The sequence below is a fragment of the Geomonas paludis genome, assembly GCF_014193585.1.
GTDB lineage: Bacteria > Desulfobacterota > Desulfuromonadia > Geobacterales > Geobacteraceae > Geomonas > Geomonas paludis.
On the sequence record NZ_BLXY01000003.1, the window covers coordinates 403,700 to 460,838 of the forward strand.

The window sequence follows — 57,139 nt, forward strand, 5'->3', positions numbered from 1 at the left end:
TTGACGAAGGCGAGGTGCCGCCCTTCAGGCTCGACCCGGAAAAGATCAAGCAGGCGGTCCTGAATATCATCAGGAACGCGCAGCAGGCGCTCCCCCAGGGGGGACGCATCGAGGTGCGCACCGCGGTGCGCGACGGCCACGCGGTGATAGAGATCCGCGACGACGGCCCCGGCATCGTCCCGGAGGATCTCCCCCTCATCTTCGAGCCGTTCTTCACCAGGAAGGGCGCCGGTACCGGGCTCGGCCTCTCCATCACCCAGCGCATCATTGAGGAACACCAGGGGAGGGTCCAGGTGGAGAGCGCGCCGGGCGAGGGAACCCGTTTCACCGTGGAACTGCCGCTGGACGTGCCATAGCAGGAGGGGGACTGGCTCCGCGAGGTGCCTGTCCCCTTGCTCTTGGCTTGGATACTAAATAGCAATAAGCCGCTCCCCCCCTCGCCCTCCGGGAGAGGGGGCCCGAAGGGCGGGTAAGGGCCAGCCGGCTGCAGCCATCGTGCCACTGGCAACGCCCTTACCCTGGCCCTCTCCCGGAGGGAGAGGGGATGTGGACAGAAAAAAGGAAACCATGGAAAAGATACTCATCATAGACGATGAAGCCTTCATCTGCGAAAACGTGCAGCGCATCCTCTCCAGCGAGGGATTCGAGGTCCTCTCGGCGGCATCGGGGCAGCAGGCCCGTGACCTGGTCGCCTCGGAGGAGATCGATCTTGCCCTCCTGGACCTGAACCTCGGCACCGAAGACGGCATCGATGTGCTGAAAAACCTGAAGGAGATCGACCCGGAGCTGCTGGTGATCATCATCACCGGCTACGGCTCCGTGGAAACCGCGGTGGAATCGTTGAAGCTGGGCGCCTTCCACTACATGAAGAAGCCGTTCAAGGCAGACGCGCTCAGGCTGATCGTGAAGCTCGCCCTGAAGACCCAGACACTGAAGCGCGAGGTCAGGCAATTGCGGCGCGGTGACGGTTCCCTGCCGGGCTCCGCCCCCATCATCGGCAAGAGCGAGGCCTTCAACGAGGTGGTGGCCCAGGTGCGCGAGATCGCCCGCATGCCCTCCACGGTGCTGGTTACCGGCGAGTCCGGCACGGGCAAGGAGCTGGTGGCCCGCGCCATCCACGACCTCTCAGATCGCAAGGATGCCTCCTTCGTTGCCATCAACTGTGCCTCCATCCCGGCTTCCTTGCTGGAGAGCGAGTTGTTCGGGCACGAAAAAGGATCCTTCACCGGCGCCGCCGCCAGGAAGAAAGGCCTTTTCGAGGAAGCGCATCACGGCACCATATTCCTGGACGAGATCGGGGAAATGGACATGGCCATGCAGGCAAAGCTGTTGCGGGTGCTGCAGGAAAAAACCATTCGCAGGGTCGGCGCGGTCAAGGACATCGAGATCGACGTCAGGGTCATCGCGGCCACCAACCGCGATCTGTTGCAGCGCATCGCCGAGAAGAGCTTCCGCGAGGACCTTTTCTACCGCCTCAACGTGTTCCCGATCCACATCCCCCCCCTGCGGGAACGAACGGCCGATATCGCGGCGCTCGCCGCCTACTTCCTGGACAGTTTCAGCCGTGCCTTCGGCCGCCAGTTCCGGGATGTCTCGCCCGAGGCGGAGCGGCTCATGGCCCACTACGCCTGGCCCGGCAACGTCAGGGAGCTCAGAAACGTCATCGAGCGCATCTGCATCATGCGCAGCGGGCCGACGCTCCTCCCGGAATACCTGCCCCAGGAGATCAGGGCCGGCCATTACGGCGACGCGTCAGCCCCGCAATCGGCCGGTGCGATCACCATCCCGGAGGGACTGGGACTCGAGGAAGCGATCAGCAGCATCGAGAAGACCCTGATCGAGCAGGCGCTGCAGGCAGCGGGGGGCAACGTACTGCAGACCGCCGCCAACCTGAAGATTCCGCGCGGCACCCTGCGTTACAAGATGGACAAGTACGGCCTTTAGCTCGACCTTGGCGACCGTCGCCCCCAGGCGGCAGTCGCCTTCTCTCCCCCCTCTCCCCCCTCTCCCCCCTTCCGCCCCCACTCGCACACGGCTCCATCACTCGCCCCCATCACTCGCCCCCATCACTCGCCCCCATCACTCGCCCCCATCACTCGCCCCCATCACTCCCATCACTCCCATCACTCCCATCACTCCCATTCCCCCCCCCGCAATAGAACCACGTCCCCTCCCCGCAACCACCTGTTCTATTTTTAGCACCCGTGCGACATTAAAAGCAGCCAACCACCTCTTCGCCCGTCACTCGCCTTCTCGCCCTCGTCCTAATCCAGCTCCCGCACCCTACGCTGGCAACTATCCGCCACCGCAGTGGCGGATTTCAGCCACGATAATTCGCCACAACCATCATTCTGCCAAGAGCACACCATATAGAACAGCACGTTACATCACCACGCCAGTGGCACCGCAGTTGCAACAAAACAATGTATCGTATACGCGTCACCATCAACGGCGCAGAATTCATGATGCATTGAGTTAATCAATCAGCTCTAACACCAGCAGCACACACCCCAAGGAGGAGTACCGTATGAACCTGAAAGCCTGTTTTAAAAGCTTGGTAATGGCCGCAGCCCTTGCCCTGCCCGTTACCGCATGGGCCGCACCCGCACCGATCGTCATCAAGTTCAGCCACGTCGTCGCACAGCACACCCCGAAAGGGCAGGCCGCCGACTACTTCAAGAAACTGGCCGAGGAGCGCACCAAGGGGCGCGTCAAGGTCGAGGTTTACCCGAACAGCCAGCTCTACAAGGACAAGGAAGAGATGGAGGCGCTGCAGCTGGGCGCAGTCCAGATGCTGGCGCCGTCGCTGGCCAAGTTCGCTCCGCTGGGCGTGAAAGAGTTCGAAGTATTCGACCTCCCCTTCATCTTCGACAACTACCAGGAACTGCACAAGGTGACCCAGGGTCCGGTCGGCGCCAAGCTGCTGAAGAAACTCGAGCCCAAAGGGATCCTCGGTCTCGCCTACTGGGATAACGGCTTCAAGGTGATGAGCGCCAACAAGCCGATCAAGAGCGTCGCCGACTTCAGGGGGCAGAAGATGCGCATCCAGTCCTCCAAGGTGCTCGACTCCGAGATGCGCTCGGTAGGGGCCATCCCGCAGGTGCTCGCCTTCTCCGAGGTGTACCAGGCGCTGCAGACCGGCGTCGTCGACGGCACCGAGAATCCCCCCTCCAACCTCTACACCCAGAAGATGCACGAGGTGCAGAAGTACGTCACCCTCTCTGACCACGGCTACCTGGGCTACGCGGTCATCGTCAACAAGAAGTTCTGGCAGGGTCTGCCGGCCGACATCCGCACCATCCTGGAAGGGTGCATGAAGGACGCCACCAAATTCGCCAACGACGTGGCCAAGAAGGACAACGACGAGGCCCTGGCCGCCGTCAAGAAGTCCGGCCGCAGCCAGCTGATTTCCCTGACCCCGCAGGAGCGCGCCGCCTGGAAGAAGGCGATGGACAAGGCGCACAAGGACAACACGGCACGTATCGGTGCCGACATCGTCAAGGAAGTCTACGCCGCCACCGGCTACAACCCGAACTAACCACACCACACCTGCACGTCACGGCCGCCCGCCCGAGCGGGCGGCCGTTTGAACGAGTTCCAGGAGAAGCCCATCATGATGAAGTATCTTGACCATCTTGAGGAAATCATCATCACCTTCCTCATCGCCGCCGCCACGGTGATCATCGCCCTGGCAGTCGGCCATCGCTATCTGTCCGGCCTGCCCATCCCGGCACTGCAGGACTGGCTGCTTACCATTAACATGAGCTGGGCGCAGGAGCTCTGCATTTACATGTTCGTCTGGATGGCCAAGTTCGGCGCCGCCTACGGCGTCAGAAGCGGCATCCACGTCGGCGTTGACGTCATCGTCACGAGACTCCCCGACTCCTGGCGCAAGGTGACCGTGATCATCGCCATCCTGGGGGGCGCGCTCTTTACCGGCCTGATCGGCACCCTGGGCGCCAAATTCGTCTGGGAGAACGGCATGCACTACGCCGTCTTCAACAAGCTGGGCATGAACATTACCGACCTGATCGAAGGGCCGATCACCCCGGACCTCGAGTGGCCGACCTGGATCATCTACTCCGCCGTTCCGCTGGGCTCGTACCTGATGTGCTTCCGCTTCCTCCAGGTGGGCGTCGCCTTCCTGCGCACCGGAGAGCTGCCGCACCACGACCATGCCCATGTCGACGGCATCGACGAGATCGGCACGCTGGACGCCACCGAAGCACTGGAAGAGTACGAGCAGCACAAGTTCAACCATAAGCAAGAGCAGGGGGGTGTGAAATGAGTACTGCAGTAGTTGGCTGGGAACAGTTTTCCAAGAAAAAGGCGGCCACCTGGCTGTTGGGCATCGCCGTCATCCTTGGAGCGATAGCCACCCTCGGCAGCACCGGCATCGTCTTCGCGCTGTTGCTGGCGCTCATGCTGACCGGCATGCCCATTTCCATCGCCCTGGGCCTTACCGTCCTCACCTTCCTGTTCTTCTTCTCCGAGGTGCCCACCGAAGCGGTGGCCATGAAGCTCTTCACCGGCATCGAGAAGTTCGAGATCATGGCGATCCCGTTCTTCATCCTGGCGGGCAACTTCCTGACCCACGGCGGCGTGGCCAAGAGGATGATCAACTTCGCCACCTCCATGGTCGGCCACTGGCACGGCGGCCTGGCCCTTGCCGGCGTCATGGCCTGCGCCCTCTTCGCCGCGGTCTCCGGCTCCAGCCCCGCCACGGTGGTTGCCATCGGCTCCATCATGATGCCGGCCATGGTGCGCGCCGGCTATCCCAAGCGCTTCGGCGCCGGCGTCATCACCACCTCGGGCTCTTTAGGCATCCTGATCCCCCCCTCCATCCCCATGGTGGTCTACTGCGTCGCCACCAACTCGTCGGTCGGCGCGCTGTTCATGGGTGGTGTCATCCCGGGCCTCATGCTGGCCTCGTTGCTCGGCCTGGTGGCCTGGTGGAGGGCGAAGCAGGGTAACCTCCCCCGCATGAAAAAGGCGACTTGGGGCGAGCGGGCCAAGGCCCTGCGCGAAAGCATCTGGGGCCTGTTCCTGATCGTCATCGTATTGGGCGGCATCTATTCCGGCATGTTCACCCCGACCGAGGCGGCCGCCATGAGCGCGGTCTACGCCTTCGTCATCGCCGTCTTCGTCTACCGCGACGTACCGTTCAAGAAGGTCCCCAAGGTGCTGCTCGACTCGGCCAGCATGTCGGCGATGCTCCTGTACATCATCACCAACGCCGTGCTCTTCTCCTTCCTGATGACGCACGAGAACATCCCGCAGCTCATGGCGGACTGGATCCTCGGTCACAACCTGGGCGTGGTCTCCTTCCTGCTGGTCACCAACGTGCTGCTGCTTCTGGCCGGCAACGTGATGGAGCCCTCCTCCATCATCCTGATCCTCGCCCCGATCCTGTACCCGGTCGCCATGAAGCTCGGCATCGACCCGGTGCACTTCGGCGTGCTGATCACGGTGAATATGGAGGTCGGCATGTGCCACCCGCCGGTGGGCTTGAACCTCTACGTCTCCAGCGGCATCACCAAAATGGGGATATCGGAACTCACCATTGCGGTCTGGCCCTGGCTCATGGCGATGCTCGGCTTCATGCTGCTGGTGACCTACGTGCCCATAATCTCGCTCTGGCTGCCGCGAGCGCTGGGGTACTAGCATCAGCGTTAGCAGGTGCAGTAATCAAAAAAGGGGCCTGTCCTTTGGGACGGGCCCTTTCTCTTCGCGGACGTAGCGTCCGAAAATCCTTTACCCTGCGCTGGAGTTGGGCTATTTATGCCAAGTTCACCTTAGCGCCACTCCCAGGAAGCCACGGACATGACATCACTGCTCATTGCTATCTTTCTCGTTGCCTATGCTGCCATTGCCCTGGAGCACCCCATCAGGATCAACAAGTCATCGTCGGCACTGCTTGGCGCCGGGCTGCTCTGGTCCGTGTACGCCCTCTTGAGCCCCGACAGCCACCTCGTCGTGCATCAGTTGAACGAATCGTTGGCCGCTACGGCACAGATCGTCTTCTTTCTGATCGGGGCCATGACCATCGTGGAAGTGGTGGATGCCCACAACGGTTTCGAGGTGATCACGGCACATATCAAGACCCGCAAACTGTCATCGCTGATGTGGCTGGTCGGCTTTGTCACTTTCTTCCTGAGTGCCGTCCTCGACAACCTCACCACCACCATCGTGATGATCTCGCTGATGAAGAAGCTCCTGGACCGCCAGGAGGACCGCCTCTTCTTCGCCGGGCTCATCGTCATCGCCGCCAACGCCGGTGGCGCCTGGACCCCGATCGGCGACGTGACCACCACCATGCTCTGGATCGGCGGACAGATAACCACCCTCGAGATCATGAAGGGGGTACTTGCCCCTTCCCTGGTAAACCTTTTGCTGCCATTGGCTGTCGTTGCCTACCAGCTCAAGGGGCGCGAGGTGGTGGCCCCGGTGCGTCTGGAGAATGGCGACCTCCCCCAGACCACGAACTTCGAGCGCAACCTCATGTTCTTCCTGGGCATCGGCATCCTGGTTAGCGTTCCCGTGTTCAAGACCGTCACTCACCTCCCCCCCTTCATGGGGATCCTGCTCGGCCTTGGCGTCCTGTGGCTAGCGGGCGACCTGGTGCACCGCAACAAGGAGGAGATGGACAAGCGCCATTTCACCCTCGCCCACGCACTGGAGAAGATCGACATGAGCTCCATCGTCTTCTTCATCGGCATCCTGCTCGCGGTGGCCACCCTCGAGCATACCCACATCCTGGCGGCGATCGCCTCCTGGCTGGACCGGGCCATCGGCCGCCTGGACCTGATCGTGACCCTCATCGGGCTGGTGAGCGCCATCGTGGACAACGTACCGCTGGTCGCGGCCAGCATGGGGATGTACAACCTGGCCCAGCACCCGGCGGACAGCTTCCTTTGGGAGTTCATGGCCTACTGCGCGGGGACGGGAGGCTCGATCCTGGTGATCGGCTCGGCCGCCGGGGTCGCGGCCATGGGGCTGGAGAAGCTGCATTTCTTCTGGTACATGAAGCGGATCAGCGGCCTCGCCCTGCTCGGCTACTTCGGCGGCATCGGCGTTTACCTGCTGCAAACCAGGCTGTTCGGCTGATTCCCCAGCTGTGGCAGGTTGAAGTTCATCGTAGCATTAAACGTTCGGTGCCACGAATTCCACGTCCGCTCAGATGCCTGTTAAATATATACGGCCAGCCGGAGACGGTTCGGGTCTACCAGGTTCGGAACAGGCCGGAGTCGATGTGGACGAAGCCGGACTGGGGGTAGTAGCCCACCCCTCCGGCGGCGAGGGCGATGGCGGTGCGCCTGATCCGGTCCAGCCCGATACGCGGGATGGCGAGGTCGATGGCCATCCCCTTCATGTGCAGGCTGTCCTTGGCCACCCCGGCCGACCTGCTGCGCAGACGCGCGTTGTACTCGGGCGAGCGATAGCCGGAGATGATGTGGATCTCGTTGTCCCCGCCCAGGCAGTTGTCCAGCCGGTTCAGGTACTCGAGCACGCGCAGGTCCATGGCGGTGATCTCGTTGGTATGGTGGCAGCGGAAGATCCAGTTCAGAGCCTGGAGCGCCTCGTCGCAGTACTCGCCCAGGCTGTTGCGGTAGGTGACGGAGAGCCTTTCCTTGCAGTTCACGTTGTAAAGGGAGAGCTTCCCCTCGGGTGCCCCGCCCCCTTCCATGAATTTGGCGAAGGCCGATTTGGCACCCAGCACCGTTGCTGCGAAAAAAGCTGAGGACTTGAGAAACATCCTGCGGCACAACATTGTATCTTTCACATAAACTCCTATAAATCAAAGAGTTAGCCGGCAAACAAGGCTACCCCTTGCTACCACAAAGCCTCCGTCCCTGTCAACCGCGGCGTGCCGGCAACCGTTCCCTAACTTGCTAATGTGGCGCGGTATGCTTTGCTCTCTTGGTCGGCACCCACCCTCCCAACTCAGGGGGACTGGCCATGAAAATACCCTACGCCACCAAGACCTCGTCGCTGCTCTCCGGCATGACCCTGGCACTGATGCTCTCCACCGGCGAGCACCTCACCGGCCCGGTAAGCGCCCTCTGCACCATAACCGGCGCCATCTGGTTTCCCGTCTCCATCGCCGTCTTCGTGCACGGCAAGCAGAGCATCGAGTACAAGATCCAGTCGCTGCGCGGGGAGCGCCCCTACATCGATATACCCAAGGACATCACGCCGCGGGCGCTGGTCTGGTTCTGCTCGACGCTGGCCACCGCCTGGCTGCTCAGCCTCTTCTACCAGCACCCCTGAACGCAAAAAGGGGAGTTCATTGCGAACTCCCCTCCCCTTCAGCAGAGAGCACCTCTTGGTGCTCTGTCCCTTTGCCGTCAGTCGAACATCGGCTCCGAGTCCGACTCCAACGCATTCCTGATCGCCTTGATCATCTCGACCGGCGAGAAGGGTTTCTGGATCAGGTGGAAATCCTCCTTGGCCTGCAGGTGGTCCGGCCGGTAGCCGCTCATAAAGACCGCCTTGGCGTTCGGGTTCACCTTCCTGATCTCCTTGAAACAGCTGATACCGTCCTTGCGCGGCATCACCACGTCCAGTATCACCAGGTGGATGGGGCCGTTCTCCGTGTACTTCTCGATGGCATCCTGGCCGTCTTCGGCGGTGATGACCTTGTATCCGTAGCTGGCCAGAAAGTCGGACAGCATCTCGCGGAGCTGCTTCTCGTCGTCGACGATGAGGATGGTCTCCGACCCCTGGTAACTGTTGTTGATCTTGTTCATCATGATCTCCATGCTACTGATCCAGTCTATCTTGGAACCTTCGCTCCTCAGCCGGTCAGGCGTGTTGATCTTCAGAATGAATTCAGTCTCGTAGATGATGCTGGAAGCGGAAGTATTGAGGGCACTGGCGAGGGCAAAGATGGAGACCAGGCTCGGCTGCTGCTTCCCCCCTTCAATATTGGAGATGAACTTGCGGTCCAGGCAACTGGACATGGACAACTTGTCCTGGGAAAGGTTGCGTTCCCTTCTCAATCTGCGGATCACAATGCCAAAAGCTTCTTCAATAGTCATCAATCATCCTCCACGTGGGAAGCTTTTATAGCAAATCTTCATATAAATTGCTGTAGACAATTACCCCCACGAATTAGAACCGATTACATGAAGACGCCGCCGACATGTCAGCCCCGGCCCCACAACCTTTCTGCAAAGCGACCATAAGTACCGGATACAGATAACAAAAGCATGGAGCGCAGGTCAAGATAATCCATCCGACAGTAGTTCGCTGCCTGCCAAAGACATTTCTTCTATATCTAAAGTTATAGAGATTTATGCCCCCCAGTATATTCAATTCTTTGCACCTATGGCGTATCAGTAGATCATCTACAACCAGAGACTATGCCTGCAGGGTTTCGGACGTGACTATATGAAAAGTTTCGCTGAGAGAAACGCGGTCCGGTTTAAAGGGGAGATCCCGCTGGAGATCAAGCAGGGCATGGGCATCACCCGCGATTTCAGCGCCTGCGGCCTCTACTTCTTCACCGATCAGCAGGTCTCTTTGGGGGAAAACCTGGAACTGGTCATGCTGCTGGAGCACCTGAACCAGGAGCACAAGGTGCGGCTGCGCTGCCAGGCAGACGTGGTTAGGGTCGAGCCGGAGGCCGACCGCTTCGGCATCGCCGTCGCCATAACCAGACATCTGGTAGATCCGGCGGGAGATACTGCCGCTACCGTAACCGGCTGACACTATTTTTCACTGATGCGCGCACGTGATACTAACTGGAGAAGGAGGACCTGGAGATGAGAAGAGAACTACTTTCCGCGATGGTTTGGTTGCTGATGGCATCGCCCGTACTGGCTGCACCACCGGCTTGCAACGTCGACCCGCAGATTTCTCCGGCAAACCAGGGTGTCCCCGAGAAGGACTCCAGCGGCGTCCCCACCCTGGTGAAGCTAAACGGAAAATCGTCCAAGGACGATGCGACCTTCCTCTGGGAGCAGACCGCGGGCCCGGCCGTGACCCTGGACGATCCCACAGCCGCCCAGCCCAAGTTCTCCGTCCCCGAGGTCGGTCCGTCCGGAGCCACCCTCACCTTCAAGCTCACGGTCACCGGGTGCTCCCCGCTGCAGAGCAAGAGCCTCACCACCAACGTGGTTGTGGCCAACGTGGTCACCAACCGTCCGCCGGTGGCGTCGGCGAGCTACGCACCGAGCCAGGTGTACGAGGGCACCACGGTCACCCTGGACGGCAGCACCTCCTCCGATCCAGACGGCGATAACCTGACCTACACCTGGTCCCAGTTGACCGGACCCGGGGTCACCTTGACGGCCGACGGCGCCAAGGCGAGCTTTACCGCCCCCACGGATGTTCCTTTCCCCAACGGCACCTCGCTCAGCTTCCAGTTGGCCGTTTCCGACGGTTCCCTGGAAAGCAGCACGGAGCAGATCGTCAACGTACTCTGGGTAAACGATCCTCCTAAGGCTGCCCTCTCCTGCCCGCAGACGGTGAACGAAGGGGCACAGTTGACCCTGGACGGCTCCGGATCCACCGACGGCGACAACGGCATCGCGAGCTACAACTGGAGCCAGGCTTTGGGCACGCCCAACGCCGACCTGCCCAGCTACGACGAGGGGACCGCCAAAACCTTGAGCTTTGCCGCTCCGCACCTGGACTCCCTCAACGACACCATGACCTTCAAACTTCTGGTCACCGATGCCGGAGCCCTCACCGACAGCAAGCAATGTTCCGTCAAGGTGCTCGACGTAACCGCACCGGTACTGGCCAACCTCTCCTCCGACATCACCGCCGAAGCGACCTCCGCGGACGGCGCCGAGGTCGGCTTCACGCTCCCCAGCGCCAAGGATAACGTCGACGGCGATCTCACCGTCACCTGCACCCCCGGCTCCGGCGCTACCTTCCCGCTGGGGGCCTCCACCGTCACCTGCAGCGCTTCCGACGCGGCCCAAAACGGGGCCAGCGGCAACTTCTCCATCACGGTACAGGACACCACCGCCCCGGCGGTGACCGCTCCCCCCGCAGTGGTCGCCGAGGCGACCGCACCGGAGTCCCCCGTCGCCATCGGCACCGCCAGCGCCACCGACGCCGTCGGGGTCAAAGAGATCACCAGCGACGCTCCCGCCCTGTACCCGGTCGGCACCACCACGGTCACCTGGTTTGCCAGCGACAACGCCGGCAACGTAGGCAACGCCAAGCAGTCCGTCACCGTGCAGGACACCACCGCACCGGTCGTAACCGCCCCCGCGACAGTAGTGGTCGAGGCGACCGCCCCCAACTCCCCGGTCAGCATCGGCACCGCCACCGCAACCGACGCCGTCGGGGTCAAGGAGATCACTAGCGACGCCCCCGCCCTCTACCCGGTCGGCACCACCGTGGTTACCTGGTTTGCCAGCGACGCGGCCGGCAACATCGGGAGCGCCAAGCAGAACGTCACCGTGCAGGACACCACCGCACCGGTCGTCACCGCCCCCGCGGCAGTAGTGGTCGAGGCGACCGCCCCCAACTCCCCGGTCACCATCGGCACCGCCAGCGCGACCGACGCCGTCGGGGTCAAAGAGATCACCAGCGACGCCCCGGCCCTGTACCCCGTCGGCACCACCGTGGTCACCTGGACCGCACGCGACGAAGCGGGCAACGCGAGCACTGCAAAGCAGTCGGTAACCGTGAAGGACACCACGGCACCGGTAGTGACCCCGCCCGCAGCGGTCACCGTTGAGGCCACCGGCCCCACTACCTCCGTCGCCACCGGCAGCGCGAACGCAAGCGACGCGGTAGGCGTCATCAGCCTGACCAGCGACGCACCGTCCGTCTTCCCGGTCGGCACCACCACCGTTACCTGGACCGCGAAAGACGCCGCAGGCAACACCGGCACCGCCACCCAGTCCATCACGGTGAAGGACACCACCGCACCCAAGCTCGAAGGCGTGCCCAAGGGGCTCACCCTGATCACCGGCCAGGCCGCTACCTACGAACCGACCGCGACCGACCTCGTTGACGGCAACGTCCCGGTCAGTTGCACACCGGCTTCCAGCAGCAGCTTCGCCCTGGGCACCACCAGCGTCACCTGCAGCGCCAAGGACAACCACGGCAACGGCGCCAGCGCCAGGTTCGACGTGAACGTACAGTACGGCTTCAACGGCCTCTTGGCTCCCTACGACGCCAACAAGGCCTACAAGATCAAGAGCGCCATCCCGCTCAAGTGGCAGTTCACCAACAGCACCGGTACCGTCCTCGCCAGTGCCGGCGCCCAGCCCGTCGTCATTATCTACCAGGTGAGCAACGGCAGCGATTTTGGCGACGCCATCACCCTGGACGATGCCGGGGCCAGCGGGCTCCAGTACGACAGCCTGACCAACACCTGGCAGTTCAACTGGAAAACCACCGGACAGGCTACCGGCACCTACAACGTCTATATCCAGAGCAACCTCACCGGACAGAAAACCGGCCCCTTCCCGATCAAGCTCGCGAAGTAAGCAACGCCGGCATCAGAACAAAAGGAGGCGGGGAATTCCCCGCCTCCTTTTTCGTTGGAGCGCTGCAGCAGTTGCCCTTGCTCCCGCCGAATCACATCCTCGTCATGTTCCGGCACATTCATTTCCATAGCTGCCAGTATCCAGCGGCTAAAAGATCAGGTTGTCAGCAGTATTCACAGTTGTCCTGCCGCAACTCCATTATTCTAAATTCATAAATTTATAGTTAAGCACCTCCTGGTATGGTAGAGTGGCTGGCCTTTGTTCAAGCTGATGGCCACCTATTGTTTCTAAAGGAGATGCTATGACGTTAGGGAGAGCCGTTGCACTGTTGCTTTTAGGTGCAACGTTGGTAACGGAAAGTTCCGCCTTGGGAGCTGTTTCTGCAGCCTCGGTTGCAGGAACCTACAGCTTCGTCAACCAGGAAAGCGGTTTTGTCGTCGGGGACCGGTACAGCCGTGTCTTTGGCTCCACCGGGACCATCAGCTTCGACGGCACCGGCACATGTACGTTTTCCTACTCCGGGACCGGCTATGAAGTAGCCAGCGAAGGCCCGGGAGCTGTCACCGTGGCTGGCTCCCATTTAAGCAAGACGGCAACGACCTGCAGCTACACCGTATCTCCGACCGGCATACTCGACGTCAGCGCCGACACGGATACCTTCTCCTTTTTCTTGAGCCCCGACAGCAACATGTTTACTACCGGCGCCGCCGCAGCGCGCTCTGACGTCGGCGGGCCAGCGGGGCTGTCAGCGAAACAGATGGTCGCAGTAAAGAATGGCAGCAGCCTCACCAATGCGTCTCTCGCCGGCACCTACCGCTTCGTCGGTCAGGACTTCGGCCTTCGGCAGGCGGCTCCTGGTACCGTTTCCGATCTCCTGCGGGAGGTCGCCGGCTCGCTGACCTTCGACGGCAACGGGGGATGCTCGATAAGCAGCGAAGGGAAAGAGTTCGTCCACGGTGATTCCTTCGCCGCCAACACGATTACCAGCCCCCCCGCTTCTTGCAGCTACTCGGTTGCCGCGACAGGCCTGGTAACCCTCACGACGACCACCGGGACATCCGCGCTGCTGATGACGCCCGACGGCGGCACCCTCATCGGCGGCGGGGCGGAGACAGTAAATCAGGATTATCTCAGCCGCAAGCTCGTGGCGGTAAAAGCACCTGCAGACATGTCCGGAACCAGCCTGAAGGGTAGCTACAACTTCTCCTACCAGGAGGCACGCTTCTACGCCCCGAGTGTCGGCGACGGAAGCGGCACCTCCGGCCTGGACAAGGGCATCTCCGGCGGCAACGGGCAGATAGAGTTCGACGGCGATGGGATGTGCTACTTCACCTATGGCGGGCAAGGGCTCGGGAACAGCCTATGGGAGGAGCTACCGGTCAACGACCCGATCCTGTGCAGCTACGTGGTTTCCCCTGACGGCCAGGTCGACGTCGCCCCGTTGATTGGAGACGGCTTCTCGTTCTGGCTCGAGAACGGCGCTCGAAGGGGTACCGGCGGCACCCCGCTCGGCTACAACGCTGCGGTTGGCGACATCTACAAGGTAAGGCAGATCGTCCTGGTACAGCCGACGCCCATAGCCGCAGCACCGCAAAGCATCACCGTACCCGCCGCCGATGCCGATGGCAGCTACCTGGTAACCTGGAGCGCTTCCGCAACCAACGGGGCAGCGTACATCCTGCAGGAGGCGACCGATGCGCACTTCACGCAGAACGTGCAAGAGTATCAGGCCACCGACCCCAGTCTGCTCCTCACCGGTAAAACGGCAGGCCGTTATTACTACTACCGCGTCAAGGCGTCCCTGACCGGCTACGCCGACAGCGAGTGGACGAACTCCGCTACCGGCTGTGCCGTCCCCGGGACGCCCGTCCCCTCCGTCGGCTCGCTCAACGTCCCCGCCCAAAGCAGCGACGGCAACTTCACCGTTACCTGGAGCGCGTCGGCGGTCAATGGTGCTACCTACGTGCTGCAGGAAGCCACCGACCCGACCTTTTCCGGCAGTCTGCGTGAGGCGTATCAAGGCACTGCGACCGGCACAACAATTACCGGCGCCCTCGTCGGCACCACCTTCTACTACCGCATCAAGGCGTTTGCCCCTGCCTATCAGGACTCCTCCTGGCAAACCTCGGAGACCGGCTGCAAGGTCGGCCCCAACCCGGCGGCTGCACCAGCGGACATCACCGTTCCCGCCGTCGGACCTGATGGAACTTTCCAGGTCAGCTGGAGCGCATCGGCTACCCAGGGCGCAACCTACCTGCTGCAGGAAGCAACCGACGCCAACTTCGCCACCGGGCTCAGAGAGGCATACCGCGGCAGCGCGACCAGCACCGCCATAACCGGAGGCGTCGTCGACAGCACCTACTACTACCGGGTTAAAACCGTGGCATCCGGCTACGAGGACAGTGCCTGGCAGGCATCTGCGACAGGCTGCAAGGTAACCGCACTGGTTCCGGTCGCTGCACCGCTCACCATCACGGTTCCCGTGGGTGATCTCGACGGCAGCTACACGGTCTCCTGGGGGGCGTCCGCCACCAAGGGAGTCACCTACCTGTTGCAGGAAGCCGCCGATGCGGCATTCACACAAATGGTGCAGGAGTACCAGGTGGCGACCCTCGGCAAGCTCGTCACCGGCAAACAGCTGGGGAACCGGTACTTCTATCGCGTCAAGGCCGTGCGTGAGGGCTACGCGGACAGCACCTGGAAGACGGCAGCAGCGCCCTGCGCGGTGCCGGGCACCACATTGGCGCCCTTGGCATCCCTCACCGTACCCACCGTCGATGCTGACGGCAGCTACACGGTCAGGTGGAGTTCCCCGGTGACAGGCGGCGTGACCTACGTGCTGCAGCAGGCGACCAACGCGACCTTCACCGCCGGGGTCACCGAGGCCTACCGCGGCAGCGAGACCAGCGCCTCCATCAGCGGGGGGGTCACCGGCACCACCTATTTCTACCGCGTGCGCGCTGTGAAGAGCGGGTACAAGGACAGCGCCTGGAAAACCCAGGCGGTCGGCTGCAAGGTAATCGGCATGGGCGTCGCCGCAGCCGTCCCGCTCACCCTGGCCGTTCCGACCGCTGACATCGATGGCATCTACGCAGTTTATTGGGGCGCCTCCGCGACCAAAGGCGTTACCTATCTGCTCCAGGAAGCAACCGACGCTGCCTTCACCCAGAGCGTGCAGGAATACGCCGTATCCGGGCTCAGGCAGGCCATTACCGGGAGGAGCCAGGACACCGTCTACTACTACCGGGTGAAGGCCGTTCACCCAGAGTACGCCGACAGCGCGTGGAAAACGGCTGCTGCCGCATGTGCCGTACCGGGGGCCCTCCTTCCCGCGCTAACCATGCTGACCGCATCGGCGACTCAGCAAGATGGTTCCTACCAGCTATCCTGGAACAGCTCTTCCAAAGCCGGTGTCACCTACGTGCTGCAGGAGGCCAACAACTCCACCTTTACCATGGGGGTTAGAGAGGCGTACCGTGGCGAGGCAGTAACGGCCCCCATCAACGGCCGCTCCCCCGGGGTCTCCTACTATTACCGGGTCAAGGTCGTGAAAACGGGATACAAGGACAGCACCTGGAAGATGATGACCGGGTTCAAGAAGCTGCCACTATAAAGGGGTATCTTGGAGCCAACGCATGGTTAATAAAACAGGAGGCGGGAAATTCCCCGCCTCCTGTTTTCGTTCGAGCAAAACAAACCGTTATTTAACGCAAAGGCGCAAAGGCGCTAAGAAACCGTTTTCACCCCCAAGATTTTGTTTTCTTTGCGACTTTGCGACTTTGCGTTACAAAATGGGTTTTGTCGCTTGTCCCCGAGGTTCATCCCGATTTTGTTTCCTCTGCGGCTTTGCGTTGCAATCCTGTTCAACGGATGCTGTCAGTGTCGCGGAGCCCTTGCGCCAGCGGTTGGTGGTGGACGATGTGCAGGGTCTTGCAGGCACGGGTGATGGCGACGTACAGGAGATTCCGGTCCGGCTCAGTCTGGCGGTAATCGTAGGAGCTGGGGTTGTAGAGGATGACGTTGGAGAACTCCACCCCTTTGATGGCGTGGGCATGGATGACCTGGACGCCCGGCGTGAAGGAAACCTCCCCCTCCGCGTGCAGCCCCGGTACGCCGGCGAGCGCGGCGTGCAGCGCCTTGACATCCGCCTTCTTCTTGCAGATGACGCCGGTAAGCGAGGTGGGTGCCGCCTGCACCAGCCCCTCCACCAGCTCCCGAATCTTGACCATCGACTGAGCGGCATTGTTGGTGGAGTGGAACTCAACCACACCGGAATGGGCCTTGGTGGTGTCGGCGCTGCGCCCGATGACTTGGGCGGCCAGATCGACGATCTCCTTGGGACAGCGATAGGAAACCGTCAGGTTCTCCTTTTCGAGTCCCTGGGAATGGAGCTGGGCCATCACACTGGAGAACCCTTGCGAGTCGAGGAAGCTGAGGATCTGCTGCTTCTCATCGGCGCAGATGGTGATGCTGCGCGCCGCGGAGGTGGCGGCCACGATGGTGCGCAGTTCCAGTGAGGAGAGATCCTGCGCCTCATCGACCACGATGTGGTCGTAGGCGTTGAGCGCCCCGATGACCACGGCGCCGGCCGGGCGCCGCAGTTGGGCCAGGCGGAGCAGGATACTGACATCCGAGAACGAAACCGTCCGCTCCTTGGCCGCGAACTTCCTCTGCGCCGCCTGCTGGAACTCCGCAGCGGAGTCCGTGCAGAGGGCGGCGACGACGTAGTCCTGCATGAGGAAGCGCCACAGGTCGGTAACCGGCTCGATCTTGGTGGTTTCCTTCACGTACTTCGCAAGCAGTGCCGGAACTCGGCTGCTTTTCTTCTGAGCGCCGAAGGGATCATCAAAGACCGTCTTCAGCGAATGGACACCGAGGGCGGCGAGCGCCGTCAGGGACCAGGCGCTGTAGGTATCGACCCGGACCGGGCCAAGGAGGGTGTCGCTGCTCTGTTTGACGTAGTCGCGCAGGACGCGGTTGAACATGAGCACGATGCACCGCTCCGGGCGGTACTTCTCCGGAGCGTCGAACATGAGGAACGAGAGCCGGTGCAACGCGACCGTAGTCTTGCCCGCTCCGGCCGCGCCGTTTATGACCACCACGCCGTCCCTGAGCTTGGTGATGGCCCGGAACTGTTCCGGTGAGATCAGTGCCGCGATGGAATCCACCATGCGGTGATCCTCGGTCCGCTCCTTGGTGTCGGCGGTAGACTCGACCGCACCGCCGTTCTTCTGCCAAGCGTCCCCGCGCAGCTCGTAGGTTTCCGCAGGAGTCTCGATGCGGTTCAGGGCCTTCCTGGTGATGGTGACCTTGTCCCGGCGGGTGATCACCCCTTCCCTCTCGACGCCCCTGATGGTGAGCTCATACTCCTCGCCGATGTCGTACCCCTCGTAGAAGGGGCCGGTGATCTCCGCCTTTCTCCAGTCGATGATCACCACCCGCTGCCCGTCCATGAGGGTCTGGTTGCCGATCAGGTACTCCTTCTTCCCGATCCTGCGATCGTTGTCGTGGATGCCGAGGATGCCGAAGTAGGGAGACGCCTGCTGGGTGAATTCGTGCAGGTATTTGCGCGGCGAGTGGTGTCCATGCTCGATCAGTTTCTCCGCGAGATCATTCTTCTCACGCCAGTCCACCGACGCCAGGCGTTGCTGTTCCAGCTCCTTTGTGTAGGCTTCGTGTCTCCCGATGGTCTGCAGCCGGTCCACCGCGTAGCGCTCGATCGCCTCATGCACCCTGTCCAGCCGCTCAATTTCCTGTTGTACAATTTCCATCAACTCTCCAGCCGAAAAACATAAAAAAGCACCCACAGGATACCCCGTAAGTGCCTTGTAATCGTGCCCCCTGAAACAGGCGGTTACCGCCCCATCTCACACGCTCAACGCGGTGTAGATATACCCAGATTGATACCCTCTTTCAAGCACTTTCTTCAACACCTCTCCTCGGCTGTGCCGGTGGGGTCAGTCAAGTGGCTTGATTGGCAGAGGCGTCTGCCCCGAGACGGCCAGACACCAGTCCGCTTGGAGGTCTTCCTTGTGAATCTCTATCCAGGCTTGGACAAGTATTTGTTTGTTTTCAGGTAATTTACCCTCAAGGAGGACACCGTCTTGGATTGAAAATATGGCATAGTCATCTCCATATGCTGCATGCACATGAGGTGGAGAGGGACCCTTTTCCTCGTGAGAGAACATGTAGACAATGACGCCGAAAAACATCGAAATAATAGGCATTTTGGATGCTCAAGCCTGTCGTTGAAAAAGGACCGGCAACGACGCTGCGACAGGGCGCCCAGCATTGGTTAGTGAAGCCGGATTATCTTCCACACTCCCGACTCCGGTCCTCAATGTTTAAATACTTGTCAGTGACCGCTACGCTGCAACATGTTACCGCAACCAGCTTAACAGGTGCAGAAAATGTGGCCAACCGACCTCTTGTGTTTGCGCACTTTTTGCACTTCCACAAGTGATCTTAGCCGTTTCTTTGGTATACCTGCGCGTCTGCTCCGCCTGTCTTTGTGCATATAGATTGTGAGACATCCTGCCAATCACGGAGGATAGCGCTAAGCAGTTTGTTGATGCGCAGGTGGGACAGCAACTCCCAGAGTGGATGGTATCGCAATTGACGCATAGTCTTGCGTCATCCAGATGAAGGTGGATTACATCCGGATAGAGCCTAGCTCTCTTAAGAAGCGTCTCCTTGTTAACGGCTAAGGTCATTGTTGCCTCCTTTTCGCGCAGTGTCATAGAGAAGCTGTCCACCTTATTATATGTGAGAATTTTAACTTTTATGCCAGTTTTGTAAAGAGAAGTTGCATTGCTACTGGCAAGTGGGAATGGAATGCGATCGCTGCAGGGCGTTCACATAACGCCGAATAAAACCGACACTTATCGTTCCACGGCACCGAAACATTGCATAATTCTCTCATCAAACCAAACACAATCCCGTACGCCAGGCATCAGATCTTCTCTTAGATGGTGATTCTTTTCTCTCAATGACCTGAGGAAATACTCTGTCGGTGTCGGATAGTGGCAGCACTAGAACGGTTACCGATTAGACGACATTTGCATTTGAATCAACAAATGTGAAGATTGTAGAGTTGAGAAGGGAGTCGCAGGTGGACAAAGGGCATCAGAAAGAGCATGGGACCTCGTACGCGTCAGTTGCAACTGCGGTCTAATGACAGCTGTACCCCATAAAGGAGGTGTTATGAGTCCACAATACCAAGTGATCAAGCAGTGCATGCAGCTACTGAAAGAAAGCAACATATCTGCGGTTAAAAAACTGAGGCTTGAAATTCAATTCATGCAGTTGCTGAGGGTGATGCTGAACCAGGACCTGACTGACGATGTCCGAGGTATCTGCAGCAAAGACGCGTTCGATCAACTCCACCTCGAAGTGAGAGCACTGCGTCAGGGAGGCAGGAACGAGAATGTCAACGAGCTCATGGAGCATATTGGCAACATCCTGGTCGCCCTCTCTGAAAGAGAAAGGCAATTTGACAGTTACAACTGACGTCATGCGGGGGATCCACCGCAGCTCAGGCAATCAACTCTTTCCCGGTATCCACCGTAGCAGATATCCAAAGTAGTATCCGCGAGGTTGGGACGGAACCTAAGGTCTCTCAAAGACAGCCGGGTCGCCGAAAAATCATGAACACTTTTCGGCATCCGGCTTTTTTGTCTCAAAAAACAGAGGTGACAAATCATGGGTGCGATTATCGATATATTGTTTGTTGGCAAGACTGGAATCCGGACAGTATTGGAAAAATACCCGGGCTGCGTGGTACGCAAGATGGCTGACTCGCATCGGAAATACCGAATAATCATACCTCACCATGAACCCGAGGAAGAATATTACAATTTCCTTGTCGATGCGAGGATGGCGCTGGCCTCCTCCAATTTCCGAATGAGAATGCAAAGCGATGCACGTTTTAAAGAAAGAATGATTTTACGGGCAAATGCAGCAAGAAATGGAGAACCTGCGTCGATCTAGCAGTCTGCACCGAAGCCAGGTTGCGCCGGCACAGCAAGCAAAGGTGGGGTATTATCGATACGCGGCGGCCTCTATGAGAGCCCGGTAAATGGTATGCCATCGATCAATGCTGTCATCGGAAATGCTGCGAAACCGATTAGATGGAAAATTGGAACGGATCTCGTAACCACGGCCTGGCCTGGTGGGAAAGAACATGCGGTGATTACTCAGTGGCGGGTTGTCGATGCCTGGCGTGAGGGTCCTATCATGTAACTTAGAAGAGGAGATGTAGCCGATAGAGCTGCCGTTGTCTCGAGAGCTGTTCCATGGCGATACAGAACCAACAGCATGGCCGGAGGACGGCAACAGAATGCAAATGACGATGCAACCTATTCCCCTCATGTCTTCCTCCTTGACGCTGCAATTCAGACAGCTGTTCAGATCAGACGATAGATAAAGAGGCACAGCAATATTCCTGCGATTATGATCTCTCCTGCCCCCCCTGCTCGTCTGCCCAACGCCCTGCGCCGAGTTCTCCCCTGCGCCGCGATCTCAGCTAGAACCCAGTATGGCAGGCACCCTCCTGATCTGGCTGTTTGGAAATAACACTCCTTTTTTCTTCGCATCGCTCAGCTCCGCTGGATCAACAGACAAACGGTAAAGGCTCATGGACCTTGTTCATTGTCGCAAGGTGTGTTTTTCTGATCGAGTTGCCACAGCATAACGTCGATACGATCGGTGACAGTTGCCAGCACGTCCTGCTGATACTCTTCAGAGCATGCAGCATACACCATCAGGAGCAACTCGGTGAACGACTGCACACTGCTACTATCGCTTGACATAGCCGCGCTATTGCTCTTTAGAAGAAGCCGCTTCATCTGGTAAAGCAAAGTCTCGACGTGCAATTTTTTTTTTACAGGCATATCGCACTGCCTGACCAGAACTAGACAATCGTTTATGATGTTATACCGTAAATCCATTACACCCTCACCTTGATTCAACAGCCTTCGCCGAGTTACATAGCTGGACGTCCCCCCGGCATCATATCCGTCTCAAAATGTACATTGCACTTTACACATTAACCCATTCTTTGTCACTATGGCAAAAATCTTAGCTGCGAATACTCCTTTCACTTCTATCTGGATCAAGCGGATGTTGATCAATGAATTAAGGGAATGGAGCAGGGTATTTCAGGACTGTACCGGTGGCAGGATAGCTTTATCGTGCCTCCCCCCTCTGCTGCCAAATAAAGGTTAATATATATTAACCATATCAAATACAGGTATCGGGGGGAATATGTACGGCGAGGCTATAACAGGTAGCGTACTGCTTCTGGACTGCGATACTCTCACTCGCGTACTTACGCGGACGGTCCTGGAACAGACAGGGTTCTCGGTACGAGAGGCGACAGGGTATGAAGAGGCAGTCGAGCAGCGTTCCATAATGGCTTCGGACCTTATCGTGGTGAACCTTATGAAGACCCCGGAGGTTGGCCTCTCCTTTTGCACGCACATACGTCAGCAGGTGAGGGGGTGGCAGGAGCCTGTCCTCGCTGCGATCTGGATCTACCAGGAACAGGCGATCAGGTCGGCTTACGACGCAGGTGCTACTGACATCCTGCCCCTGCCCTGTCATCGTCTTGTTCTACAGTTGAGATTGCGGTGTGCGATACGGGCTCACCGAATGCTGGGCATGCCTCAAGTCATTCACGCTGAAAATGCGTCACCACCGCATCTTCTCGAACCTGCTGCGTCAAGCTATTCCGTAGCGCGCATCCACCTACCCGGAACGAGGGAGGTACCGGCACTACCTGGAACGTGCGCCAGTTTCCCCGGCATGCCCGACAAGGGCGCCTTTGAAAGCCTCCTGCGTGGTGCTATAACGTCATCAAATGATCAATCATTGACAGTTTATTTTATGGAGATCGAGGATGCCGTGGAAGGCATCGATAACGCCTTGGAGAGAGTTGTCGAGGTTTTTATCGGCAGAATGACCAGCAGGTATTTTCCAGTCGGCCATCTCGGTCCGCGCCGGTTCACCATGTTGCTGGTCGGCGTGGTCACCTGGAGTGAAGTGAGAAGGCATGCCTTGTCGATCATCAATGACCTGGCGGTAGCTTGCGGCAGAGATAAAAACCATGCGCAGGCGACGATCAAGATAGGGGTTAGCGTTTCCCCCGATGACGGGACCGATGCCGCAGTCTTGCTTAAAAAAGCGGAGATAGCAAGGTATCTCGTGAATGAACCTGCCGGTACTAGCGGCTTTCATTTCTACAGTTCACTGTGCACGGACTCATCGGTCCGCTACGATTCGCTGATGATCACCTGAGCATCAGGTTCTGGCGACAATCCCATCCTGAACGGCATGATTGACAAGTTGCGCGATATTGGTCACCTTGAGCTTCTTCATTACCTTGAGTCGGTATGTTTCGACGGTTTTGATACAGAGGTTCAATTCGTAGGCAATCTCCTTGCAGTTCTTGCCTGTGACCAACAGTCGATACGTCTGCTCCTCGCGCTGGGTCAGGTTGTAGCCCTTAGAGATGCTGCGCTCGTCTGTGAAGCCGGAAATTATGATGTCGCTGAGGCGGTGGCTGAGGTAAGAGGAATGGCCGGCGACACAGCGTACCGCCGTTACCAGTTCATGAAAAGCCCACTCCTTGAGTATGAACGACTTAACCCCCAACTTCAGGGCTTCTACAACGTACTGCCTGTCGTTGTGCATGGTCAGGATGATAGTTTCGACGTGCGGCGCTCTTTCCATGATTCTGCTCGCCACCTCCGTGCCTTTCAACCCCGGCATGCTCAGATCCAAAACAGCGACATCCGGTAAAGTCTCCGAGGCGAGCTCCAGTGCCGAAAGGCCATCCTCCGCCTCAGCTACGACCGTCATGTCATGCTCACGCTCGAGCAGGGCGCGCATGCCTTCCCTGAACATGTGATGATCATCTGCCAATAAAATTTTGATGCTCATACCGCCCCCTCGTCGTATCAAAATTAAGTTTTTATTAATAAAACTACATAGACAAGTACCACAGGGGAAGAATCATGTCAATTTTGCGGCGCTTTCGGAGAAAATCGTGTTTCATCCCCACCAAGACCCGGACAGTACAAAGAGGTTGAATTATTATGAAAATATATTTACATTAGGCCAACATAACTCCAGCCAAGGAAATGAGGTCGAGATACAATGCCCACTGAATGCCTCCTTGATCAGGAAAAGGATTATACAGCAGTCGACAACACAAGCGTTCAACACCTCCTGACTCTGACCCGACATATGCCTGCCGCCATCTTCCAATACCGGATATTCTCCGACGGCAGCAAAGAGATAACCTATGCGAGTCCGAGCATACAGGACATTTTCGGTGTTTCTCCAGGTGAGGTAAAGGCGGACGCCACCGCCCTATTCACCTACCTGCACGAGGAGGACCGCCAAGTGGTGCTCAGTTCCATCGACCATTGCAGTAGGAGCGGATTGCCGTGGTCACGCGAGTTCCGCATTGCCATTCCCAATCAGAAGCCGCGCTGGGTTGAAGCAGATGCTCAAGTACAGGTCTGTGAGGACCATGTCATCTGGCACTGCCTGGCGCGCGACATAAATGAACGGATGGTGCTTGAAAACGAACTCCGCGAAGCCCAGGATTGCCTGATGGTTCTTGTCGAGGAGCGGACCGAAAAGCTAACCAAGGCGAATAAAAAGCTGGCCCGCCTGAATCAGGAGGTGCAGGCAGAAATCCAGGAGCGCATTGTTCTTGAACGCAAACTAAAAGACTCATACGACCTACTGTCCCAACTCACCGCAGACCTGGTGCAATCGGAAGAGCGGGAACGCCGTCGAATCGCAGTGGAACTGCACGATAACGTGGTACAGCATCTTGCGCTGGGCAAGCTAAAACTCGATATGTCGCAGGAAGAGGGGGGACTCCAAACAGAACAGCTCCAGGTATTAAGCGACCTGATAGTCAGCGCGATGCATCAAATCAGGCGCGCCTGCAACGATCTCAGCCCTCCCCTGCTCTACGACCTTGGCGTAGTGCAGGCCATCGAGAGCCTGGGAGAACGGCTGGCTCGCGAACACCACTTTCATTTCGAGCTCTCGAGCAATATGAGTAAAATGAAAACATCAGAACAGTTACGCACGGTCCTGTACCAGACCGCCAGCGAACTGCTGATAAATGCCGTAAAACACGCAAAAGCCAAAAACATCAAGGTCCGGTTGCACGCCAGGCAAAATCAGTTGCGACTTTCGGTGTTGGATGACGGGATCGGATTCCCGGCTTGTTATAGCAAGGGTTTCGGTCTTGCGCATATCAACCAGAGGATCGAGTGCTTCAAGGGGAACTTGTCTGTACGCTCCAAGCCCGGCAAGACGGCTGTAGCTGTCATCCTGCCGCTAGAAACACAGTGAACATTAAATATCCAATGCCACCTTACCAGTTTGGTTTGTGACATAGCCGTTTTGCATAAGAAAGAGTCTGAATTCTTGGTTAGTACTGCAGAAGTGCTGCACCATCCAGCTTTCCAGGAAAGACACCAATCCCTTACTTACCGCCTCTCCCTTCATGAAAGCCGTCCTATATGATGTAACCCGGGCGACGAAGGCATCGTGCTCCTCTTTATGGAGGCCTGCCCCTGCGAAGGCAAGTCTCGTCATCCAATCCTCTTCGCACCTGAAGTGGCACATGCTCAACGTCAACAGCGCCGTCAGCAAGGCGACCATGCCTTCACCGGAGCAGGTCGCCTCGGCATCTATTATGTGCAGCAGTTTGAAGAGAAGTTGATGGTTGTCGTCCAACTGCTTCAACCCTACAGACAGTTGTGAACTCCACTGTGGCAAGACCATGAGCAACTCCTTAAAAAAAACAAGCCGAGGCCGATATATCTGTAGATATTTCGGCGTCCCGGCTGTCTCGTGGAGACCCTGTGGGCTTTCCGTCCCACCCTCGCGGATGGTTTAGTTTTGTCGTCTATCTATGAAGGAAAAATATGTGGACTCACAATTAGTACATTCTGCTTTTTTAGTCAACATTTTTTAATGCAAATGTCGTCATTGTAACATTAAAACCTGTCGAGAGCCCGTCTCTGTGCCCTGCCCTGCTCCAACCGCTTCAGGAAAATTTGAACCATCGTGTTGTCCAGTTCGTAAAACAGTGCTGCAAAGTCGATAGGTTTGCGGAAATAGCCGGCACAACCTGTGTTTTTGCACATCCTTATCGTCTGTTGGTCATCGTACGCCGAAAGGAAAACGATGGGGCCAAGGTAACCTTCCCTGACGATCTCCTCCGCCAGTTGAATCCCGCTTACGTATGGCATGCATATGTCGAGGATGAAGAGGTCAGGATTGAACTGCCTGGTCTTGACTAATGCATCAAATCCGTTTTCTGCATGTAGTATCTTGTGCTTGGGATAGTTGATCCTGAACATGTGGCCGAACATGTTACTCACTTCAATATCGTCATCAACATGAAGAACCGTCATCAGGCAGAGATCTTTTACTTTTGCCATGACATAGCTCCATCCATCTGTTCGACATGCGCCCAGACTCCTTAGCTACTTGCAGGCATCAAAAGGGGACAGGTGCAAAGCCTGCGAAGTTTCAGTGCTTGAACAGTTTGAGCGCCCTGAAAAAAGCCGGCGCCAGCATCACCACCAAGAGCCCGGGGAAAATGCAAAACGTTAGCGGGAAAAGCATTTTGACTGCGGTTTTGGCTGCTCGTTCCTCTGCAAGTTGTTTTCTCTTGGTGCGCAGCGAGTCCGAGTAGATCCGCAAGGTCTTGCCAAGGCTCGTACCGAGTTTATCCGTCTGCACCAGCATCGAAACCAGGGCTTTTATGTCATCCACCGCGGTCCTTTCAGCAAGCCCCCTGAGCGCCTCGGGCCGAGGCCTCCCTGCGCCGATCTCGAGTATCACGATATCCAGCTCTTTAATCAGAGGGCAGTTTTTGTCCTGGAAATTTTCGACTGTCTTGACCAGGGCAGCGTCCAGCCCCAGGCCGGCTTCGACGCAGATGGTCAACAGGTCGAGCACGTCGGGCAGGGCATGAAAGATAGCCGTTTTGCGGGCGCTCGCCCGGTGATCAAGCCAGAGGGTAGGGAGAAGATACCCTGCAATGGCAAGAGAGAGGGTGATAATGATCGAAGTGCCACTGGCCACAGTGCCACGAGGTAGCGCCAAAAGCACCAGGTATCCGGCAGCAAAGGCCATGGCCAGGACCACCTTGGCACCCAGAAAAGCGAAAACGGCTTCCTTTTTATAGCCTGCTGCGGTGACTGTCTCACGAAATAGGTGCAGTGCGCTTGATTTCCCTTGCAGCCGCGTGCCTACGCTGGCCAGCGCGCTCTGCCATTTTTCCGGCTCCGCCACCAATGACGGCGTGTCATCCTTGACCGGAATAAGTTTGGACAGCCGGTTGCGCAAGGCCTCCCGCCTGCTCAGCAAAGGGTACAATAGCGCGCCGACCAGGGCCGTCACGCTGACGAAGATCGAAATCATGATAAACGTGAGCATTTTGCGACCCCCCTAGATGGATATGTTGACGATCCTCCGGATCATCAGGTACCCCGCGACCTGTCCCAACACCGCAGCGCCAAGCAAGTACTGGCAGATTCCCTCCGTGAAAAATACGTCCAGGTAGCCTGGTCGAAGCAGGTAGAACACCACGAACATCGCCGCTGGCAGGGCGACAAGTATGTGCCCGGAGATACGCCCCTCCGCAGTAAGAACGTCGACCTGCCTGCGTATCTGCAGCCGGGCCCTGAGCGTGTCTGCCAGCTTGTCGAGAATCTCGGAGAGGTTGCCACCGGACTCCCTGTTGATCCGGATGATGGTGATGAAAAAGTTGAAGTCCGGACTTTCAATCTTTGCCTTAAGCGACAGCAGGCACTCGACCATCCTGACGCCGAGTTTTTGCTGCTCGTACGCCTGCCTGAACAGCCCTCCCACCGGCTCCGGCAGTTCCTGCCCCACCAGTTCCACCGCAGCCGCCAGGGAGTGCCCTGCCCTCAGGGAGCGGGACACCATGGTGAGAGCATCAGGCAACTGTTCGGCAAAGAGCTCGTTGCGCCGGTGTTTGGCCTTAACGATATAGGCAAAGGGAAGCGCGCCAAAGGCAAGCGCCGCCAGGAATGCGGCGGCCATGCTTTCTTTCCAGATGTACAAAACAACGAACCCGGTAACCCAGGCCATTACCACCAGTAGCAGAAACTGCGTTGTCGAAAGCTGAACCCCGGAGAGGTCCACCTGCGTCTTTATGGACCTCGTTATCGGCAGACGTGCCAGTACCTGCTCGACCACAGTAGTCTCGCGCAGCAGCGCATAATCGGATCCCTCATCCCGGACGCCTGCGCTCACGGCCAGCTTCCGGACCCTGCGCCTTATCTGATGCGCCTGCCTTGTCGCCCGCACTGCCGCTACCAGTGGGAACGTGCCGACAAAAACACTGATGAAGACCAGCAGCAAGGTCACCCTCATCACTACCCCCCTTGGAAAATGTTCTGCTGCAGAGTGAACCCGTGGGTCTTCAGGTGGTCTGCAAAACGGGGCCGGACACCGGTGGTATGGAATCGGCCCTGCACCCGCCCCGCTTCGTCCACCCCGGTTTGCTGAAAGCAGATGATGTCCTGCATAGTGATGGTTTCGCCTTCCATTCCGATTACTTCCGCAAACTTGACGATCCTGCGGGTGCCATCCGGAAACCGCACCAGGTGGATGATGATGTTGATGGCCGATGCGATTTGTTCCTTGATGACCCGGTCCGGCAGTTCCATGCCCGCCATCATGACCATTGTCGAAAGCCGTGACAAGGCGTCGCGCACCGTGTTGGCGTGAATGGTGGAAATGGAGCCGTCGTGCCCGGTGTTCATGGCCTGCAGCATATCCAGTGCTTCCCCGCCACGCACCTCGCCCACTATGATCCGGTTCGGGCGCATGCGTAACGCGTTGCGTACCAGGTCGCGCTGATTCACTTCACCGGTACCTTCTATGTTTGCCGGGCGAGTTTCCAGCCGCACCACGTGGTCCTGTTTCAATTGCAGTTCGGCCGAGTCCTCGATGGTGATTATGCGTTCACTTTCCGGGATGAATTCGGAGATGACGTTGAGCAGCGTGGTCTTGCCGGTGCCAGTGCCACCACAGACCAGGATGTTCAGTCGCGTTTTCACGGCCCCCTCGATGAGGGCCGCCAACCGGTGGTCGAGCGTTCCCAACTCGATGAGGTTGGTCATCCTGAGCGGCACCGTCCCGAACCGCCGAATGGAGAGGGCCGGCCCGTCCAGTGCCAACGGCGGAATGATTGCGTTGACCCGGGAGCCGTCGGGCATGCGGGCATCGACGAAGGGGGATGACTCGTCGATTCTTCTTCCCACCCGGGTAACGATGCGCTCGATGATCTGTAGCAGATGCGTATTGTCGCGAAAGGTTACAGTGGTCTTTTCCAGTTTGCCGTTGCGCTCGATGTAGGTGCTGAAGTAGTTGTTCACCAGAATATCCGATATGTCGGGGGAACTCAGCAGCGGCTCAAGAGGACCATACCCGAAAGTCTCGTGCTGCACCTCCATGACGAGCCTCTCCTTTTCCTGCTTGCTTAGTGGTACTCCTTCCTCGACGATGAGTTTCTCAATCACAGCGCCGATCTCGCCTTCCAACTCACCGCTTCTCAAGAGCTCAAGTTTAGTCAGGTCTATTCGATCTATGAGCAGGCTGTGGATACGGCTTTTCAAATCCTGGAAGGAAAGCGGTGCACGGTGCGGTGACAGTGCATGATTTGTTTGATAGCTGGTAAAGACCATATGCCCTCCATTACGGTGCGGTTTTGGCGTTGGCCTTTTCCGGGCACAACAGCCGGGCCAGTTGGTCCATCGATTTACTGAAAGGCGACTTGGGGAGACAGCGGATCACCGGCGTCCCCCTGGTTATGGCCACCCTAAGGTCGGCGTAGCTGTTGGGTAACACGTGAAGAGCCCTGGTCCCCATCACCTTCTCGGCATCCGTCACCTTGATTTCGTCTCTGGGAAGGTGCCTGTTCACCACCAATTTAACCCGTTCCGGACCATGCCCTTCGCCCGCCAGCGCGCGCAGGTAGCGTTGCCCGGTCCTGAGGCCGGGGATGTTCAGCACTGTTGTGAAGAGCACGCGGTCCGACAACTCGAAGGCGGCAAGATTTTTTTCAGAGAGCTCGCCGCCGGTGTCGATGACTGTGTAATCGAAACAGGTACGGAGCAGGGCAAGCGTCTCCTGGATCAGACCGGGACCGATCCGGCTCGCCTCCCTGGGCTGATCAGGGCCGTCCAAAATCTCGACACCGCAACTGTGCGGCATCATGATGCTCTTCAGGAAATTCGCGTCGACCTGTCCGGCCTTGGGCACCATGCAAGCCATGGTGTAACGGGGCGTCAAATCCAGATACGCGCTGACATCGGCGCCGCAAAAGTTCAGGTCCATCAAGGCGGTGCTGTATCCCCTAACTGCCAGCGTCGCGGCCAGATTAACAGCTACGGTGGTGGTGCCTACCCCGCCTGAAGGGTGATACACCGCAAAAATCTCTCCCTTGTGGCCGACGGAACTACTCGACACGGCGTGAGACTTGGCGACTTTTCTGACCGCATCGGCAAGCTCGGAGGCCGAGACAGGTCTGCTCAAGTATTCGCTGGCCCCCGCCCTGATCAGCTTGAGAATCCACTCCGGACTGAGCGTGGCGCTGCTTACAAAGGTTGCACTGTTCGGGCAGCGCGAGAGCAGGAACTCCGTTTCCTTGGCTCCCCTTTCCAGGTCCTTGACCTCCAGAAGGACTATGTTGGGGTGGCAGGTCTGAATGTCCTGCAGTCCTTCCTGCAGTGTCCTGGCGGCCCCCAACAGGCGCACGTTGTCAGCCATGCTGCCCAGCATCTGCCTGATGTGGGCCGTAGCATCCGCATCGCTGTCAACCACATAAGCCGTTACTTGTTTCATGCGAAGGTTCCTTTCTTGATCAGGGCGCTTCTACTGCACCAAGACCGGCAGGGTCAAGGCGCCGGAGAAGGGGCCGCCTGGCGTGGCCCCCGGGGGGGTGGTGGAAAACCCGATGAAATGGCCATAGACGGCCTTGTCACTTCCGCCGACAGCCGTGTCGATGTGAAAAGTTGCGAAACCTGTTATCTGAAGTTCTCCTTTGGAGGAGAGTGGGTCGCTGCCGTCACTGGTGTAGGTGTTGACTACGGCCATGATGACGTCCTTTCCTCCTTCCGGGAGCCAGTTGGTCAGTATGGGGCTGTAGGCAGCGGCCTTGGCGCCCGGTTCTATAAAAATGTAATCTCCGGTTGCCAGCGTGCCCGAATTGCCTTCGTACATGAGATCCCTGAGAGTGTCGGTATCGCTGGCGCCGGTTTTAAACGAGGTCCACTGACCTGAGTAGCAGTTCGGCCCCCCGGGCCCATAAGGGCCATAGATCTTTATCGTCGGCGGAGGGTCCGGCAGAGGGTTCTGTTTGAAGTAGGAATCGGTCATGCAACTGGAGAGTGCCATGGGGAAAAGCCCTCCCGGGGGCATGGCGCTGGGCGCGCCCTTTACTGCGACAGCGGGCCGTGAACCAACTGCAGTCTCTGGCTCTTTGAACAACTGCATGAAGAAATTGGCCACCGGGCCGCCGTTGTTTCCCGCCGAGCGGGAGGCCACAACCCTGACCGCAGGAACATCATGTGCGGTAGGAGCAGCCAGGGTCGTCGACTGCAGCGTATGGCTGCTCATGTTCCAGTACCCGACCTCGACTACGGCGTCTTTGAGCGCGATGTTGTCCGAGCGGTTTTCCGTGATCATCTGCTCGGCCTGCAGGCGGGCCACGTCCCACTGCAGCACTGGAAGCTCGGTGGGATCCGTGGGCACCGTGTAGAGGTGATAGGCTCCTTTCAAGGCCGCGGCATCGGCGGCGTTTTGCAGTTCAGTGCGCACCTTGAAAAGGCGCCCAGTGTCCACTGCCAATCCCAAAAAACCGAACAGGAGCACCACCAGGATGGCCACGTAGATCAGCACCATCCCCTTCTCGTTACGACCTACTTGGGCAGGGGTATCCATTGAAACTCCTTTTCCTGCTCGGGAGTGAGCGGTTTGTCCGTGGGGAGCGGGATCTTGCTGCCGGGGGCATTGGCCATGGCCAACCTTGGGGTGATGAAAAAGACAAGCTCCTTTTCCTTGATGTCGTCCTGGGTGGAGCGGAACAGGGCGCCCAAAATGGGTATGTCTCCCAGGATGGGGATCTTGGACATCGCCTTTATGGCCTCTTCCTGCAGCAGCCCGGCCAGTATCAGGCTTTCGCCGTTTCTGAGCTTCACGCGGGTGCGCACTTCGCGGGTGTCGATGATGGGATAGCCATTCACCGCCAGCACTCCTGTAATGCTGCTTACCTCAGCTGGTTCGATTCGCAACGAAATCAACCCGTTTTCCAGGACCTCCGGCCTAAAGTTGAGCTTCACCCCGACATCGATGAACTGGATCGATGTACTGGAAAGGGCTCCGACACCCGAGACGTAAGAGAAAGGGATTCTGCTGCCGGCGAGGAATTTCCCCGCCTGCCCGCTTTGCACCATGAGGTTAGGCTCGGCCAGGACCTTCGCGAGGTTCTTGCTGACAAGGGCCCTCAGGACGGCCCCTACCCCCGCATCGAAGAGGGATACGCCCAACTGGTACTGATCAAGGGGGTTGAAACTGGCCAGCCCCGGAACAGGCCCGGCTATGCCGGTAGCCTGGGATCTTATGGAACCATCCGGGTTGCGTACTGTGAGCTGACCAGACGGAGCTCCGACCAGATTTGAGAATCCTTCGGCGCTGTTCCCTCGCACAAAGGCGCTGATGCCCAGGGATTTGAGAGCGCTCTTGTCCACCTGGGCGACTTTCACCTCCAGAACAACCTGCTGAGGCTCATCTATCTCCACATGGTTCAGCACGGTCACAGCCGTTTGATTCCCCCCCGGCGGCCTAGACGTTTCCTTCTCGTTGCGGTTGTCCACGTACTGGTATGGTGGTGCGGAGGTGTCGAGGCCGCTTTCCGCCGAGGGGATTTTCTCTCCCGCCGTGTCGCCTTTCACCGCATAAGCCCGCGCCAACTCCACCGCCTTTGCCACGGTCTGCTCGTTGGCGGCCTTGCCGGAAAGCACGATGGTGTCGTTGGCGTAATCAACCTTTATCGTGTCGTTTGGGGCGATGTCCTGGATCTGGTCCTGCAGCAGTTCCATCTGGCTCTCGATGACACTCACGTCCCGCTTGACCCTGACGTCGAAAAACGTGCTTTTGCCCCCCGCCTCCCAGACTATCAGCGTCGTTGCCCCGACCTTCCTTCCGATGATTTCAAGTTGGGTAGGGGAAATGATCACGAGTTCCGCAACCTGGGGTGCGGCTATGGAGACACGTTCAGACTTGGTGTTGAGGTTGAGCAGCACACTCCGGTTCACCACGACCTCTGTAGGGACAGCGGCTAGCGATGACATGGGTAAGATGACCACTAAAAGTATCAACAGCAGGCAGGCGTTCTTTCCGGTTGTGAACGGTTTCATCAAGTCACCTCGATATGAAAATAGTGTTAAGTGCCAGCAGCGAACCCGACCAGTTCCCGACCGGACTTCAGGCATGCCTGTCCCGGCAACCTTCCCCCTAATCCGGCGCAAACTCCCGCAGGGACTTCGCCCCACCCCTGAAAACCTCCACCTGATATTTCACCGGCGCAGGAGGAGGCGGGGACGCCGCCACGACCGGCCTGACCGCCGTCTTTTTGGGCTGCGCAGGTGTGCGCACAACGACGGTACGCTGCTGCATATCCGCTGCTCCCAGGGCCTTGGATACTGTGGCACCCTTGGTATCTATCGATGCGACGTCGATGACGTTCCTCAACAGCAACTGGAGCGACCCCTTCTTGGTGCCCACGACCAACTTCTCCGCCTCCTCGGGTGTCACGTCCAGCGTTACCGTCGGCACCACCCCGGGCTTGCCCCCTTCCTTTTGTTCGGTCACTTGGCCGGTGGCAAGGACAGGCACGTTTTGCAGGATGATCTTGCTGATGTTGTCCTTGTCATTGGTGCTTCCGGGTCGTGGAATGGTCAGCAGAACGTCGACCCGGCTGTTAGGTGTGATGAAGCCGGCTACACCAGCCACCTCGTTTACCGATACCGTTACGGCGCGATGCCCCTGCGGCACTATGTAGGTCATGATGCCGCCTGTTGGTTTCTGCGGCATGAGCTTCGATTCCGTTATCATGTCGCCGGCGCTGACAGGGCGGATCAGAACCCGCCCGACCAACGGCGTAGGATCGGTATAGCCACCGGCAGGGACGGCATCCTTGGGCCAGGTCACCATTTTCACCTGGGTCCCGTTCAGCTTGGTTCCTAGCGGCAGATCCACTGACGCCGATGCTATGGGTACACCTTGAAACGGCTTGGCCGCTTGTTTCTTGAGATAGTGGTTTGCCAGCAGGGTTGCCATTCCTCCTAGCAAAAGGGCAACGACCGCTATGGTGGTCATGGGGGTGGGTCTGGTCATGATTCCTCCTGGCGCATGGTGGCTCGACTACTCGTAGAACATCGAGGCCTGCCCCCTCAAGGTTAAGTTCAAGTCGATGAGGTCTATGACGGATGTGAAGTCATAGGGAACTGTTACCGTTATAGTGCTCGCCCCGTGCTGGGGGGGCATTGATGTCGATTCTATGGTGACCGCCGCCGCTTTGATAGGGAAAGGGCATGCCTCGGCGACATGACTCCGCAGGGCCGCCAGTGTCGGTTCCGCAGTCGGGTCATTTGGGCTTACGGAGGCTTTACGTGCTCCTTCGCGCGCAGCGTTGGTCAGGGAATTTGTGATGTACATGGCTCTGCCGAACTCGGTTATGCCGAACACGATGAGGAGCAACAGCGGGAGTAAGATCGCCAATTCCACAAGTGCCTGTCCGTTTTGGTCGCGTGGTGCCATTATTGGGCCCCTCGAAAGTTTAATAGCGGGAGGAGAGACGGAAGCCGCCAATCCTCCCTTAGTATTTACTCGTGCCGACTTTAACGGGCCGGGTAAAGCAGCGCTTCACGCTCCTTTGTACAGATTGAGAACCCGTCGGATAGCAACATTGACGGATACAGCGGATAGACGCGGCAGGCCCAATGAAGTCATCCAATTACCCAGCAGGGGGGGTAAAGCCATCGACAACTTTTTGGAAAGCATCATTTACCTCCCCCCCCAGTGCTCCCACGACGACCACACTCACCGCTGCAATGAGCGCTACCATGAGGCCGTACTCAACCATGGTCGCCCCTTTCTGGTCCTGCAACTTCGTCTGCATCTGGACATACATCTTGGTAAGTTTTTCCATGTTCCATTCTCCTTTTTAACTGTTTGTGTGGTGGTCGAAGCTCCACGAAACGACCCAATGCCGTTCCCAGAAGCAAACCGGTCCTTACGTACTCAAAACAAACCGCTAAGAAAGCAGATGAGGTGTGGGGTCCATTGAGGAAGGGCTTACGCTGATACTTTGATGCAGGGTGAGGTTAGCTACGTTGAACCTTCCGGGATTAGAGTGGCTGTCGCAACCTGAAACCGTAAAAGACAGCGCAGACAACAGCGCAAAAAGCACGATGGTAAGGATATTCATCTCATTCCCCCCGTTGCCAATCCCTAGCCCTGCCTGGGAAGTAATCTGAAACAAAACGTGCAGAGCGAGCGGTAAGCACTCGCAGAATTAAAATTGATTAATTTTTCTAACGGATAATTTAAAACCAAAGCCTGATATTGCAACGGGAGGTTGTGCCTGGGACTGGTCGGTTTCATTGAGAGGAATTTCCCCGACGGGGTCAGCTAACCCTGCGGCGTGGCTGCAAAAAAAGCTGCCATTGATTTTGGATGCGTGTTGCAAATAGAGGCTTTCCCTGAGGAAAGTGCGCCATTGACTATTGACAAGGTTCCCCTCCCCCTCAGCCCAAATGCAGCGGAATACTGTCATTGGTCTCGTGTTTCTGAGGCAACGGCGCAGTTTTCTTCGTATATGCAGTAGTCCGATAGATAAGGTTCGCGACGGAGAGAGCGGTAAAGTGTTTCTCAGTGGGAACTGTGCGAAGACGGGATATGTAGGCGAGAGTATGCAGCGGCTGGACTCTTGCAGCGCGGATCAGGCTATGCCACTAACCGCGACCAACACTTCTATGCTTCCCCTGCAGCCCTGGGGAAGAGGACCTCAGCTTTTCTGGGGGCGTTGCGTACAGCAAACGGTCGGCTATAGTAGCCTCGATTTTAAACCTGGCCAATCAACTGGGAGCCTTCATGACATCCGGATTGAATGAGAGACTTGCCCGCACCTACTACCACCTAAAGCCATTTCTCCCGCGCAGACTTCAGCTTGTCCTGCGGGGAGTGGTGGCGAGACTCAAAAGGGCGAGGTACCGTAGCACCTGGCCCATAGATCCCGCAGCCGGCCAGCCGCCGCCTGGATTCAAGGGGTGGCCACACGGGAAAAAATTCGCCGTTGTGCTCACCCACGATGTAGATACCGCGCGCGGGGTGCAGAGATGCGAGCAACTCATGACTCTGGAACGGGAGTTGGGGTTTCGCTCCTGCTTCAACTTCGTTGCGGAAGAGTACCATGTTCCAGCAGCCCTGCGTCACAAGCTGGTCCAGGAAGGGTTTGAGGTGGGAGTGCACGGGCTGGAGCATAACAGGAAGCTGTACGAATCCGCAGAAACTTTCGCCAGGCACGCTGTCAAGATCAACGGCTACCTCAAAGAGTGGGGCGCCGTTGGTTTTCGTTCACCCTGCGTCTACCACAATTACCAGTGGCTGCACGCGCTGAACATCTGCTACGAGGCTTCCTCCTTCGACTCCGACCCATTTGAGCCCCAGCCGGACCCGTTGGGGACCATTTTCCCGGTCCACCAGACCGCTGTTGCCGGCAGGGAGTACGTCGAACTGCCCTACACCTTGCCGCAGGATTTCACACTCTTTGTCATCTTCCGCGAGAAAGACACCTCCATCTGGAAGGAAAAGTTGCGCTGGATCGCCGACCACGGTGGCATGGTGCTGCTCATTACCCATCCAGACTACATGAGTTTTGACGCCCCCCCCAACTTCGAAGAGTATCACCCAGTCCTGTACCGGGACCTGCTGACCCATCTGAAGAGCGAGTATCAAGGGGAATACTGGCACGCGTTGCCACGGGAAGTTGCCTGTTTTTGGACTAAGAGCGTAGGGGAGCACCAGTGCATGGGACCGGAAGGTACTGGTGCGAAGTGCCTTGTTGAGAAACAGCCCGCAGGGAAGGACGGCGTGCGCAGCATGGACGAAAATAAAGATAGGAGTTCTGAGGCGGGGTTGTACATAAGCTGAGGTTCGGCAGGGGTCAAACTTCAACCCTGAATTCTGCCCCATCCCCAATGTTGCGCACTGTTAGTTGTCCCCCCATGTGTTGCTCTACAATGGTCTTTGCCATGTAAAGTCCTATCCCAGTGCCCTTATCGGGCCCCTTGGTGGTGAAATAGGGGTCGAAGATCTTGTCAATTATGCCCGGGGGTATTCCCCCAGCGTTGTCGGCAACTGTTACCACAGACTTCTTGTCCAACCTGCTGACGGTTATCTCAATAATGCGCCGTCTTTCAACTGCGACATTTTCAAAAGCATCTTTACAATTGGTAAGGATCGCAAGAAGAACCTGTGCGTACTCTGTTTCAAACCCATAGACTTCAACAGGCTCCATCTTTGATATCTTTACCTCGATGTGCTGATTGTTCATCATTGGCAAGATAAGGGATAAGGTCTTTGACAAAGCAGTGCTAACGCTGAAAACCTTCTTTGTGTGGTCGGGCCTGAAGTAGGAACCGAATTCGTCTATCGTCTTTGACATCGCATTGATCACCGTCATGGCTTTTTGGGTACTGCTGTCAATGTTTTCCTTGCTCAGAAGTTTGTGGTCGTAGAGCACCCCTAATTCCTGAATGATCAGTCCTAGCAAGTTGAGCGGTTGACGCCATTGATGAGCGATATTTCCGAGGACCTCTCCCATTGCCGCCTGACGACCCTGCTGTATCAGCATCTGATCCTTCTTCCGTAATTCAGCGACTGCCTCAGTGACCCGTTGCTCAAGGTTAGCGTTAAGGTCTTCCAGCAGCCTTTGTTTTTCACCAAGTATTTGCTCCCTCGACAACAGCTCTCTTGTCATGGCATCGAAGGTTTCAGCCAACCTTCCGAGCTCGCCTCCCCTAACGGCATCTGACACTCTCATCCCAAGCTCGCCATTGGCGACGCCTAAGGAGGCCCTTTCCAAAACGATGATCCTGTCACAGATGGAATACTTGCCGATAAGCAATGCCAGCAAAAGTGCGGAGATGAGGACCAGCCCAAGCAGCGACATGTTCTTTACCAGCCGCGACGTAGCGGCCGACAGGGCAGACTCGACCGGGATACCCACCCACACATACATGTAGGGAGTTGGCTCACCCTGTAGCCGCAGCTTCTGGTAGCTTACGTATCGCTTCTCTCCTGGAGAGTCGCCAGCAAGGTCGGAGGCCATCGATGTGGCAGTATCTGGTCCCTGCTGCATCCACTTGAATAGTCTTTGATCAAATGGTTTTCCCGTCTGTGGCCCACGCTGGGGTACGCCGAACAGCACCACGCCATGGTAATCTATGAGCACCATATGGGTCCGCCCGGAGGGGCGAAATTGCTCCAACAGATCCTTGTAACGCTGCATGTCAAGAGAAACGCAGATTACCCCTGTCAATCTCCCTCGACTGTCCCAGTATGGGTACCCGAAATTGAGGCTGGGTTTATGGGAGATCCTGCCGATTTGGTATTCGCCTGAAGAGAGGTGCCCGGTTGCGATCGCGTTTTTGAAGTAGCGTCGATCGGCCACGTTGATTTTTTTCTCGATGGGGGCAGCGGAGGCCCAGATGGAGCCTGCGCGGTCAGCGACGAAAATGTTGCCGATGGTGGGATGTAACCTGAGAATGCGCCTCAGGAAAAACGTGGTATTGGTTGCCTCTTTTTCGTTGATCTCAGGCAACTGGGCCAAGGTCATCAGGAGTTGCTGAGCGGACGCGAGCATAAGTCTTTGTTCCGACGCTACCAACCCCACCACGGTTTGTGTTTCGACCCGGGCATGTTCTATTGCCTGATTTCTGCTTTGGACTCCTGAGTAGATGATGATGCCCGCTGCAGGTATAGCAACAATGGCGACAACAAGCAGGAGTTGCAACCGAATCGGTATTTTGAACAGCGGGTTGAAGTCACTCACGGCTTCCTCCCAAACTATGACCACACGTTCTTTGACGCCTCCTTGAGTCGTTCGAACGGTTCCTGTTCACAAAAGACCACGGCATTGTTGGGCGGAAAGTCTGCCAACCTCACGACTACCTCCTTCGGCAGGTATATGATGTTACCCGTCCTGCCCTCGGCCTGCGACGCCATGGCGTCATACTCCTCCTGGCTTTTCACCGTTTCTATCTCGATCACGGCAACCAGCCCTTCTTTGAAATACTCCTCATGCTCCGGGCAGAGCCCAAGATTCAACTGACGCGTCGGGGGCCGTTCTGGACCAGACAGTATGCCGTGAGGAGCGGGAGCATCGTTGGTGCGGCCATCAAGAACGTACGCCATCACCGCTGCTACCGAAGCGGCGAAAGCCTTAAGGCAGACCACGCAGACCTTTTCCTTCATGTCACACCTCTTTGTTAGTTCCCCACAGAGATCCCTCACCATCTGTCGGGATGTGACGCCGGCATTGACCAGTAGGAGGGTATCACCAGCCAATGGATTTCCAAGCCGTGGACTGCGGGCTGGGTTTCGGTCGCTTCAGGTGTAAAGGGGCGCGGAGTTTAAGGATCGAGCTAGCCAGGCCCCACCGTGTGGCGCCGTCAGTGGTCTACCTCGGGGAATGTGACGTCAACGAGAATATGGTGGTGAAGGTGTGGTGAGCTGATAACTCTCAGAGAAAATCCTATCCGTATAGAGAAACTAACTTTATTCAACGACACTAATCTTGCGGTAAACTGGCGTTGCGAGGATCTTCAGTTTACCCACTGCCTAGTGCCAGGGAGTATGTCACATGAACTTGCAAGAGGACTGCATGATGAAGGAAATTCGAAAAAGAGGGAGGCCATTAGGGTCCAGCAACGGCACATCCGTTCGGCGAATCAACATCACCGTTCGGGTAACCGCGGAGGAAAAACAAGTCCTGGAATTAAGGAGCAAGGAACTTGATGTAACCCTCTCCGGTATCTTTCATGGCTTCATCCGCCAAATCTCGCAGCGGAAGATCGATGATCCCATCCTTGTGACTGTCGACGAGACACCAGTCGCAATCACCAGGAGCGAGGCCAAAGCCCTGCTGCTGGATCTTACCAACAAGCTCATCAGCTATTAAATGAGGTAAGCAATCCCCTCTCTCTCCAAAAAATTATAATCTTCCTTTGAATTTTGCATTACCAACAACTCCGCAACCGCCAATCGAACTCGTTTGGTATTCCGCAATACCGTCTTTTAAACAGCATCACCCACGCTGTCTATGCCTTACAAGCCGGACTCATCCCTTTCCCAGCACCCGTAACACCGGCGCACCGGGTCACCACAGAAATAACCCTACCTGCCCGCCAGAATTTCCCTCTATTTAAAAATTCTCACCCTGGGCTAGACTGGTTCCGCTCTCTGCGGTTAGCGCCAACTTCAGATAACAACTCAATCAGCGAGGACATCATGATAAACGTGGGCATCGTGGGATACGGGTACTGGGGGCCTAATGTCGCGAGGAATTTTCATCAAACACCTGGCGCAAAAGTGACTGCAATCTGTGATACGGACCAGAAGTCGCTTTGCCGTGCACAGGCAGACTTCCCGGATGCCGAATTGGTACATAGTTACCAGGAACTGGTGCTACGGACCGATATCGATATAGTGGCTATCGTTACTCCGGTATCGTTACATTTCGAGATTGCCCGTTTGGCACTTGAAAATGGAAAACATGTCTTCGTAGAAAAGCCTTTCACTGCATCAGGAGCACAAGCGGAGCAGTTGATCGAGCTTGCCGACAGAAAGCATCTGAAAATAATGGTAGACCACACGTTTCTGTTCACTGGGGCCGTCAATAAAATCAAAGAACTCCTGGACAACAAGATCCTTGGGGACTTGTACTATTTCGATTCGGTCAGAGTAAACCTTGGCCTGTTTCAAAAAGATGTGAACGTCCTGTGGGACCTTGCACCTCACGACATCTCTATCATGGATTATTTGATCGGTTTGCCACCTACAACTGTCACTGCTACCGGCGTCTCGCACTTTAACTCCAATGAAGATGTCGCCTACGTTACACTCTATTTTCCTGACAACGTGATCGCACACCTCCATGTAAACTGGCTTTCACCAGTGAAGGTGCGCACGACCCTGATAGGTGGCCAGAACAAGATGTTGGTATGGAACGATCTGGAAAATGACGAAAAAATCAAGGTATACGACAAGGGCGCCTATCACGACGGCATGATGATGGCTTACCGAAGCGGTGACATGTGGGCCCCAAAGGTACCCGAAGGTGAGGCGTTGAAAAAAGAGGTGCAATACTTCCTGAGTTGCATATCCAACGATATAACCCCTATCAACGATGGTCGCGCAGGTTTAAGGGTTGTCCGGGTACTGGAAGCGATAAAGGAGTCTTTGAAATGGCGAGGGGCGCCCGTCCGCCTGTAGTACTTTGAGCGACACCCCGCCCATTGAATATGTGACAAGCCAGCCATGCTACTCCAATGGCTGTACAACGATGTCACGCCGTACTGCGCTCCACCCATTGAAGGTTAAGAAAATCTCTTACTACGATTGCGCCCGAAGCTGAAGGTATATAGTGAAAATTCGGAAAGGGATGAAGCAGTAGAATACTCTCAAGACAAAATTTGACTTGCAACTCAAAGGTTTGCCACTGACTTAGGAGTAACCTTCAGTAGCATGAGACCCATCGGGGGGTGGAGTTATTACAGCTGAGGGCGTTCTCTAAATCAGAAGATGGACTTTACGATTAAATAAGAAGATGCTAATATCAACTCCTGGTTTGTTGTACTGCCCCCCTACTCTTCTTTGGAGAGGGGGGCGACTTTTTCTGCGAACAGTGAGGAGCACGCCATGGACGATCGATTCTTCTCAGTGAAAGCGGCAGCAAAACGGGTTGCTGAAATCAATCTTCAAAAGACATCGTTTCTGACACTGGAGGTGAAGTTCCTCCGGCTGCAGACCGCCATGCTCAATCATTCACTGGCGCCTCGATTGCGGGCGGAGGACTCAGCTTTTGACCATCTTACGTTGCTGGTGGAGGAAATGGCCGCAGCACGGGAGCCTCATTTTTGGTACGAGGCACTCTCGGAACACCTGGAAGAGATGATCGCAGCAGTAGAAGGACAACCCGCCGAGATATCACAGTAACGCAGTCTGCTTGCTATGCTTGACTGTCCTTCCGGCGCCGAAAATTACCAACCGCCTACGACCTCAAGTCATTTCTCGCCGCGAAGGGTTCAGCGTGGCAGACAGATTTAGAAAAGGACCCGGTTATGAAAGGAATTCTGAAAAGAGGCAGACCATTAGGATCCAGCAACGACAAGGTTCGGCGTGTCAGCATTACGGTTCGGGTAACTGAAGAGGAAAAGCAAGCACTAGAACGGAGGTGCAAGGAACTTGATGTACCTCTGGCCGGCATCTTTCATGGCTTCGTCAGACAAATATCGCAACGGAGGATCGCCGACCCCATCTTTCTGACTGTCGATGAGACACCAGTCGCAATCACCAGAAGTGAAGCCAAAGACCTGCTACTGGATCTTACCCACAAGCTGATAAACAATTAAAACAGACCAGGCGCTGCTGTTCCAGTTCCTTCGTGCACGCCAGTGCCTTCCTATCGTCTGCAGCCGGTCGAGGGCGTCGCTCTATGCCCTCATGCACACTCTCCAGCCGAACATAAAAATCGCCCATAGGAAACCCCGTAAATGCCTTGTAACCTTAATGCTCGAGCCAAGTCGTAAATGCCCCCCAGACGCTCAACGCGGACTACTTATCCCCACATTCACCCCCTCTTTCGAGCAGTTTCTCCGGGCATGCCGTTAAAACATCAACGACGCCCCTGATCGCCTATATTAAGATAAGGTTCGACTTTATTTTAATTTTCAAGGGGATTGCGTAAAAGGATTGGTTCGCTATAGTGGTCACGCTTGCAAGCTTAGTGTTTTCCAACCGCAAAGTGGAGGTGACCATGCTGCATCTAAAGTTCGACCTACGCGGTAGACCTTCGGTGTTCCTGGCCAACGGCAGACGCTACTACAACGGCTTATCCGGGCTCGCGCTGTATCGCAACCCGCCAGATCAGGCGGTCTCCCTGGTACGTCTAAAAGAAGTGCTGGACGACGCGGAGCAAAAAATCCAGGCTGCCGCGAACTTTGACCGCATCCAGATCCACTTGCGTAACTTGGCGATCAAAGAGTTGGTGGAAATGTTCAAGAAGATTGCCGGCTACCTTCAACTCGTCGCGACCGAAGCTGATATCCCCGAATTGCTACAGGCAGGGGTCACAGTGGTACAGCCCCTCTTGAAGAGGAAGAAGTCTCTCGCCCCTGCTGCTAGTTAGCTGAATGCCCCCACCTCGTTCCCTCGGGCGGATGGCCACACCTTCCGCTCGAGGGGTTTGCTTTTCAAAGCGGTACTCCATGCGGTACGGCAGGGCCATCACCCCGGATCGGTACTCCATTCAACCTTATCGGCATACCGACCAACCCTAACCATACCCCAGTTCAGCCTTAACGGCATACCGATTAACCCTAACCATACCCCCATTCAGCCTTAACGGCATACCCATCAACCCTAACCATTCCTCCATTCAACCTTAATGGCATACCGATCAACCCTAACCATACCTCCATTCAACCTTAACGGCATACCGATCAACCCTAACCATACCCCCATTCAGCCTTAACGGCATACCCATCAACCCTAACCATACCCCCGTTCAGCCTTAACGGCATACCGATCAACCCTAACCATACCCCCATTCAGCCTTAACGGCATACCCATCAACCCTAACCATACCCCCATTCAGCCTTAATGGCATACCGATCAACCCTAACCATACCCCCATTCAGCCTTAACGGAATACGGGCGTGTAAGGGCGTGTAAAGGATTTTGTGTAAACGCCCCTTTTGGGTATGCCCTAAGAAATCAGCCGTGGGCCGTTTTGCAGGCTCCGAACTATCCCTAGATTACCATGACTTATTTGCCGGAACCTTTCCGAGATTCTCTTATCGACTGAGGCCCGCTCCCAGAAGGTGATGGCCGCCGCCAGAGCAGAGTCCCATTGGTCAGCAGCCTGCGTCGAGAAGGGGGGTGGCCTAAACGTGCGCTCCGGTGCGGCCCCATCCATGGGGCGGTAGAGCATAGGAAGCATGTCATAGGCCGGCCTGAGCGTAAAGCGGTCGACAGACAATGGAACGAGAGACACATTGCCAAAATGCTTGTCGGTGTTGGCAATGAGATCACCGAAAACCCACAGCCATCTGAGGTTGCGAGCATCCTCACTGCTCAACCTGCCGTCAGCTTCCATTCTATCAGCAGCAGCAATCCAGTTATCTTGCCGGCCGTAGAATTCGTTGTCGATAGCGCGAAGAGAAATCATGGGCAGCCGACCGCATCGCCCTACCCTGTCAAAACGAGTGACCTCGAGAAAGACCCTGTCTTCAGCTTCAACCAGGGAAGTCTTTGCTGCGAGTATCCCCATTTCCTTTACTATGCCCAGGGCGAGGTGTTCGCAGATAAGAAGATCTGCCCAGCGACGTCCTTCAACGGAATGAACAGGAGGCGAGAATTTCACCAGGAGATTCTCAATCTTCCCTTTCCGATCCACCCTCAGGGTAAATTTGGGCTGTTCCCCTCCCGCAGAAGACCCGACCGGTTGTCCCTCCATAGCGTTCTTCGCCATCACCGGGTAGGCTGTTGCCAGTTGGTCCTGAGTAAGTAGACCGAACCTTTCATGTGACAAGCTGAAGTACCGGTCCAGAGATTCCTTGCCGATGATCAAGTTCCCCATCAGGTCCTCGCCTCGACAGGCGAGAGCCACGAGCACGTGGTCATCGGTCCAATCGAATATACGGGACGGGAGAGAAAGAGTTTCAGACAGACGTCTAACAAAAGCGCGCCCAGTAAAGCCGTCCGGTCGAAGATCCGAGAGAAACCAAGGCAGGCTTTTGTACTGAACAGCGCCATCACCTTTGGGCTGCCACAGATACTCGTCATGCCCTATAGCGCTTAACACCCCGATAGAAGAAGCATTCCCGTCTTCGTCAACGCTAAAAACAGGGAACTCCCCCCCAAGACCTCGAAGATCCCGTCTGGTGGTATAGCGTCTTGTGCGCGCGTTACCGATGATCACGACCTGTTCGGATACCCGTGCGATGAGGCGTGAGACAGAAGGCTGGCTTAGGTTGAGCCGCTCCTGAATGTCTTCAGAGGTGCGAACGCCAGTAGCGAGATACGCCAGGAGTCTCGCTTCGTTATCAGCTTGCGCGCGGGACATGATGCCTCGTGTTGTGAATGGATTCGTGAATAGATTCTCGAATACATTCCTAACAGATTTCCAGCGTATTTTCAACAGATAACGCCAGCACACTCCACAATCATGAATAGCATACCCAAACAAAAAGAGGACACATGAGATCATGACTTCCTGCTCAGGAAGTTATATTCTCACGTGTCCCCTTGTTTTTTTTAGGCCCCTACAGAGAGCAGGAAGTCGTGTCCCACCTTCTCCGACTCCTCTTATCCCCCTATGCCTTTAAAGAAACTTATATTCTTATACCCGTCCCCTTGGCCTTAGGTTAGGAAGTTATGATCTTATATGTGTCCCCTTGGCTGCTCATCTAATCTACCAGCATTTTCCCAAATGCTTGAGGTGCGCAGAGAGACTTGTGCTCCCAATCAAACAATAGAGTTAAGTCCATATCTTCGAGGAACTCATAATTTTCTAAGAGTTCCTTGAACTTTTCACAACCATTTATACTGAGACAGTTATAAAACAAAATAGCAAGATGATATACAAACATCTGTGCTCTAACAAAATTTACATACACCTTTTTATCATCAATTGGAGCAGACGCAGGTAACAATTGCATTATCAATGTTCTATGTCTCGTGCAGTGGGTAAAACTGCTTGCCATGCAGCTCAATCGTTTTCCTTAACTTCGGCTGCGGCAATGTGTCAAAATGCAGCACGTCGAGTTTAAAGACCAGATCCAACGCATCCAATTCGTCCAGCAGGCGTGAAAATTCAGCACTCCCCATCTCAGGAGCGATCACGGCGAGGTCGATGTCGGAGTACGGCTTTTCTGTCCCCTTGGCGCGTGAACCGAATATCATCACCTTATCTATATGGACATACTTACTGAAAACGGCAGCAAGCCCCAGATAGTGCCGACGCGCCAGTCCGTAAATCAGATCGTCGTCTGCCATGACACCGCCTTTTGCGCAAGTTGCCGGAAAAGGAGCATACCCTGCGTCACCACGAATGAGTAGACCTCCTCGGCCAGTTCCTCGTTGTAGGTATGGCTGGTCAGATTCCGCATCTTCTGCAAATCACTCCATGCATTGCCGTCCTCGATGAAACCTGCTTCCAGTGAAGACTGCAAGGTCTCGCGGGGCGTCCTGGCAAAAACATCCTCTTGCTCTAGGCGCAGCTTCAGCATTTTCCAGGCGAGTTCATGGGTAAACTCGAAACGCTGAATCACAGAGTCCCTGAGGAATTCATCCTTCGGTTGACTGCCGGCTTTTTCCAACTGCGCCAGAGCTTTGAGGTAGTCCGATACCCGTTCTTCCAGGCGTTCAGAATCCATTCCCAACTCCACATAACTGACGGTGATGATCGTTGCATGATAGTTATCAAAAAAAATGGGCTACAGCAATGTTGCCGTAACCCATTTGATTTTTGTGGCGTCCCCGAGACGATTCGAACGTCCGACCCCTTCCTTAGGAGGGAAGTGCTCTATCCTGCTGAGCTACGGGGACAAGTCAGACGGACTTTATACAATACCACCGCCTGTTTGGCAAGAAGTTTTATTAAAACTTCAACAACGAGAACACTTTGCCCTCAGGCAGCTTCTTGGCGCCTTCCAGGAACTCGAGCTCGGCCATGAAGCAGCACTCAACCAGCTCAACGTCCATGCTGTTGATCATGTCGACGACCGCGGCCATGGTGCCGCCGGTGGCCAACAGGTCGTCGGCGATCAGCACGCGGTCGCCCTTGTTGAAGGCATCGGTATGGATCTCGAGGGTGTCGGTGCCGTACTCGAGATCGTAGGTCTTCTTGAAGGTCTTGGAGGGAAGCTTGCCCGGCTTTCTCACCAGCACGATGCCGGCACCCAGTTTGTACGCGAGGGCAGCGCCGATGATGAAGCCGCGGGCCTCGACTCCGACTACCTTGTCTATCTTCTGCCCCACGTAACGGTGGGACATGAGGTCTACCATGCGCTGAAACGACTTGGCGTCTCCTAAAAGCGTGGTGATGTCTTTGAAGAGAATCCCCTTCTTGGGGAAATCGGGAATGTTCCTGATGATGCTTTTAAGATCTTCCATGTCCAACGGCCGCTCCTTTAATTACCAGTAGTTGCACTGCGCCCCATTATGTCGGTGGCTTCCACTATTTTCCTCAGTTTCTCCAGCGACTTCGCCTCGATCTGACGGATCCTCTCGCGGGTCACGCCGAAGCTGCGCCCGATGGTGTCCAGCGTCTGCGGATCCTTGTCGTCCAGGCCGAAACGGAGGGTCAGGATCTTTTTCTCGGCATCGGAGAGGGTCTCGAACCACTTGGAGACCAGTTCGTACTTGTTCAGGTCCTCCAGGAGCACCGCGGGCGAGATGGTCGAGGTGTCCTCGATGGTGTCGATGAGGAAGTAGTCGTTGTTCTCCCCCATGGGGCGCTCGATGGAATAGGTCTTCTTCAGAAGCACCATGAGCCGGCGCACGTAGGTTACGTTCACCTCGAGCGCATCGGCCACTTCCTTCACGGTCGGCTCGCGGTTCATCTTCTGCACCAGCTCGCGGGTCACGCGGAGCATCTTGTTGATGTCGTCGGAGACGTGCACCGGCAGGCGGATGGTGCGCGACTGGTTCACCAGGGCGCGCTCGATGGACTGCCTGATCCACCAGGTGGCGTAGGTGGAGAAGCGGCACTCCTTACTGAGCTTGAAGCGCTCCACCGCCTTGATGAGTCCCATATTCCCCTCTTCGATCAGGTCGAGGAAGGGAAGGCCGCGGTTGATGTAGCGCTTGGCGATCTTGACCACCAGGCGCAGGTTGGAGACGATCATCCGGTCGCGCGCGGCCTTGTCGCCCTGGTCGATGCGCGCAGCCAGCTCCTTCTCCTCGTCCGCGGTCAGAAGCTTGGTCTTCTGGATCTCGCGCAGGTAGAGCTTGATGGCGTCGTCGAAGTGCTCCACCACGGCGGCCTTGATCTCTTCTTCCTCGACCTCTTCCGCCTCCTCGACCTCCTCTACCTCTTCGAGTTCGAGGGCATCCGGGTCCGGGTCATGATCGTGTTCGCCATCCAGAAAGAGAGGATCCTTCTCCTCTAAAAGCTCTTCGTTTTCCATGCCAGACTCCTTTGGCAAAGCCAGAGTGATGTGGGGCAACCTGTGCTGCTACTCGTCGTTCCAGCCGTTTTTGCCGATCAGCCTCACGAAGCGGCAGTCATCCGCTTCCTCGCGGGTCACGCTGCCGTCCGCCGCCTTCCGTATCACCAGCAGTTTCTGGTCCACGCGGTCCCCGACCGGGATCACCAGCCTCCCGCCGGGCGCCAGCTGCTCCACCAGGCATTCCGGGAGGGCGGGAGCCCCGGCGGTAACCAGGATGGCGTCGAAAGGCGCCTCCTCGGGCCACCCCTCGGTGCCGTCACCGATCTTCAGGTTCACGTTCAAAAGCCTCAGGCTGTCCAGCGCCTTGCGCGCCTTCATGGCCAGCGGGCGGATCCTCTCCACGGTGCAGACGCGGTCGGCCAGGGTGGCCAAAACGGCGGCCTGGTACCCGGAACCGGTGCCGAGTTCCAGCACCTTCTCCCGCCCGGTAAGGGCAAGAAGTTCGGTCATGCGCGCCACGATGTAGGGCTGCGAGATGGTCTGCTTCTCTCCGATGGGGAGGGAGCCGTCGCTGTAGGCCTGGGCGGCCATCGCCTCTTCGACGAATATGTGTCTGGGCAACTCCAGCATGGTGTTGATCACCCGCTGGTCCGTGATACCGCGTTTCACCAGTTCGGCGACCATCCTCTTGCGTGCTACAGCTGAATTCATTCCCCCCCCGATCTTTGGCAGCGGGGAAATATAACAAATGACGTGCTAAAAGTCCAGCATCACGGCAGTTCCCACCCCTGCAACTCGCCGATGGCGGCGTGGTTGGTGAGGTCGATGTGCAGGGGCGAAATGGAGACGTGGCCGCGCGAAACGGCGTGGTAATCGGTGCCGGGAACGTCCTGGAAGCTCAAGTCCACAGTGCCGATCCAGTAGTAGTTCCGGCCGCGGGGATCGACCTTGTCCACGATGGTCCCCTCGTAACTGCGCTTCCCCTGGCGGGTGATCTGCGCCGGGAGGAGCTCTGCCGCGGGGAGGTCGGGGACGTTGACGTTGAGATAGGTGTCGCGCGGCAGGCCGCGGCGCTGCACGCTCAGGGCCAGCTGCGCCGCGAAGGCGGCGGCGGAGTCGAAGTTCTCCCCGGCGCTGCGGGTGACCAGCGAGACGGCGATCGCCGGGATACCCATCAGGGTCGCCTCCAGGGCGGCCGCCACCGTGCCGGAATAGGTGACGTCGTCGCCCAGGTTGGCGCCGCGGTTCACCCCGGAGATGACCAGGTCGGGGCGGAAGGAAAGGAGGCTGTGGATGCCCAGGTTGACGCAGTCGGTGGGGGTCCCCTCCACCGCGTAGACGTTGTCGGCGATGCGCGCGGCACGCAGGGGGTGGTGCAGCGTGAGCGCGTGGGAGACCGCGCTCTGCTCGCGGTCCGGCGCCACCACGACCACCTCCGCCACCTGGGACACCCGCTTGATCAGGGCGGCCAAGCCGGGGGAATGCACACCGTCGTCGTTGGTAAGGAGAATCTTCACGGTAGGTCCCTCGCAGTCAGTTACAGCAGAACAGGTCCAGACAAAGCCTCCGCCTCACCCTGATCCCTTCGGCGGAGCGGAGACAAACTTTAACACATTTTAAGAATTATGGAAAACCGGCGCCCTTCTTCCCCTTGAACTCGGCGCAGGCCCAGTCGATCTGGGACAGAAGGCCGCGCAGCGAAGCCACCTCGCGCTCGTCCAGTTCGGCACGGGAGAAGATGCGGCGCATGGTGCGCATCATGTGGTCCGGGTTCTGCGGGTTCAGGTAGCCGATCCTCAGGAAGGTCTTTTCCATGTGGGCGTACATCGGCTCCAGCGAGGCCGACCCGGCCAGTTCCCGCGCGGCCTTGACCGGCGCCGGGGCGGCCCCCTTCAGGAACTCGTAGCAAAAAATGAGTACGGCCTGGGACAGGTTCAAGGAGCCGAACTCGTCGGCGGTCTCGATGGTGGACTGCCAGCGGCACATGGCCACCTCGTCGGTGGTGAGCCCGCTGTCCTCGCGCCCGAAGACCAGTGCCAGGCGGCTGGTGGGCGCGCAGGCGGCGAAACGGTCCACGATCTCGGGCGGGGTGGATATCTCGGCGCGGTACTTGCCGTGGCGCCTGGTGGTCGCCACCGAGTACTCGCTGTCGGCCAGGGCATCCTCGAGGGAGGTGAAGACGCGTGCGCTTTCCAACAGGTCGCGCGCGGAGACGGCGAACTTGATGGCGTCCAGGTGGTCGACCTGGCAGGGGTTGACCAGGCGCAGGTCGCGCAGCCCCATGTTCTTCATGGCCCGGCAGACCATCCCTATGTTGCCGGGGCTCTGGGTCCCGACCAAAACGATGGAAACTCTTTCCTTCAAATCCATGCAATGCCCTTCACTTTTCTTTACGGGATGTGCGGCCGGAAACGCGCCGCGGGCGGCATTAGACCATAAGCAGGGGCAATTGACAACCGGAGAAACGAGTCAGAAAAGCAGTTACGCAAAGAGCGCAGAGAATCCGCAAAGAACGGGATGAGAGCTTTGGGGACAAACCAAAAGTCTCCCTTCGCGTGCTTCGCGACTACTTCGTCCCTTCGCGTAACTGCTTTTGACTTTGACAGGCTGAAAAGCAGTTACGCAAAGAACGCAAAGAATCCGCGAAGAACACAAAGATAGCCTTTTTGGGGAAACCAAAAGCCTTTCCTTCGCGTACTTCGCGACTACTTCGAGCCTTCGCGTAACTGCTTTTGACTTGCAGCCACATGCTGAGATAAAAGGGGACAGGCACCTGGCGGAGCCAGTCCCCTAGCGGTGGTTGTGGTTGGCCTTGGGACGGCGGGGACTGGACTTGATGCGCTTGAGCCTGGCCCTGGCATGACGCTTGCGCCACCTCTGCGCGACGAAATGGCTGGACCACAGACAGGCGAGTATCCCGGCCAGAACCAGCATCAGGTAGGGCTCGTAACTCTGCAGATCCTCGATGAACAAGGAGGCGGTCTTGCCGAAGAGATAGCCGGCCAGGGAGAAGAGGATGGACCAGCTAAGGGCTGAGAGAAAGTTCAGGTAGAGGAAGCGGCGCGAGGGAAAGGTGGTCATGCCGAGAATGACGGGTAGCACGATGCGGAAACCGTAGGTGTACCGGGACACGAAGGCGACCAGGGTGCCGTAGCGCTCGATGAGGCGCAGGGCCTTCCTGAATTTCCTGGCGAAGGTGGTGAAGAGCCGCAGCAGCTGCGGCCCCTTGGTGCGGCCGATGTGGAAGTAGAACTGGTCACCGAGGAAGGAGCCGACCAGCGCGGCAAGCATGACCAGGTAGATATTGAGATACCCCTGGAAGGCGAGGAAGCCGGCGAAGATGAGGATGGCCTCCCCTTCCAGGAAGGTCCCCAAAAAGAGCACCCAGTAGCCGTGCACCTGCAGGTATTCTCTGAAAAGTTCCTGCACAAAAGCTCCAGCTGTGACAGTGGGATCGCCTCACATTCAGTGGCGGGCACAACTGGAGAGTATAGCGCCTTATTACTTGCGGTAAACGGGGTTGGTTCCCCTCACCTCGACGACGGGTGCGTCCTCAAGCTCCTCCAGGTTGCCGGTGTCCTCCTCGTACTCGTTCTCGCCCACGGCCCAGGCGTAGAACTTCTGCGAGTCGATCAGCTGCGGCTTTTCCGGGATGCCGTAGACCCGGTTCTGCATCCCCTCGTCGTAGAGGCCGACGCAACCATGCGAGGCGGGCTTGCCGGGGAGGTCGCGGGCGTGGATCCAGTAGGAGACGTTATCGGGGCCGATGTGGAAGCGCATGGCGTTGTCCATCGGGTACTGGCCGCTCTCGTCCTCGGTCTTGTAGAGCGACGAGGTGTGGTTGCGGTGCCGGGCATCGATGCGGAAGACGCCGACGGGGGTCTCGTGACCGGGGGCGCCGGTCGCGGCGGGGGCGGAGAACTTGAGCTTGCTGTTTTCGTAGGCACCCATCCACTGCTCGGTCATGTCGATCAGGATGTACTTGCCGTACCCCTTGGCCGCCGGGTACTCCTGGGGCATCGGGGTGTAATCACGGGCGGCCGCGATATCGACGGGGACTTTGATGGTCATGCCGGGATAGACGTGGCGCCGGTCGATGCGGTTGAAGCGGGCCACGGTGACCCAGTCGGCGCCGTAAAGGGATTCCAGCGTTTCCTGCGGTTTGATGAAATGGGCGCGCCAGGGAACCTTGGCGAGGCTCGGGTATTCCACCCGGGAGAGGTCTTCCTTGGCCGGATCCTGCGGGTTGGCGCCAGGCTCGGAAGTGGCGGAGGGGTTGTAAACCACGACGGAAAAGAGGACTGCCAGGACAACAAAAGCCAAAATCTTACGTAACATCTTGCCTGCTCCCAACCTAGAAACGACTAATGGGGCCTACGCCCCATTTCGTTCTTAATTAACACCTTTGCCACGCTCGGTCAAGAAAAAGCGCGTCCCGCCATGACTTCCTGCACTGCACTGTAGGGATCGATGCTCTTGTCGCGCATCCCCGCCACGATCTGGTCGTACTTGCCGTTCCCCTTGATGGTGCCGAAGACGGTCTCGAAGAGTTCTTCCCGGAGCGTGTCGGCGAAGAGCTTGGCGTTTCTTTCCTCGGTGAGCCGCTGCAGGGCGCCCGACTCCTTCAGGTAGATGTGGTGTGCGTCGAACTCCTGCACCAGCTCCTCGATGCCCACGCCGCGGACCCCTTCGGTCTGCAGCACGCGCGGCGCCCACCCGTCCGCGTCGGGGTGCTTCATCTCCAGCATGGTGGTGAGTTCGCGGGCGGTGCGCTCCGCGCCGTCGCGGTCGGCCTTGTTGACCACGAAGACGTCGCCGATCTCGAGGATGCCGGCCTTGATGGCCTGGATGTCGTCGCCCAGGCCCGGGACCATGACCACCACGGTGGTGTGGGCGGTGCTGACGATGTCCACCTCGTCCTGCCCTACCCCGACGGTCTCGATGACGATGACGTCCATCCCCATGGCGTCCATGACGTTGACGACGTCGGTGGTGGAGCGGGAAAGCCCTCCCAGCGCCCCGCGGGTGGCGAGGCTGCGGATGAAGACGCCGGCATCGTCGGCGTGGCGGTTCATCCTGATGCGGTCGCCGAGGATGGCGCCGCCCGAGAACGGGCTGGTCGGGTCGATGGCCACCACGCCCACCAGGAGGTCCTTCTTCCGGTACGCGGAGACGATCTGGTCCACTAGGGTCGACTTCCCCGCCCCCGGCGGGCCGGTGATGCCGATGATGTAGGCATTGCCGGTGTGGGGGTAGAGGGTTTTCAGTTCCTCGATGGCGCTTTTGAAGCGGTCATCGATGTCGCGCATAAGCCGCGCGGCGGCGCGTATGTCGCCGTCGAGCACGCGTTCGGCCAGGGTCATAAGAACTCCAGAGGCGGTTCAAGGTTCAACGTTCAACGTTCGAGTGAGCGCGTCGCCACCGTGCGGCATGTTGGTGACTTCTACGGCGTGCGCCGCGTCTGCTCTAGGCAACACGCGGCGCATGGATTGCGTCCAGGTTTTGCAGTTAACGTTGAACGTAGAACGTTGAACGTCCGTTGCGGTTTAGGCGTGGGGCGTGATGTTGTCGCGAACCCAGCCGACGATGGTCTCGGTGGAGGTACCGGGGGTGAAGACTTCGGCGATACCGGCTGCTTTCAGCCCGGGGATGTCGTCCTCGGGAATGACGCCGCCGGCCATGAGCATGATGTCGGCAGCCCCCTTCTCCGTCATGATCTCCCTCACCGCGGGAAGCAGGGTGTTGTGGGCACCGGAGAGGATGGAGAGTGCGACCAGATCGACGTCCTCCTGGATGGCGGCGGAGACGATCTGCTCCGGGGTCTGGTGCAGACCGGTGTAGATTACCTCGAAACCGGCGTCGCGAAAGGCGCGGGCGATGATCTTGGCACCCCTGTCGTGGCCGTCAAGACCAGGCTTTCCCACCAGCACGCGAATTCTTCTTTCAGCCATGGCAAACCTCCGATATCAGTAAATTGAATGGTAGTTATTTCTCGATGCCGACGCGCGCATCGACGCCGGCTTTGTAATAGTGCTTTATTTCACGCATCTCGGTGACCAGGTCCGCCGCCTCGATGACCTTCTCATGGGCGTTGCGGCCGGTCAGGACCAGTTCCACGTGTTCCGGCTTCGCGGCCATCAGCTCCAGCAGACGCTCCACGGGAAGAAGCCCCATCGACACCGCACCGTTCACCTCGTCGAGAATGACCAGGTCGTAGTCGCCGCTGCCGAGCTTCTCCGCAGCGAGGGCCAGCGCCTCGGCTGCGAGATCCTTGTCGGCCTGGGCCGGGTTGTCCTTGTTGACCCATCCGGGCCGCCCGGTCTGAATGATGGTGAGAAAAGGAGCCAGCTTCTCGGCGGCCATCTGCTCGCCGTAGGGCCCGCCCCCCTTCATGAACTGGATCATGCACACCTTCAGCTCGCGGCCGGTGGCGCGCAGGGCGAGCCCCAGCGAAGCCGTGGTCTTCCCCTTGCCGTTGCCGGTATACACCTGAATAAGACCGCGTTCGAGTTTCAAGACATCCCCCGGTGGTGTTTTGGCCGCGGCCGCCAGCTGCGGTTTGCGCTGACGCTAACGGAAGCTCCGCGGCGACGCAGCACTATAGCAACTGCTAAAGGAAGGTGTCAAGGCCAAAGAGGCGATATCTAGAACAACGTTAGCGGGAAGAGTTATGGGTTGGTGCTTAGACGGGGCAAGGCAAATCCCCTCTGTCTCCCCTTCGCAAAGGGGAGGACGTGGGGGCGCGGGCTGAGCTTCGTTGCGGAAGTTGTCGCTGGCGCCACTATATAAAGGGAGGATGTTGGGGCAGGTTGCTCAGGGGGCTAATAGAAGTGGCAGCAGGAATTGAAGTAACAGCAATATTATTTCGGCTCATGCTCCGGCAATAACTGTTGACGGTACATCGAATACTTACGGCATGCAACACTCTGAGACAGCGGTGCCCCCGAGAAACAAGCCTTGACATGCAAAAAGGCATCTGCTACATAGACAGGACGCATGGGCGATTAGCTCAGCGGGAGAGCACTGCCTTCACACGGCAGGGGTCACTGGTTCGAACCCAGTATCGCCCACCATGCTAACAGCAAAGGCCAAGTCAACGACTTGGCCTTTTTCTTTTTCAATCTCCCGCAGGGCACGCTGCCGTGCTCTCCGCTGCGCCCACGGGATCCGCGGCCGTCCCGTCGCCGGAGCCGACCGGGTCTTGGGGCACCACGATGAACACCCGCGTCCCTACCCCAAGCTCCGTCTCGATCCGGAACTCCCCCCCCAGGTAGTCGATCTTCTTGCGCAGGTTGAACAGCCCGAATCCCCCGCTGCGGCTCTTCTTCCTGGCCACCTGGTCCGGGTCGAAACCGGTGCCGTTGTCGGTGATCTCGATCTGCATGCGGCCGGCGTCGCTGCTCAGCCTGATGCGGGCCAGACTGCAGTGCGAATGCTTGACCACGTTCAAAAGGATCTCGCGCACCGCCTGGAAGATGGAGGAGCGAACCTCGTACCTGAGGGCCAGGGGGGTGTGGTCGTCGGTGAGCTCGAAATTAAGTCCGTAGTTTTCCCTCAACTCTTCCGCCAGCCACTTTATGGCAGCCCCCAATCCCGCATTGGCCAGGATGGGTGGGCGCAGCTGAAAAGTCAGCGACCGGATGTCCTGGATCGACTGGGAAAGGAGCTTGTCGATCTCCTCGGCCACCACGATTTCCTTCTCGGAGGTGAGTTCGTTGGCCAGCCACTGCAGCTTCAGTTTCACCAGGATGAGGTGCTGTCCGACCTGGTCGTGCAACTCGCCGGCGATGCGTTCGCGCTCGCGCTCCTCGGTGAGGGAGAGTTCCTGGGTCAGTGCCTCCATTTTCTTCTGGTGCTCGAGGATCTGGTCCTCGGCACGCATGCGCTCCTCGACTTCGGCGCGCAGCCGGGCGTTGGCCGCGGTGAGCGACTCCGTCCGCGCCGCGACCTGGCGCTCCAGCTCGCTGATGCGCCTGCGGGAAACCTCGCCGTAGGCCTCGGCTATGGGACGGCCGGTGCTGATGATGGTCTTCCAGAAGGTCAGCACCCCGACCAGGATGCAGAGGCCGCCGGTGTACTGGGCCGTCCTCCCGGCCCACCCTATCGGGCTCCCCACCGACTTCTGCAGCAGCACGCCGGCCAACCCGGTGGCGAAGAGCGCGAGGCCGGTGGCATACCAGCGCAGCTGTTCCACGCGGGTGCCGAGGTACTGCCTCAACGACAACGCGGCGGTTGCCGCGTAAAAAGCGATGGCGGCGGCCAGGACCACCCGGCCGGTCGAGGTGGGACCGGCTCCCTGCACGATGAAATCGGGCGCATGGCCGGTGACCGCGGCAACGGCAATGCTCGCCGAGATTACGGCGACGCCGAGGTAGGAGGTCAGCACCAAGGGAAGGCGCAGACGGGGAGCAGTTTCTTTGACATCGAGCAGCGGGATGACGGCACTGACCAGGAGCAGCAGGCCGCTCAGCAGGGCGCCGCTATTGTAGATGGTAACGGTGGTATTGGGGCCGCCGGGTTGGCCTATGAACCATCCCGACACCGCCCCTGCTCCGCCCAGTGCCAGCATGCCGCAGCCGAGCATGAGCAGGGGGAGGCGCCCGACAGCCAGAAAGAGCTTGGTGGAGATAAAGACGATGAAGAAAGGGGTGCAGGCGAGAAAAACGGTGTTGAGAGCGGGAAGCAGCGCGGTCGGCTCCAACACGACCTGAGGATCAGCCCAGTAAAGGGTTGCTATCAGCGTCGTGAAGCACGTGAGCAGCGGCGCAGCGATGTTGCCAAACCTGTGCATAATCAACCACCATCAACATCGGATAACGTCAGCGGGTGGCCTTGGCATGAGCACCACCGTCGAGGCGCCAACGGTGCAACCTGACGGCGTTTTCGTCCGCTTTTGCTGCCGCCCGATCCTCTCCGGGAGGGTAACGGCTCTTGGAGCCGTGGCCAAAATATCACACAATGCTTTTATTACAACGAAATAATCAGGTGACAGTTATTCAGCGCAGGAGGAATACTCATAAGAAAGGCCGGGTCACAGGACCCGGCCTTCTTGTTGTTAACGCGGCGAGTGAGAGGACTAAGCTTCCTCCGTGCGGGACAGGCGGTGGGTGATGTCCCGGTCGATGCCCCGGAACCCGCAAAAGACGCCGT

55 protein-coding genes, 2 tRNA genes and 1 riboswitch (2 of these 58 cut by a window edge) are annotated in these 57,139 nt (G+C 57.7%); of the genes, 20 read left to right on the top strand and 37 right to left on the bottom strand.

Features of this window, described 5'->3' with window-relative positions:
- The 6 genes from H7687_RS11670 to nhaD form a co-directional block, all read left to right on the top strand.
- A protein-coding gene (locus tag H7687_RS11670) for a PAS domain-containing sensor histidine kinase (RefSeq protein ID WP_183347480.1) crosses the window boundary here: on the top strand, positions 1-356 show its end. 2,143 nt of this gene lie to the left of the window's left edge; the window shows 356 of its 2,499 coding nt (coding positions 2,144-2,499); its start codon lies off the left edge, out of view; the stop codon is at positions 354-356.
- A 211-nt stretch (positions 357-567) separates the two neighbouring features.
- Complete coding sequence (locus tag H7687_RS11675; protein WP_183347482.1) at positions 568-1,944, top strand: sigma-54-dependent transcriptional regulator; 1,377 nt, start codon at positions 568-570, stop codon at positions 1,942-1,944.
- 583 nt (positions 1,945-2,527) lie between these two features.
- A complete protein-coding gene (locus H7687_RS11680; protein ID WP_183347484.1) occupies positions 2,528-3,538 on the top strand; it encodes a TRAP transporter substrate-binding protein in 1,011 nt (336 codons plus the stop codon).
- 75 nt (positions 3,539-3,613) lie between these two features.
- A complete protein-coding gene (locus H7687_RS11685; protein WP_183347486.1) occupies positions 3,614-4,288 on the top strand; it encodes a TRAP transporter small permease in 675 nt (224 codons plus the stop codon).
- On the top strand, positions 4,285-5,664 hold the full coding sequence (locus H7687_RS11690) for a TRAP transporter large permease (protein WP_183347488.1): 1,380 nt from the start codon (positions 4,285-4,287) through the stop codon (positions 5,662-5,664). Before H7687_RS11685 ends, H7687_RS11690 begins: the two co-directional genes overlap by 4 nt.
- Before the next feature lie 159 nt (positions 5,665-5,823).
- The gene (gene nhaD / locus H7687_RS11695) at positions 5,824-7,107 is read left to right on the top strand and encodes a sodium:proton antiporter NhaD (protein WP_183347496.1); all 1,284 of its coding nucleotides are present in this window, start codon (positions 5,824-5,826) and stop codon (positions 7,105-7,107) included.
- Positions 7,108-7,222: 115 nt separating this feature from the next.
- Here nhaD and H7687_RS11700 read toward each other — a convergent pair whose 3' ends face one another.
- Complete coding sequence (locus H7687_RS11700; RefSeq protein ID WP_183347498.1) at positions 7,223-7,783, bottom strand: YcbK family protein; 561 nt, start codon at positions 7,781-7,783, stop codon at positions 7,223-7,225.
- Positions 7,784-7,959: 176 nt separating this feature from the next.
- On the opposite strand from H7687_RS11700, the gene H7687_RS11705 reads away from it, so the two are divergent.
- Positions 7,960-8,271 carry a hypothetical protein gene (locus H7687_RS11705; protein ID WP_183347500.1) on the top strand — a complete coding sequence of 104 codons (312 nt, stop codon included), beginning with the start codon at positions 7,960-7,962 and terminating at the stop codon, positions 8,269-8,271.
- Positions 8,272-8,348: 77 nt separating this feature from the next.
- On the opposite strand, the gene H7687_RS11710 is transcribed toward H7687_RS11705, so the two are convergent.
- The gene (locus tag H7687_RS11710; RefSeq protein WP_183347502.1) at positions 8,349-9,041 is read right to left on the bottom strand and encodes a helix-turn-helix domain-containing protein; all 693 of its coding nucleotides are present in this window, start codon (positions 9,039-9,041) and stop codon (positions 8,349-8,351) included.
- A gap of 352 nt (positions 9,042-9,393) precedes the next feature.
- Between H7687_RS11710 and H7687_RS11715 the strand changes: the two genes are divergently transcribed.
- The 3 genes from H7687_RS11715 (at position 9,394) to H7687_RS11725 (ending at position 16,071) form a co-directional block, all read left to right on the top strand.
- The gene (locus H7687_RS11715) at positions 9,394-9,711 is read left to right on the top strand and encodes a PilZ domain-containing protein (protein ID WP_183347504.1); all 318 of its coding nucleotides are present in this window, start codon (positions 9,394-9,396) and stop codon (positions 9,709-9,711) included.
- A 56-nt stretch (positions 9,712-9,767) separates the two neighbouring features.
- The gene (locus H7687_RS11720) at positions 9,768-12,458 is read left to right on the top strand and encodes an HYR domain-containing protein (protein ID WP_183347506.1); all 2,691 of its coding nucleotides are present in this window, start codon (positions 9,768-9,770) and stop codon (positions 12,456-12,458) included.
- Positions 12,459-12,759: 301 nt separating this feature from the next.
- A complete protein-coding gene (locus H7687_RS11725) occupies positions 12,760-16,071 on the top strand; it encodes a fibronectin type III domain-containing protein (RefSeq protein ID WP_183347508.1) in 3,312 nt (1,103 codons plus the stop codon).
- Between the two features lie 250 nt (positions 16,072-16,321).
- Here the strand turns inward: H7687_RS11725 and H7687_RS11730 are convergent, their stop codons facing one another.
- Together H7687_RS11730 and H7687_RS11735 are read right to left on the bottom strand one after the other, a co-directional pair.
- Entirely contained in the window at positions 16,322-18,229 is a 1,908-nt protein-coding gene (locus tag H7687_RS11730) for a UvrD-helicase domain-containing protein (protein WP_183347510.1), read from the bottom strand.
- Positions 18,230-18,415: 186 nt separating this feature from the next.
- Positions 18,416-18,685 (bottom strand): DUF4160 domain-containing protein, encoded by a 270-nt coding sequence (locus H7687_RS11735; protein ID WP_183347511.1) that lies wholly within the window; start codon positions 18,683-18,685, stop codon positions 18,416-18,418.
- A 976-nt stretch (positions 18,686-19,661) separates the two neighbouring features.
- Here H7687_RS11735 and H7687_RS11740 point away from each other — a divergent pair.
- Both H7687_RS11740 and H7687_RS11745 read left to right on the top strand, forming a co-directional pair.
- The gene (locus H7687_RS11740; RefSeq protein WP_183347514.1) at positions 19,662-19,967 is read left to right on the top strand and encodes a hypothetical protein; all 306 of its coding nucleotides are present in this window, start codon (positions 19,662-19,664) and stop codon (positions 19,965-19,967) included.
- A gap of 192 nt (positions 19,968-20,159) precedes the next feature.
- Positions 20,160-20,447 carry a hypothetical protein gene (locus H7687_RS11745; RefSeq protein ID WP_183347515.1) on the top strand — a complete coding sequence of 96 codons (288 nt, stop codon included), beginning with the start codon at positions 20,160-20,162 and terminating at the stop codon, positions 20,445-20,447.
- Between the two features lie 644 nt (positions 20,448-21,091).
- Here the strand turns inward: H7687_RS11745 and H7687_RS11750 are convergent.
- Positions 21,092-21,349 (bottom strand): hypothetical protein, encoded by a 258-nt coding sequence (locus H7687_RS11750; RefSeq protein WP_183347517.1) that lies wholly within the window; start codon positions 21,347-21,349, stop codon positions 21,092-21,094.
- A 550-nt stretch (positions 21,350-21,899) separates the two neighbouring features.
- Between H7687_RS11750 and H7687_RS11755 the strand changes: the two genes are divergently transcribed.
- Positions 21,900-22,754 (top strand): hypothetical protein, encoded by an 855-nt coding sequence (locus H7687_RS11755; protein ID WP_183347519.1) that lies wholly within the window; start codon positions 21,900-21,902, stop codon positions 22,752-22,754.
- Between the two features lie 3 nt (positions 22,755-22,757).
- Here H7687_RS11755 and H7687_RS11760 read toward each other — a convergent pair whose 3' ends face one another.
- Positions 22,758-23,399: a response regulator transcription factor gene (locus tag H7687_RS11760; protein ID WP_183347521.1), complete on the bottom strand. Its 642-nt coding sequence runs from the start codon at positions 23,397-23,399 to the stop codon at positions 22,758-22,760.
- Positions 23,400-23,615: 216 nt separating this feature from the next.
- On the opposite strand from H7687_RS11760, the gene H7687_RS11765 reads away from it, so the two are divergent.
- The gene (locus H7687_RS11765; RefSeq protein ID WP_183347529.1) at positions 23,616-24,836 is read left to right on the top strand and encodes a sensor histidine kinase; all 1,221 of its coding nucleotides are present in this window, start codon (positions 23,616-23,618) and stop codon (positions 24,834-24,836) included.
- Positions 24,837-24,839: 3 nt separating this feature from the next.
- On the opposite strand, the gene H7687_RS11770 is transcribed toward H7687_RS11765, so the two are convergent.
- The 12 genes from H7687_RS11770 to H7687_RS11825 form a co-directional block, all read right to left on the bottom strand.
- Entirely contained in the window at positions 24,840-25,271 is a 432-nt protein-coding gene (locus H7687_RS11770) for a bacteriohemerythrin (protein ID WP_183347538.1), read from the bottom strand.
- A gap of 49 nt (positions 25,272-25,320) precedes the next feature.
- A riboswitch (cyclic di-GMP riboswitch) is annotated at positions 25,321-25,397 on the bottom strand.
- 89 nt (positions 25,398-25,486) lie between these two features.
- Positions 25,487-25,933, bottom strand: coding sequence for a response regulator (locus tag H7687_RS11775; protein WP_183347540.1), 447 nt, complete (start codon positions 25,931-25,933; stop codon positions 25,487-25,489).
- A gap of 91 nt (positions 25,934-26,024) precedes the next feature.
- Positions 26,025-26,936: a type II secretion system F family protein gene (locus tag H7687_RS11780; protein WP_183347542.1), complete on the bottom strand. Its 912-nt coding sequence runs from the start codon at positions 26,934-26,936 to the stop codon at positions 26,025-26,027.
- Positions 26,937-26,948: 12 nt separating this feature from the next.
- Positions 26,949-27,899 (bottom strand): type II secretion system F family protein, encoded by a 951-nt coding sequence (locus H7687_RS11785; RefSeq protein WP_183347551.1) that lies wholly within the window; start codon positions 27,897-27,899, stop codon positions 26,949-26,951.
- A gap of 2 nt (positions 27,900-27,901) precedes the next feature.
- Positions 27,902-29,215: a TadA family conjugal transfer-associated ATPase gene (locus tag H7687_RS11790; protein WP_183347553.1), complete on the bottom strand. Its 1,314-nt coding sequence runs from the start codon at positions 29,213-29,215 to the stop codon at positions 27,902-27,904.
- A 10-nt stretch (positions 29,216-29,225) separates the two neighbouring features.
- Complete coding sequence (locus tag H7687_RS11795; RefSeq protein ID WP_183347555.1) at positions 29,226-30,374, bottom strand: CpaE/TadZ family protein; 1,149 nt, start codon at positions 30,372-30,374, stop codon at positions 29,226-29,228.
- A gap of 30 nt (positions 30,375-30,404) precedes the next feature.
- Positions 30,405-31,433, bottom strand: coding sequence for a pilus assembly protein TadG-related protein (locus H7687_RS11800; protein WP_183347557.1), 1,029 nt, complete (start codon positions 31,431-31,433; stop codon positions 30,405-30,407).
- 17 nt (positions 31,434-31,450) lie between these two features.
- A complete protein-coding gene (locus H7687_RS11805) occupies positions 31,451-32,947 on the bottom strand; it encodes a type II and III secretion system protein family protein (protein ID WP_183347559.1) in 1,497 nt (498 codons plus the stop codon).
- 97 nt (positions 32,948-33,044) lie between these two features.
- On the bottom strand, positions 33,045-33,926 hold the full coding sequence (cpaB, locus tag H7687_RS11810; protein ID WP_183347561.1) for a Flp pilus assembly protein CpaB: 882 nt from the start codon (positions 33,924-33,926) through the stop codon (positions 33,045-33,047).
- A 27-nt stretch (positions 33,927-33,953) separates the two neighbouring features.
- Positions 33,954-34,349 (bottom strand): TadE family protein, encoded by a 396-nt coding sequence (locus tag H7687_RS11815; protein WP_183347564.1) that lies wholly within the window; start codon positions 34,347-34,349, stop codon positions 33,954-33,956.
- A 196-nt stretch (positions 34,350-34,545) separates the two neighbouring features.
- Positions 34,546-34,740: a Flp family type IVb pilin gene (locus H7687_RS11820; RefSeq protein ID WP_246404800.1), complete on the bottom strand. Its 195-nt coding sequence runs from the start codon at positions 34,738-34,740 to the stop codon at positions 34,546-34,548.
- 366 nt (positions 34,741-35,106) lie between these two features.
- Positions 35,107-35,367 carry a hypothetical protein gene (locus H7687_RS11825; RefSeq protein ID WP_183347567.1) on the bottom strand — a complete coding sequence of 87 codons (261 nt, stop codon included), beginning with the start codon at positions 35,365-35,367 and terminating at the stop codon, positions 35,107-35,109.
- 575 nt (positions 35,368-35,942) lie between these two features.
- On the opposite strand from H7687_RS11825, the gene H7687_RS11830 reads away from it, so the two are divergent.
- Positions 35,943-36,743: a polysaccharide deacetylase family protein gene (locus H7687_RS11830; RefSeq protein ID WP_246404802.1), complete on the top strand. Its 801-nt coding sequence runs from the start codon at positions 35,943-35,945 to the stop codon at positions 36,741-36,743.
- 13 nt (positions 36,744-36,756) lie between these two features.
- Here H7687_RS11830 and H7687_RS11835 read toward each other — a convergent pair whose 3' ends face one another.
- Together H7687_RS11835 and H7687_RS11840 are read right to left on the bottom strand one after the other, a co-directional pair.
- Positions 36,757-38,646 carry a sensor histidine kinase gene (locus H7687_RS11835; protein ID WP_183347569.1) on the bottom strand — a complete coding sequence of 630 codons (1,890 nt, stop codon included), beginning with the start codon at positions 38,644-38,646 and terminating at the stop codon, positions 36,757-36,759.
- A 14-nt stretch (positions 38,647-38,660) separates the two neighbouring features.
- Positions 38,661-39,068 (bottom strand): hypothetical protein, encoded by a 408-nt coding sequence (locus H7687_RS11840; protein WP_183347571.1) that lies wholly within the window; start codon positions 39,066-39,068, stop codon positions 38,661-38,663.
- Between the two features lie 409 nt (positions 39,069-39,477).
- Here H7687_RS11840 and H7687_RS11845 point away from each other — a divergent pair, with 409 nt between their 5' ends.
- From H7687_RS11845 to H7687_RS11860, 4 genes are all read left to right on the top strand, one after another.
- The gene (locus H7687_RS11845; protein WP_183347573.1) at positions 39,478-39,774 is read left to right on the top strand and encodes a hypothetical protein; all 297 of its coding nucleotides are present in this window, start codon (positions 39,478-39,480) and stop codon (positions 39,772-39,774) included.
- Between the two features lie 329 nt (positions 39,775-40,103).
- Entirely contained in the window at positions 40,104-41,087 is a 984-nt protein-coding gene (locus H7687_RS11850) for a Gfo/Idh/MocA family protein (RefSeq protein ID WP_183347575.1), read from the top strand.
- Positions 41,088-41,513: 426 nt separating this feature from the next.
- Complete coding sequence (locus H7687_RS11855) at positions 41,514-41,810, top strand: hypothetical protein (protein WP_183347578.1); 297 nt, start codon at positions 41,514-41,516, stop codon at positions 41,808-41,810.
- Positions 41,811-42,630: 820 nt separating this feature from the next.
- A complete protein-coding gene (locus H7687_RS11860) occupies positions 42,631-43,002 on the top strand; it encodes a hypothetical protein (RefSeq protein WP_183347581.1) in 372 nt (123 codons plus the stop codon).
- A gap of 579 nt (positions 43,003-43,581) precedes the next feature.
- Here H7687_RS11860 and yjjJ read toward each other — a convergent pair.
- From yjjJ to cobO, 15 genes are all read right to left on the bottom strand, one after another.
- Complete coding sequence (gene yjjJ / locus H7687_RS11865) at positions 43,582-45,084, bottom strand: type II toxin-antitoxin system HipA family toxin YjjJ (RefSeq protein ID WP_183347583.1); 1,503 nt, start codon at positions 45,082-45,084, stop codon at positions 43,582-43,584.
- Between the two features lie 199 nt (positions 45,085-45,283).
- A complete protein-coding gene (locus H7687_RS22205; protein WP_371877571.1) occupies positions 45,284-45,580 on the bottom strand; it encodes a putative phage abortive infection protein in 297 nt (98 codons plus the stop codon).
- Positions 45,546-45,872 (bottom strand): nucleotidyltransferase domain-containing protein, encoded by a 327-nt coding sequence (locus H7687_RS11875; RefSeq protein WP_183347587.1) that lies wholly within the window; start codon positions 45,870-45,872, stop codon positions 45,546-45,548. The genes H7687_RS22205 and H7687_RS11875 overlap by 35 nt, the downstream gene beginning before the upstream one ends.
- On the bottom strand, positions 45,854-46,252 hold the full coding sequence (locus H7687_RS11880) for an HI0074 family nucleotidyltransferase substrate-binding subunit (protein WP_183347589.1): 399 nt from the start codon (positions 46,250-46,252) through the stop codon (positions 45,854-45,856). The genes H7687_RS11875 and H7687_RS11880 overlap by 19 nt, the downstream gene beginning before the upstream one ends.
- 95 nt (positions 46,253-46,347) lie before the next feature.
- Positions 46,348-46,424 (bottom strand) — tRNA-Arg (locus tag H7687_RS11885).
- Between the two features lie 51 nt (positions 46,425-46,475).
- The gene (locus tag H7687_RS11890) at positions 46,476-46,991 is read right to left on the bottom strand and encodes an adenine phosphoribosyltransferase (protein WP_183347591.1); all 516 of its coding nucleotides are present in this window, start codon (positions 46,989-46,991) and stop codon (positions 46,476-46,478) included.
- A 17-nt stretch (positions 46,992-47,008) separates the two neighbouring features.
- Positions 47,009-48,007 carry a sigma-70 family RNA polymerase sigma factor gene (locus H7687_RS11895; protein WP_183347592.1) on the bottom strand — a complete coding sequence of 333 codons (999 nt, stop codon included), beginning with the start codon at positions 48,005-48,007 and terminating at the stop codon, positions 47,009-47,011.
- Positions 48,008-48,055: 48 nt separating this feature from the next.
- A complete protein-coding gene (locus H7687_RS11900) occupies positions 48,056-48,700 on the bottom strand; it encodes a protein-L-isoaspartate(D-aspartate) O-methyltransferase (protein ID WP_183347593.1) in 645 nt (214 codons plus the stop codon).
- A 59-nt stretch (positions 48,701-48,759) separates the two neighbouring features.
- Positions 48,760-49,506, bottom strand: coding sequence for a 5'/3'-nucleotidase SurE (surE, locus tag H7687_RS11905; RefSeq protein ID WP_183347594.1), 747 nt, complete (start codon positions 49,504-49,506; stop codon positions 48,760-48,762).
- Between the two features lie 106 nt (positions 49,507-49,612).
- Positions 49,613-50,359 (bottom strand): RNA methyltransferase, encoded by a 747-nt coding sequence (locus H7687_RS11910; RefSeq protein ID WP_183347595.1) that lies wholly within the window; start codon positions 50,357-50,359, stop codon positions 49,613-49,615.
- 420 nt (positions 50,360-50,779) lie between these two features.
- Complete coding sequence (locus H7687_RS11915) at positions 50,780-51,418, bottom strand: DedA family protein (RefSeq protein ID WP_183347596.1); 639 nt, start codon at positions 51,416-51,418, stop codon at positions 50,780-50,782.
- Positions 51,419-51,490: 72 nt separating this feature from the next.
- Positions 51,491-52,327: a L,D-transpeptidase family protein gene (locus H7687_RS11920; RefSeq protein ID WP_183347597.1), complete on the bottom strand. Its 837-nt coding sequence runs from the start codon at positions 52,325-52,327 to the stop codon at positions 51,491-51,493.
- A gap of 80 nt (positions 52,328-52,407) precedes the next feature.
- Positions 52,408-53,352 (bottom strand): methylmalonyl Co-A mutase-associated GTPase MeaB, encoded by a 945-nt coding sequence (gene meaB, locus H7687_RS11925; RefSeq protein WP_183347598.1) that lies wholly within the window; start codon positions 53,350-53,352, stop codon positions 52,408-52,410.
- A 183-nt stretch (positions 53,353-53,535) separates the two neighbouring features.
- The gene (locus H7687_RS11930; RefSeq protein WP_183347600.1) at positions 53,536-53,940 is read right to left on the bottom strand and encodes a cobalamin B12-binding domain-containing protein; all 405 of its coding nucleotides are present in this window, start codon (positions 53,938-53,940) and stop codon (positions 53,536-53,538) included.
- Positions 53,941-53,974: 34 nt separating this feature from the next.
- On the bottom strand, positions 53,975-54,505 hold the full coding sequence (gene cobO, locus H7687_RS11935) for a cob(I)yrinic acid a,c-diamide adenosyltransferase (RefSeq protein ID WP_183347603.1): 531 nt from the start codon (positions 54,503-54,505) through the stop codon (positions 53,975-53,977).
- 482 nt (positions 54,506-54,987) lie between these two features.
- Here cobO and H7687_RS11940 point away from each other — a divergent pair.
- A tRNA-Val gene (locus H7687_RS11940) sits at positions 54,988-55,062 on the top strand.
- A 44-nt stretch (positions 55,063-55,106) separates the two neighbouring features.
- Here H7687_RS11940 and H7687_RS11945 read toward each other — a convergent pair.
- Positions 55,107-56,780, bottom strand: a complete 1,674-nt coding sequence (locus tag H7687_RS11945) for a sensor histidine kinase (RefSeq protein ID WP_183347605.1) — start codon at positions 56,778-56,780, stop codon at positions 55,107-55,109.
- 285 nt (positions 56,781-57,065) lie between these two features.
- Positions 57,066-57,139, bottom strand: partial view of a PAS domain-containing protein gene (locus H7687_RS11950; RefSeq protein ID WP_183347608.1) — the 3' portion only. The gene runs 739 nt beyond the window's last position; 74 of the gene's 813 nt are visible here — the last part of the coding sequence; the start codon falls outside the window, past its right edge — the gene reads right to left on this strand; its stop codon occupies positions 57,066-57,068.

Coding starts and splice junctions, on each gene's coding strand:
- H7687_RS11675 (WP_183347482.1), top strand. CDS start 568: ATGGAAAAGATACTCATCATAGACGATGAAGCCTTCATCTGCGAAAAC.
- H7687_RS11680 (WP_183347484.1), top strand. CDS start 2,528: ATGAACCTGAAAGCCTGTTTTAAAAGCTTGGTAATGGCCGCAGCCCTT.
- H7687_RS11685 (WP_183347486.1), top strand. CDS start 3,614: ATGATGAAGTATCTTGACCATCTTGAGGAAATCATCATCACCTTCCTC.
- H7687_RS11690 (WP_183347488.1), top strand. CDS start 4,285: ATGAGTACTGCAGTAGTTGGCTGGGAACAGTTTTCCAAGAAAAAGGCG.
- nhaD (WP_183347496.1), top strand. CDS start 5,824: ATGACATCACTGCTCATTGCTATCTTTCTCGTTGCCTATGCTGCCATT.
- H7687_RS11705 (WP_183347500.1), top strand. CDS start 7,960: ATGAAAATACCCTACGCCACCAAGACCTCGTCGCTGCTCTCCGGCATG.
- H7687_RS11710 (WP_183347502.1), bottom strand. CDS start 9,041: ATGACTATTGAAGAAGCTTTTGGCATTGTGATCCGCAGATTGAGAAGG.
- H7687_RS11715 (WP_183347504.1), top strand. CDS start 9,394: ATGAAAAGTTTCGCTGAGAGAAACGCGGTCCGGTTTAAAGGGGAGATC.
- H7687_RS11720 (WP_183347506.1), top strand. CDS start 9,768: ATGAGAAGAGAACTACTTTCCGCGATGGTTTGGTTGCTGATGGCATCG.
- H7687_RS11725 (WP_183347508.1), top strand. CDS start 12,760: ATGACGTTAGGGAGAGCCGTTGCACTGTTGCTTTTAGGTGCAACGTTG.
- H7687_RS11730 (WP_183347510.1), bottom strand. CDS start 18,229: ATGGAAATTGTACAACAGGAAATTGAGCGGCTGGACAGGGTGCATGAG.
- H7687_RS11735 (WP_183347511.1), bottom strand. CDS start 18,685: ATGCCTATTATTTCGATGTTTTTCGGCGTCATTGTCTACATGTTCTCT.
- H7687_RS11740 (WP_183347514.1), top strand. CDS start 19,662: ATGAGTCCACAATACCAAGTGATCAAGCAGTGCATGCAGCTACTGAAA.
- H7687_RS11745 (WP_183347515.1), top strand. CDS start 20,160: ATGGGTGCGATTATCGATATATTGTTTGTTGGCAAGACTGGAATCCGG.
- H7687_RS11750 (WP_183347517.1), bottom strand. CDS start 21,349: ATGCCTGTAAAAAAAAAATTGCACGTCGAGACTTTGCTTTACCAGATG.
- H7687_RS11755 (WP_183347519.1), top strand. CDS start 21,900: ATGAAGACCCCGGAGGTTGGCCTCTCCTTTTGCACGCACATACGTCAG.
- H7687_RS11760 (WP_183347521.1), bottom strand. CDS start 23,399: ATGAGCATCAAAATTTTATTGGCAGATGATCATCACATGTTCAGGGAA.
- H7687_RS11765 (WP_183347529.1), top strand. CDS start 23,616: ATGCCCACTGAATGCCTCCTTGATCAGGAAAAGGATTATACAGCAGTC.
- H7687_RS11770 (WP_183347538.1), bottom strand. CDS start 25,271: ATGGTCTTGCCACAGTGGAGTTCACAACTGTCTGTAGGGTTGAAGCAG.
- H7687_RS11775 (WP_183347540.1), bottom strand. CDS start 25,933: ATGGCAAAAGTAAAAGATCTCTGCCTGATGACGGTTCTTCATGTTGAT.
- H7687_RS11780 (WP_183347542.1), bottom strand. CDS start 26,936: ATGCTCACGTTTATCATGATTTCGATCTTCGTCAGCGTGACGGCCCTG.
- H7687_RS11785 (WP_183347551.1), bottom strand. CDS start 27,899: ATGAGGGTGACCTTGCTGCTGGTCTTCATCAGTGTTTTTGTCGGCACG.
- H7687_RS11790 (WP_183347553.1), bottom strand. CDS start 29,215: ATGGTCTTTACCAGCTATCAAACAAATCATGCACTGTCACCGCACCGT.
- H7687_RS11795 (WP_183347555.1), bottom strand. CDS start 30,374: ATGAAACAAGTAACGGCTTATGTGGTTGACAGCGATGCGGATGCTACG.
- H7687_RS11800 (WP_183347557.1), bottom strand. CDS start 31,433: ATGGTGCTGATCTACGTGGCCATCCTGGTGGTGCTCCTGTTCGGTTTT.
- H7687_RS11805 (WP_183347559.1), bottom strand. CDS start 32,947: ATGAAACCGTTCACAACCGGAAAGAACGCCTGCCTGCTGTTGATACTT.
- cpaB (WP_183347561.1), bottom strand. CDS start 33,926: ATGACCAGACCCACCCCCATGACCACCATAGCGGTCGTTGCCCTTTTG.
- H7687_RS11815 (WP_183347564.1), bottom strand. CDS start 34,349: ATGGCACCACGCGACCAAAACGGACAGGCACTTGTGGAATTGGCGATC.
- H7687_RS11820 (WP_246404800.1), bottom strand. CDS start 34,740: ATGGAAAAACTTACCAAGATGTATGTCCAGATGCAGACGAAGTTGCAG.
- H7687_RS11825 (WP_183347567.1), bottom strand. CDS start 35,367: ATGACAGTATTCCGCTGCATTTGGGCTGAGGGGGAGGGGAACCTTGTC.
- H7687_RS11830 (WP_246404802.1), top strand. CDS start 35,943: ATGACTCTGGAACGGGAGTTGGGGTTTCGCTCCTGCTTCAACTTCGTT.
- H7687_RS11840 (WP_183347571.1), bottom strand. CDS start 39,068: ATGAAGGAAAAGGTCTGCGTGGTCTGCCTTAAGGCTTTCGCCGCTTCG.
- H7687_RS11845 (WP_183347573.1), top strand. CDS start 39,478: ATGATGAAGGAAATTCGAAAAAGAGGGAGGCCATTAGGGTCCAGCAAC.
- H7687_RS11850 (WP_183347575.1), top strand. CDS start 40,104: ATGATAAACGTGGGCATCGTGGGATACGGGTACTGGGGGCCTAATGTC.
- H7687_RS11855 (WP_183347578.1), top strand. CDS start 41,514: ATGGACGATCGATTCTTCTCAGTGAAAGCGGCAGCAAAACGGGTTGCT.
- H7687_RS11860 (WP_183347581.1), top strand. CDS start 42,631: ATGCTGCATCTAAAGTTCGACCTACGCGGTAGACCTTCGGTGTTCCTG.
- yjjJ (WP_183347583.1), bottom strand. CDS start 45,084: ATGATCTCATGTGTCCTCTTTTTGTTTGGGTATGCTATTCATGATTGT.
- H7687_RS22205 (WP_371877571.1), bottom strand. CDS start 45,580: ATGGCAAGCAGTTTTACCCACTGCACGAGACATAGAACATTGATAATG.
- H7687_RS11875 (WP_183347587.1), bottom strand. CDS start 45,872: ATGGCAGACGACGATCTGATTTACGGACTGGCGCGTCGGCACTATCTG.
- H7687_RS11880 (WP_183347589.1), bottom strand. CDS start 46,252: ATGGATTCTGAACGCCTGGAAGAACGGGTATCGGACTACCTCAAAGCT.
- H7687_RS11890 (WP_183347591.1), bottom strand. CDS start 46,991: ATGGAAGATCTTAAAAGCATCATCAGGAACATTCCCGATTTCCCCAAG.
- H7687_RS11895 (WP_183347592.1), bottom strand. CDS start 48,007: ATGGAAAACGAAGAGCTTTTAGAGGAGAAGGATCCTCTCTTTCTGGAT.
- H7687_RS11900 (WP_183347593.1), bottom strand. CDS start 48,700: ATGAATTCAGCTGTAGCACGCAAGAGGATGGTCGCCGAACTGGTGAAA.
- H7687_RS11910 (WP_183347595.1), bottom strand. CDS start 50,359: ATGGATTTGAAGGAAAGAGTTTCCATCGTTTTGGTCGGGACCCAGAGC.
- H7687_RS11920 (WP_183347597.1), bottom strand. CDS start 52,327: ATGTTACGTAAGATTTTGGCTTTTGTTGTCCTGGCAGTCCTCTTTTCC.
- meaB (WP_183347598.1), bottom strand. CDS start 53,352: ATGACCCTGGCCGAACGCGTGCTCGACGGCGACATACGCGCCGCCGCG.
- H7687_RS11930 (WP_183347600.1), bottom strand. CDS start 53,940: ATGGCTGAAAGAAGAATTCGCGTGCTGGTGGGAAAGCCTGGTCTTGAC.
- H7687_RS11945 (WP_183347605.1), bottom strand. CDS start 56,780: ATGCACAGGTTTGGCAACATCGCTGCGCCGCTGCTCACGTGCTTCACG.